This is a genomic window from Desulforamulus profundi (assembly GCF_002607855.1).
In genome coordinates this window covers 1-57671 of record NZ_AWQQ01000006.1, presented here as the reverse complement: position 1 = coordinate 57671, position 57671 = coordinate 1, and the positions used below count along the sequence as shown (strand labels likewise).

48 protein-coding genes, 15 pseudogenes and 1 other annotated feature (1 of these 64 running past the window's edge) are annotated in these 57671 nt (G+C 51.2%); of the genes and pseudogenes, 61 read left to right on the top strand and 2 right to left on the bottom strand.

What is annotated here, in order from left to right; genetic code table 11:
* On the top strand, positions 1-1671 hold the 3' portion of the coding sequence (gene recQ / locus P378_RS00720) for a DNA helicase RecQ (protein ID WP_099081922.1). 456 nt of this gene lie to the left of the window's left edge; the window shows 1671 of its 2127 coding nt (coding positions 457-2127); its start codon lies beyond the left edge, outside the window; it ends in the stop codon at positions 1669-1671.
* 142 nt (positions 1672-1813) lie between these two features.
* Here the strand turns inward: recQ and P378_RS00715 are convergent, their stop codons facing one another.
* Positions 1814-2233 carry a YlbF/YmcA family competence regulator gene (locus P378_RS00715; RefSeq protein ID WP_099081936.1) on the bottom strand — a complete coding sequence of 140 codons (420 nt, stop codon included), beginning with the start codon at positions 2231-2233 and terminating at the stop codon, positions 1814-1816.
* A gap of 477 nt (positions 2234-2710) precedes the next feature.
* On the opposite strand from P378_RS00715, the gene P378_RS00710 reads away from it, so the two are divergent.
* The 35 genes and pseudogenes from P378_RS00710 (at position 2711) to prmC (ending at position 32165) form a co-directional block, all read left to right on the top strand.
* A complete protein-coding gene (locus P378_RS00710; RefSeq protein ID WP_099081921.1) occupies positions 2711-2899 on the top strand; it encodes a 4Fe-4S binding protein in 189 nt (62 codons plus the stop codon).
* Positions 2900-3041: 142 nt separating this feature from the next.
* Positions 3042-3866 carry a respiratory nitrate reductase subunit gamma gene (locus P378_RS00705; protein ID WP_099081920.1) on the top strand — a complete coding sequence of 275 codons (825 nt, stop codon included), beginning with the start codon at positions 3042-3044 and terminating at the stop codon, positions 3864-3866.
* Positions 3857-5250: pseudogene (locus P378_RS00700) on the top strand ((Fe-S)-binding protein). Before P378_RS00705 ends, P378_RS00700 begins: the two are co-directional and overlap by 10 nt.
* 157 nt (positions 5251-5407) lie before the next feature.
* A pseudogene (locus P378_RS00695) lies at positions 5408-5724 on the top strand (TusE/DsrC/DsvC family sulfur relay protein).
* A 256-nt stretch (positions 5725-5980) separates the two neighbouring features.
* A pseudogene (locus tag P378_RS00690) lies at positions 5981-7410 on the top strand (cobyrinate a,c-diamide synthase).
* Between the two features lie 118 nt (positions 7411-7528).
* Positions 7529-8245 (top strand): spore cortex-lytic enzyme, encoded by a 717-nt coding sequence (gene sleB / locus P378_RS00685; protein WP_099081919.1) that lies wholly within the window; start codon positions 7529-7531, stop codon positions 8243-8245.
* A 26-nt stretch (positions 8246-8271) separates the two neighbouring features.
* Positions 8272-8778 (top strand): PepSY1/2 domain-containing protein, encoded by a 507-nt coding sequence (locus tag P378_RS22640; protein WP_274378609.1) that lies wholly within the window; start codon positions 8272-8274, stop codon positions 8776-8778.
* On the top strand, positions 8775-9359 hold the full coding sequence (locus P378_RS22635) for a PepSY1/2 domain-containing protein (RefSeq protein ID WP_274378608.1): 585 nt from the start codon (positions 8775-8777) through the stop codon (positions 9357-9359). The genes P378_RS22640 and P378_RS22635 overlap by 4 nt, the downstream gene beginning before the upstream one ends.
* Positions 9359-9616, top strand: a complete 258-nt coding sequence (locus P378_RS20340) for a PepSY domain-containing protein (RefSeq protein WP_238472681.1) — start codon at positions 9359-9361, stop codon at positions 9614-9616. Before P378_RS22635 ends, P378_RS20340 begins: the two co-directional genes overlap by 1 nt.
* 48 nt (positions 9617-9664) lie before the next feature.
* Positions 9665-9885: a binding site (T-box leader), on the top strand.
* A 161-nt stretch (positions 9886-10046) separates the two neighbouring features.
* Positions 10047-10524 (top strand): annotated as a pseudogene (locus P378_RS00675) (Lrp/AsnC family transcriptional regulator).
* Positions 10521-11719, top strand: a pseudogene (locus P378_RS00670) (aminotransferase class I/II-fold pyridoxal phosphate-dependent enzyme). The pseudogenes P378_RS00675 and P378_RS00670 overlap by 4 nt, the downstream one beginning before the upstream one ends.
* Positions 11720-12259: 540 nt before the next feature.
* Positions 12260-13462, top strand: a complete 1203-nt coding sequence (gene dsrA, locus P378_RS00665) for a dissimilatory-type sulfite reductase subunit alpha (RefSeq protein WP_099081918.1) — start codon at positions 12260-12262, stop codon at positions 13460-13462.
* Positions 13463-13522: 60 nt separating this feature from the next.
* Positions 13523-14581: a dissimilatory-type sulfite reductase subunit beta gene (gene dsrB, locus P378_RS00660; RefSeq protein WP_180260909.1), complete on the top strand. Its 1059-nt coding sequence runs from the start codon at positions 13523-13525 to the stop codon at positions 14579-14581.
* A gap of 113 nt (positions 14582-14694) precedes the next feature.
* The gene (locus tag P378_RS00655) at positions 14695-14913 is read left to right on the top strand and encodes a hypothetical protein (RefSeq protein ID WP_099081917.1); all 219 of its coding nucleotides are present in this window, start codon (positions 14695-14697) and stop codon (positions 14911-14913) included.
* 309 nt (positions 14914-15222) lie between these two features.
* On the top strand, positions 15223-15498 hold the full coding sequence (locus P378_RS00650; protein ID WP_238472680.1) for a YwiB family protein: 276 nt from the start codon (positions 15223-15225) through the stop codon (positions 15496-15498).
* A 182-nt stretch (positions 15499-15680) separates the two neighbouring features.
* Entirely contained in the window at positions 15681-17366 is a 1686-nt protein-coding gene (argS, locus tag P378_RS00645; RefSeq protein ID WP_099081916.1) for an arginine--tRNA ligase, read from the top strand.
* Positions 17367-17378: 12 nt separating this feature from the next.
* A complete protein-coding gene (locus P378_RS00640; RefSeq protein ID WP_099081915.1) occupies positions 17379-17543 on the top strand; it encodes a XapX domain-containing protein in 165 nt (54 codons plus the stop codon).
* A gap of 77 nt (positions 17544-17620) precedes the next feature.
* Positions 17621-19227: pseudogene (locus P378_RS00635) on the top strand (CTP synthase).
* Between the two features lie 218 nt (positions 19228-19445).
* A complete protein-coding gene (sppA, locus tag P378_RS00630) occupies positions 19446-20195 on the top strand; it encodes a signal peptide peptidase SppA (protein WP_238472679.1) in 750 nt (249 codons plus the stop codon).
* A gap of 50 nt (positions 20196-20245) precedes the next feature.
* Positions 20246-20383, top strand: coding sequence for a hypothetical protein (locus tag P378_RS20335; protein ID WP_238472678.1), 138 nt, complete (start codon positions 20246-20248; stop codon positions 20381-20383).
* A gap of 16 nt (positions 20384-20399) precedes the next feature.
* Positions 20400-20813 carry a hypothetical protein gene (locus P378_RS20330; RefSeq protein ID WP_238472677.1) on the top strand — a complete coding sequence of 138 codons (414 nt, stop codon included), beginning with the start codon at positions 20400-20402 and terminating at the stop codon, positions 20811-20813.
* A gap of 70 nt (positions 20814-20883) precedes the next feature.
* Positions 20884-21249: a YIP1 family protein gene (locus tag P378_RS20325; protein WP_238472676.1), complete on the top strand. Its 366-nt coding sequence runs from the start codon at positions 20884-20886 to the stop codon at positions 21247-21249.
* 121 nt (positions 21250-21370) lie between these two features.
* A complete protein-coding gene (locus P378_RS00620) occupies positions 21371-21778 on the top strand; it encodes a response regulator (protein WP_099081914.1) in 408 nt (135 codons plus the stop codon).
* 85 nt (positions 21779-21863) lie between these two features.
* Positions 21864-22061 (top strand): hypothetical protein, encoded by a 198-nt coding sequence (locus P378_RS20320; protein ID WP_238472675.1) that lies wholly within the window; start codon positions 21864-21866, stop codon positions 22059-22061.
* Complete coding sequence (locus tag P378_RS00615; RefSeq protein ID WP_238472674.1) at positions 22036-22554, top strand: hypothetical protein; 519 nt, start codon at positions 22036-22038, stop codon at positions 22552-22554. Before P378_RS20320 ends, P378_RS00615 begins: the two co-directional genes overlap by 26 nt.
* Before the next feature lie 162 nt (positions 22555-22716).
* Positions 22717-23570: pseudogene (locus P378_RS00610) on the top strand (class II fructose-1,6-bisphosphate aldolase).
* A 163-nt stretch (positions 23571-23733) separates the two neighbouring features.
* Complete coding sequence (fsa, locus tag P378_RS00605; RefSeq protein ID WP_099081913.1) at positions 23734-24384, top strand: fructose-6-phosphate aldolase; 651 nt, start codon at positions 23734-23736, stop codon at positions 24382-24384.
* Positions 24385-24793: 409 nt separating this feature from the next.
* Positions 24794-25204 carry a DUF2062 domain-containing protein gene (locus P378_RS00600; RefSeq protein WP_238472673.1) on the top strand — a complete coding sequence of 137 codons (411 nt, stop codon included), beginning with the start codon at positions 24794-24796 and terminating at the stop codon, positions 25202-25204.
* A 219-nt stretch (positions 25205-25423) separates the two neighbouring features.
* A pseudogene (gene rho / locus P378_RS00595) lies at positions 25424-26736 on the top strand (transcription termination factor Rho).
* A gap of 89 nt (positions 26737-26825) precedes the next feature.
* Positions 26826-27014, top strand: coding sequence for a hypothetical protein (locus P378_RS00590; protein ID WP_099081912.1), 189 nt, complete (start codon positions 26826-26828; stop codon positions 27012-27014).
* A 20-nt stretch (positions 27015-27034) separates the two neighbouring features.
* Positions 27035-27763 carry a peptidoglycan DD-metalloendopeptidase family protein gene (locus P378_RS00585; RefSeq protein ID WP_099081911.1) on the top strand — a complete coding sequence of 243 codons (729 nt, stop codon included), beginning with the start codon at positions 27035-27037 and terminating at the stop codon, positions 27761-27763.
* A 1061-nt stretch (positions 27764-28824) separates the two neighbouring features.
* Positions 28825-29024: pseudogene (rpmE, locus tag P378_RS00580) on the top strand (50S ribosomal protein L31).
* Between the two features lie 149 nt (positions 29025-29173).
* Positions 29174-30051 (top strand): annotated as a pseudogene (locus P378_RS00575) (DUF1385 domain-containing protein).
* Positions 30041-31111, top strand: coding sequence for a peptide chain release factor 1 (prfA, locus tag P378_RS00570; protein WP_099081909.1), 1071 nt, complete (start codon positions 30041-30043; stop codon positions 31109-31111). Before P378_RS00575 ends, prfA begins: the two are co-directional and overlap by 11 nt.
* 112 nt (positions 31112-31223) lie before the next feature.
* Positions 31224-32165: a peptide chain release factor N(5)-glutamine methyltransferase gene (gene prmC / locus P378_RS00565; protein ID WP_099081908.1), complete on the top strand. Its 942-nt coding sequence runs from the start codon at positions 31224-31226 to the stop codon at positions 32163-32165.
* 119 nt (positions 32166-32284) lie between these two features.
* On the opposite strand, the gene P378_RS00560 is transcribed toward prmC, so the two are convergent.
* Positions 32285-32929, bottom strand: a complete 645-nt coding sequence (locus P378_RS00560; RefSeq protein WP_238472672.1) for a HoxN/HupN/NixA family nickel/cobalt transporter — start codon at positions 32927-32929, stop codon at positions 32285-32287.
* A 308-nt stretch (positions 32930-33237) separates the two neighbouring features.
* Between P378_RS00560 and P378_RS00555 the strand changes: the two genes are divergently transcribed.
* From P378_RS00555 to P378_RS00435, 25 genes and pseudogenes are all read left to right on the top strand, one after another.
* The gene (locus P378_RS00555) at positions 33238-34302 is read left to right on the top strand and encodes an L-threonylcarbamoyladenylate synthase (RefSeq protein WP_099081907.1); all 1065 of its coding nucleotides are present in this window, start codon (positions 33238-33240) and stop codon (positions 34300-34302) included.
* A gap of 83 nt (positions 34303-34385) precedes the next feature.
* A pseudogene (locus P378_RS00550) lies at positions 34386-34924 on the top strand (manganese efflux pump MntP).
* A gap of 508 nt (positions 34925-35432) precedes the next feature.
* On the top strand, positions 35433-35900 hold the full coding sequence (locus P378_RS00545; protein WP_099081906.1) for a low molecular weight protein arginine phosphatase: 468 nt from the start codon (positions 35433-35435) through the stop codon (positions 35898-35900).
* Positions 35901-35988: 88 nt separating this feature from the next.
* A complete protein-coding gene (rpiB, locus tag P378_RS00540; RefSeq protein WP_099081905.1) occupies positions 35989-36447 on the top strand; it encodes a ribose 5-phosphate isomerase B in 459 nt (152 codons plus the stop codon).
* A 96-nt stretch (positions 36448-36543) separates the two neighbouring features.
* Positions 36544-37785 (top strand): serine hydroxymethyltransferase, encoded by a 1242-nt coding sequence (locus P378_RS00535; RefSeq protein WP_099081904.1) that lies wholly within the window; start codon positions 36544-36546, stop codon positions 37783-37785.
* 164 nt (positions 37786-37949) lie between these two features.
* Positions 37950-38396 (top strand): deoxycytidylate deaminase, encoded by a 447-nt coding sequence (locus P378_RS00530; protein ID WP_274378607.1) that lies wholly within the window; start codon positions 37950-37952, stop codon positions 38394-38396.
* 163 nt (positions 38397-38559) lie between these two features.
* Positions 38560-38871 carry a MazG-like family protein gene (locus tag P378_RS00525; protein ID WP_099081902.1) on the top strand — a complete coding sequence of 104 codons (312 nt, stop codon included), beginning with the start codon at positions 38560-38562 and terminating at the stop codon, positions 38869-38871.
* A 197-nt stretch (positions 38872-39068) separates the two neighbouring features.
* Positions 39069-40220, top strand: a pseudogene (gene wecB / locus P378_RS00520) (non-hydrolyzing UDP-N-acetylglucosamine 2-epimerase).
* Between the two features lie 293 nt (positions 40221-40513).
* On the top strand, positions 40514-40654 hold the full coding sequence (locus P378_RS23845) for an AtpZ/AtpI family protein (RefSeq protein WP_420795953.1): 141 nt from the start codon (positions 40514-40516) through the stop codon (positions 40652-40654).
* A 93-nt stretch (positions 40655-40747) separates the two neighbouring features.
* Positions 40748-41206 carry an ATP synthase subunit I gene (locus tag P378_RS00510; RefSeq protein WP_099081901.1) on the top strand — a complete coding sequence of 153 codons (459 nt, stop codon included), beginning with the start codon at positions 40748-40750 and terminating at the stop codon, positions 41204-41206.
* A complete protein-coding gene (gene atpB / locus P378_RS00505) occupies positions 41203-41994 on the top strand; it encodes a F0F1 ATP synthase subunit A (protein ID WP_099081900.1) in 792 nt (263 codons plus the stop codon). Before P378_RS00510 ends, atpB begins: the two co-directional genes overlap by 4 nt.
* A gap of 40 nt (positions 41995-42034) precedes the next feature.
* Entirely contained in the window at positions 42035-42268 is a 234-nt protein-coding gene (gene atpE / locus P378_RS00500; protein ID WP_099081899.1) for a F0F1 ATP synthase subunit C, read from the top strand.
* Positions 42269-42382: 114 nt separating this feature from the next.
* The gene (atpF, locus tag P378_RS00495; protein WP_099081898.1) at positions 42383-42877 is read left to right on the top strand and encodes a F0F1 ATP synthase subunit B; all 495 of its coding nucleotides are present in this window, start codon (positions 42383-42385) and stop codon (positions 42875-42877) included.
* A complete protein-coding gene (locus P378_RS00490; protein ID WP_099081897.1) occupies positions 42871-43416 on the top strand; it encodes a F0F1 ATP synthase subunit delta in 546 nt (181 codons plus the stop codon). The genes atpF and P378_RS00490 overlap by 7 nt, the downstream gene beginning before the upstream one ends.
* 21 nt (positions 43417-43437) lie before the next feature.
* Positions 43438-44943, top strand: a complete 1506-nt coding sequence (gene atpA, locus P378_RS00485) for a F0F1 ATP synthase subunit alpha (RefSeq protein ID WP_099081896.1) — start codon at positions 43438-43440, stop codon at positions 44941-44943.
* 40 nt (positions 44944-44983) lie between these two features.
* Positions 44984-45833 (top strand): annotated as a pseudogene (gene atpG, locus P378_RS00480) (ATP synthase F1 subunit gamma).
* Between the two features lie 136 nt (positions 45834-45969).
* Positions 45970-47386 (top strand): annotated as a pseudogene (atpD, locus tag P378_RS00475) (F0F1 ATP synthase subunit beta).
* A 2-nt stretch (positions 47387-47388) separates the two neighbouring features.
* A complete protein-coding gene (locus tag P378_RS00470) occupies positions 47389-47787 on the top strand; it encodes a F0F1 ATP synthase subunit epsilon (RefSeq protein WP_099081895.1) in 399 nt (132 codons plus the stop codon).
* Between the two features lie 248 nt (positions 47788-48035).
* Positions 48036-49290 (top strand): annotated as a pseudogene (murA, locus tag P378_RS00465) (UDP-N-acetylglucosamine 1-carboxyvinyltransferase).
* 132 nt (positions 49291-49422) lie between these two features.
* The gene (spoIID, locus tag P378_RS00460; protein WP_099081894.1) at positions 49423-50385 is read left to right on the top strand and encodes a stage II sporulation protein D; all 963 of its coding nucleotides are present in this window, start codon (positions 49423-49425) and stop codon (positions 50383-50385) included.
* Positions 50386-50527: 142 nt separating this feature from the next.
* Positions 50528-51259 (top strand): M23 family metallopeptidase, encoded by a 732-nt coding sequence (locus tag P378_RS00455; RefSeq protein ID WP_099081893.1) that lies wholly within the window; start codon positions 50528-50530, stop codon positions 51257-51259.
* A gap of 216 nt (positions 51260-51475) precedes the next feature.
* Entirely contained in the window at positions 51476-51727 is a 252-nt protein-coding gene (gene spoIIID / locus P378_RS00450) for a sporulation transcriptional regulator SpoIIID (RefSeq protein ID WP_099081892.1), read from the top strand.
* A 282-nt stretch (positions 51728-52009) separates the two neighbouring features.
* The gene (gene mreB / locus P378_RS00445) at positions 52010-53044 is read left to right on the top strand and encodes a rod shape-determining protein (protein ID WP_099081891.1); all 1035 of its coding nucleotides are present in this window, start codon (positions 52010-52012) and stop codon (positions 53042-53044) included.
* Positions 53045-53563: 519 nt separating this feature from the next.
* A complete protein-coding gene (locus P378_RS00440; protein WP_238472687.1) occupies positions 53564-55744 on the top strand; it encodes a copper amine oxidase N-terminal domain-containing protein in 2181 nt (726 codons plus the stop codon).
* Positions 55745-55842: 98 nt separating this feature from the next.
* The gene (locus P378_RS00435; RefSeq protein WP_099081889.1) at positions 55843-56934 is read left to right on the top strand and encodes a TolC family protein; all 1092 of its coding nucleotides are present in this window, start codon (positions 55843-55845) and stop codon (positions 56932-56934) included.
* Positions 56935-57671 lie beyond the last annotated feature (737 nt).

The following is a 57671-nucleotide window of genomic DNA, read 5'->3' as shown; positions in this document are numbered from 1 at the left end:
AGCTACCTGGCCATCGCTCCGTTCATCCAGGAACTGCCCCGCAGACCGGTGGTGACAGCATTTACGGCCACCGCAACGCCGGAGGTAACACAGGATATCGTGCGGTTGCTGTCCCTGAAAAACCCCCTGGTATACAGTACCGGTTTTAACCGGGAGAACTTGAATTTTTCCGTATTACGGGGAGAAAACAAAAGGGATTTTCTGGTTGATTACCTGGAATGCAATAAGGAGCAGGCCGGGATCGTTTATGCAGCCACCAGAAAAGAAGTGGATGCACTGCACGAGTATTTACGAAAAAAAGGCTTTGCGGTGGGAAAATACCACGCGGGTCTAAGTGATGCGGAAAGAATCAGCAACCAGGAGATGTTCTTATACGACGACATCAGTATCATGGTGGCAACCAACGCATTCGGCATGGGTATCGATAAGTCGAATGTTCGCTATGTCATTCATTACAACATGCCTAAAAATATGGAGTCCTACTACCAGGAGGCCGGGCGGGCCGGCCGGGACGGTGAACCGGGTGAATGCATTTTATTGTTTACCCCCCAGGACATCCAAGTGCAAAAATTCTTGATTGAACAAAGTCAGCTTTCCGAGGAAAGAAAAAGATTTGAATACCAAAAACTCCAGGCCATGGTTGACTACTGCCACACGCCGCGGTGTTTACGAAAATATATTTTAAGTTATTTTAGTGAGGAAAAAACCCCTGAGGAGTGTGGAAACTGCAGCAATTGCAAGGACGACAGTGAACTAACAGACATGACGGTGGAAGCTCAAAAAATCTTCTCCTGCATCATCCGCATGAAAGAACAGTACGGTATCTCGCTGGTGGCGGATGTTTTAAAAGGCTCCCAGAATAAAAAAGTGCTTCAGTACGGTTTTAACAGCCTGTCCACCTATGGACTGTTAAAAGAATACACAGTAAAGCAGATAACGGATATGATCAACGTATTGGTGGCCGAAGGATACCTTTATTTAACCGAAGGTCAGTACCCGGTGGTCAAAATCCGGCCAAAAGCCATTCCTGTGCTAAAAAGTCAGGAGAAAGTTCTACAAAAAGTACGGAGAAAAGAACAAAAACCTGCTACGGGCGACTTGCTGTTTGAAGAGTTCCGCCAACTGCGAAAACAAATCTCCCAAAGAGAACAAGTTCCTCCCTATATTGTCTTTCCGGACAGCACCTTACGGGAAATCTGCCGACACCTGCCACAGGACAAACGGGCATTTCTTTCCATTAAGGGTGTGGGACAAGCCAAATTTGATCGTTACGGACAGGAGTTCTTAGAGGTTATTCTCAGACACAAAGGCCAAAACGGTATTTCTATCCAGACGGTACAGGCTCAGGGAGGGGAATGTGCCGGGGAGAAGGAACCGCCGAGCCATGTAGTGACATGGAAGCTATTCAAGCAAGGGTATTCTGTTCAAGAGATTGCAGGAGAAAGGAATCTCAAGCCGGTTACGATCCAGGATCACCTGGTGCGTTGCGGACTGGAAGGTTATGAGGTTGATTGGGACACCCTAATTCCTCAAGAATATGAAGATTTAATTCTGAAGAAAATCAAAGAATTAGGGGCGGAACGACTAAAACCCATTAAAGATGCATTACCTGAAGAAGTGGATTATTTAGCCATTAAGGCTGTGCTTTGCAAATACAAAAAGTTAGGATGATACGGGGAATCTTCACAGGTGAATTCAAGTCAAGAACCGTCCCCGACTTGAATAGGGGGGGAGAGGTTGGGGGATTTCCCCAACCTCTTGGTTTAATAGATGTGAATTCAAGTCAAGAACCGTCCCCGATTTGAATTGGGGGTTAGCAGCCGGAGCAGGAACCGCCGCAGGCACCGTCGTGGTTGGAGGTGCAGCTGCAGCCGCCCTGGCTTTGGGTTTCCTCTTCCTCCGCCGGGATGCCCTTCAGTCCCTCTTGTATCTTTACGTTTACTTCGTTGACAACTTCATAAAACTTGGCCTGGGCATTTAAGTAATCCTTCACCATGGGATGGGCCGCAGCCTTTTTCTCCGCCTCTTCCAGGGTCTTCAAGTTTTCCTGGGTCAACTGGTGTCCCATCATCTGCATGCGCTGGTAGGACTGCTGCAGTTGTTGGAATTCCTTTACCAGGGCACGGGCCTCCTTGTCTTGAGCCACCGCCCGCTGCGTTTCCAGGACCCTTTGATATTCCTCGGTGGTGGATAACCTTTGGCCCAATTCAACAGCCATATCATAAACCGACACTTCTTTCACCTCCACAGTGTTATTTTCTCCAACGATGCAGAAAATCCTACCTCAAAAAACAAGAAAGGCAAAACGCGTCACAAGACGAGGAAAATAGCTGGAATGATTTGAGAAACCCAACCTTATCTTTGAATATGAAACCAAACCAAAGCAAAACCCAAAAACGTGGTAATTCTGTCCTGGTAAGACAATAAGAACTTCTTTACGTAACAATGGAATCAATGTTATATTTCTATAAGTAGTTGTCTATTTAAGCGTAACAGACCCTCTGCTCCCTTGCCAAACTTTACATCAACTCCTTTGTCAAAAAAAAGTGACGATTTGAGAAGGAATAATTTAAGTTACAACGAAATAGGCATTATATTGTGTCCAAGTCTGTCCCGGACTCTGTTATTCCGAACCAGTTAGCTAAGGTATCAACCACCCCAAGCCCACCCCCGATGAATTTAAAAATATTCACTAAAGGAGGGATGTGGAATGTATGTTATCTCAATCAATGCCGGCAAATGTGAAGGCTGTGGCGAATGCATTGATGCTTGTCCTGCAGGCATTTTAGGCATGGTTGATGGCAAAGCGGAAGTAACTGGTGCAGAGACAGACTGCATGGGCTGTGAAACCTGTGTGGTAACCTGTCCGAACGAGGCCTGTTCCCTGCAGGAACTGTAATAATCGTTTTATAAAATCGGTTTGCGTTGGGTTGGGAAGTGGTTTGCGGATGCGAGGTTATTATTTTAAAAATTAAGATTAACCCGTATTTTAATAATAAACCATAATAATAAGCTTTGGTAACCCCAAAGGAGGTGTAGCAGTGACCTACTTTATTTTACAAATCCTTCCTTATATTTCTGTTGCCGTTTTAACCATCGGTCTCCTTTACAGAATGGGCAGATGGGCCAGCGGACGTATTGTTCACAACATTACCCTGACCCCGGCTCCCACCACCCAAACCGGTGCTGTGCTGGACATTGCTACAGAGGCCATTTTATTCAAAAGCCTGTACAAGGCTGACAAGGGTCTCTGGAGCGGCGCATGGATTATGCACATGTCGCTGTTTGCTATTTTAGGCGGACACGTCATGGGTATCGGCTTACTGGGCTTACAGTTCTATTACATCGGTCTTACTTCCGCGCAGACCAGTGTCATGCTCTCCAACATGTTAGGCACCTCCATGGGTGTAGTTGTTCTGCTGGGTTTGCTGTACCTGCTCTACCGCAGGATGGCCATCAACGAAGTGAAGCAGATTTCCGCCCCCAGTGACTACGCTCACCTGCTCATGCTTATTGCCATCGTCACTGTTGGCAACCTGATGCGCTTTGTTCCCGAGTGGGGCATTCCTTACGAACCCGTTCGTGATTATGTGGCCAACTTAATTACGTTAACTCCCGTGACTGCCGATATGGAAGTCATGCACAAGCCTATGTTTGTATTACACTTGCTGCTGGTTCAAATCCTGATGATCTATTTACCCTTCAGCAAACTGCTCCATATTCCCGGCATGTTTGCCCACCGCTGGATCATCAACCGCCCGTATGTTGAACCCGCACCGGGTCTGCCCGGCGTAGCCGTAGGTGGCTCCGGTCATGCCGTTTCCGGCGACCAATCCGCTTCAGGGGGGTGCAATAAATGCCATTAACTGAAACTGGTTTAAAGCAGCCTGTGAAAGCCAGCGCTGCGGATATGCGGAAAATTAACATCAATCCCGTTCCCGATGATCAAAAGGTCGAAGTCGCCATTCAGCACCTGAATGAACTGGGCCAGAAATTCCGCTCCCTGATGCTTACCTTTGAGTCCTGTGTTAAGTGTGGCGCCTGTGCTGAGAACTGCCACACCTACCTGGGAACCAGGGATCCTTACAACATTCCCGCCAACCGCGCAGATTTAATGCGGAAGATTTACAAGCGTTATTTCACACCGGAAGGCAAGCTCTTTCCCGGTTTTATCGGCGCTAAAGACTTAGAGCTGGAAGACCTGGAGAAAATGTTCTCCTATTTCTACCAGTGCAACGAGTGCCGTCGCTGCTCCCTGGTCTGCCCCTTTGGTTTGGACACCTGCGAAGTTACCATGGCCGGCCGTCAATTGCTGCACTGGCTGGGTATGGTGCCTAAACTGCAGGCTTCCGTAGGTGCCGCCATGGCCAAAACCGGTAACCACACCGGCCTGCCCAAAATGGGTCTGATCGACACCAACGAATTCCTGGAAGAAGAAATGCTGGAAGAAACCGGCGTGGAAATTAAAATTCCCACGGATAAGCCCAACTCCGACGTTCTCTATATTCCTTCTTCCGCGGACTTCCTGCTGAACCCCAACACCATGATGGGCGCAGCGAAATTCTTCCACTACCTGGGCGTCAACTGGACTATGAGCAGTGAGATTGCCGAGGCCGGTAACTTTGGTCTGCTGTTTGACCAGCGGGCTACTCTGCGGGCCAACTGCATGCGTGTTATCGACGAAGCTCTGAAGCTGGGCTGTAAAAAGGTTGTTTGGGGCGAATGCGGTCACGGCTGGCGTGCTGGTAAAATGTACCTGCCGGGCATGTTGGATCGCCCCGGTCGTATTCCCATTGTCCACATCCACGACGAAGTGCGCTACTACATCGAGAAGGGTGCCCTTAAGTTAAACAAGGAAGTTAACTCGAGACCGGTTACACTTCACGATCCTGCAACTTTGGCCGGGCCTGTAACATGTGTGATACCATGCGTGTAGTGATGAATGCTTCTGTAACCAACTTCGTTGAAATGACCCCCAACCGTGAGCGCAACTTCTGCTGCGGCGGCGGCTCTGCCATCCTGTTTGACGATCCCGAAATGTACGACCTGCGCATCAAGTTCTCCGCCAAGAAAGCGGAGCAGGTTCGGGCAACCGGGGTTGACAAGGACGGCAACGGGATCCTCTGCGCACCTTGTTCCATCTGTAAAGCGCAGCTTTACCCGATGGTAGAAGAGCACGAACTGGGTGTAGAAGTAAAAGGTCTTATCGACCTGGTTGGTTTGGCCCTCTACCCGCCGGTTAACAAGTAGGATAAAAAACAAACTATATTGTATTACTTTTCTAAAAAATATGTGCTTGTACTACTACAAAAAATTTGGCAAACCGTATATAATATAAAACGGTATTAATGTTCCGCCATTGCGGTACTACTAAAAAATAAAAAATTCCTGGAGGTGCTCTTTCGAAATGGCGTTTATTGAAGTTAATGGCCAGCAGATCGAAGTTGATGAGGACGGTTTCTTATTAAACCCCGACACTTGGACCGAAGACGTAGCTAGATATTTCTCCAAAGAAGAAGGTATTGATGAATTAACCGATGACCACTGGAAAGTAATCAAGTACCTGCGTGACTACTTCTTCCAATTCGGTATTGCTCCCATGGTTCGTAAGCTGTGCAAGGACACTGGCTACAGCCTGAAGGTATCTACGAACTGTTCCCCACCGGCCCTGCTAAAGGCGCCTGCAAACTGGCTGGTCTTCCCAAGCCCACCGGCTGCGTATAATAACCGATTTCTAGTTCACCCTCACCTGGAACCTCCGGGTGGGGGTGTTCTTATTGGCCATCAGCTTATGATACATTTCCTCTTCCGCTTACATTACAAAGAAGGGGGTATGCTTTTTCGATAGTCCTCCGAATAATAAAAGAAGATTAAGGGATGATAAACTTCAGGCAGAAATCATATCTTAGTGCTGGTACAATACTAAGTAGTATCATAACAAAAGCTGAAGGCCGATGGCCGAAAAAACGAGGTGAATCTCTTGTCCCATACCTATAAAATCCCACGGTTACTGGTGGGGGCCCCCCAGGGCCGGTCCGGAAAAACCACCGTTACATTGGGGCTGCTGGCGGCTTTGACCGCCCGGGGGTTAAAGGTGCAGCCATTTAAAAAAGGACCGGATTTTATCGACCCCAGTTGGTTAACCAGGGTGGCAGGGTGTACCTGCCGTAACCTGGACTGTTATCTCATGGAAAGGCAATCCATCCGGCACACCTTTATAAGACATGCCGAAAACGCTGATATTGCTGTTATCGAAGGGGCCATGGGGTTGTTCGACGGGGTGGACCTCCGGGGCAGCGGCAGTTCGGCGGAAGTTGCCAAGATTGTACAGGCCCCTGTGCTGCTGGTGGTCAACTGCACCAGAATGACCCGTAGCGTGGCCGCCACGGTGAACGGTTTTGCGAATTTTGATCCGGACGTTAAGATCGGCGGTGTGATATTAAACCAGGTGGCTCGCAGCCGTCACGAAAAAATGCTCCGGGCGGCCATAGAAGAATACTGTGATGTGCCGGTCCTGGGGGCCATGCCCAAGGGAACCCAATATAACATTCCCGACCGGCACCTGGGCCTCATCCCCGCCGGCGAAAACGAAGCCCTGATGGCAGCGGTGCGGCAAATTGGGGAAGCTGCTGCGCAATACCTGGACATCGACGGCATCCTTAAAATGGCCCGGAAATGGCCTGGCCTGGTGGAAGAGCAGGAAATCCCCGCGGCGGCGGAAATTAACTGGCTGAGGCCCGACCAGCTTCAGGCTGCCAGGCCGGAAATCGTGATAGGTGTCATCCGGGACCGCTCCTTTTCTTTTTACTACCCCGAAAATCTGGAGGCACTGTCGGAAGCCGGCGCAAGCTTAGTTGAGATCAGCGCCATTGACGACCCGGCCTTGCCGGATATAGACGGCCTCTACATTGGCGGGGGCTTTCCGGAGATATTGGCCCGGGAACTGGAGGAAAACCGGCCTTTCGGGAAAACTTACGAGAGCTGATCGAGCAGGGACTGCCGGTATATGCTGAATGCGGCGGGTTGATGTATCTCGGCCGTCGCATCCACTATGACAACAAATCCTATGAAATGGTCGGGGCGCTGCCCCTGGAAGTGGAAATGGTAAAGAAACCCCAGGGACATGGTTATATGCACCTGGAGGTATTGGAGGGCACGCCGTATTTTCCAAAGGGTAAAATAATCCGGGGCCACGAGTTTCACAATTCAAGGGTGATCGATCTGGAGCCTTCCCGGTGCGATTTTGCCTTCCGGGTCCTTCGGGGGCATGGCATTACCGGGGAGTACGACGGTATAAAATACAAGAATGTGGTGGCGCTGTACAATCATATTCATGCGGTGGCTGAACCGGACTGGGCCCGTCATTTTGTAAGTCTGGCCCGCTGCTGGCGAAGAGAGCATGTTAAATAGGATCAGGACGAAACTTCGGGAAAGCTTCCCGAAGTTTTTTATTTTCAGGGTCTGGCAGAATTACATAATTTGAGGTCCCCCAGGTAAAAATACCAAAAAAAGACGGGGTGATATTTTTATGCAGTGGGGAGACAAAATCAAATCAAGATGGAAAATATGGGTTACCATATTCAGCCTTAGCTGTTTTGTCCTGGGCGGTTTTCTGGTTTACCAAAAGGCCTTTGCCCAGGATACCCTTTACTGGGGAAGGAGCGGCAGCAAGGTGAGGGCCGTACAGCAGAGATTAAAGGACTGGGGTTATTACGGGGGGCCTGTTAACGGGTATTACAGCGGCCAGACCGCTTCAGCGGTAAGAAAGTTTCAGGCACGTAACGGGCTGCAAGTGGACGGGGTGGTGGGTCCCAGAACCTTCCAGGCCCTGGGGTTGTATACCCCGCCCAAGAAGACAACCTATACCACCGCTTCCAGGGGATTTGTTTCCAACCGGGACTCTGTTAATCTTCTGGCGAGGGTGATCATGGGTGAGGCTGCGGATGAACCCTACACGGGTAAAGTGGCAGTCGGGGCAGTTATGCTGAACAGGATGAGAAACTCACAATTCCCCAATACACTGGCAGGCGTGGTTTATCAGCCTTTGGCCTTTGAATCTGTAGCCAACGGCCAGTATAACAGACCGCTAGACCCAGAGGCCATCCGGGCAGCCCAGGATGCCCTGTCGGGTTACGACCCCACCGGGGGAGCGTTGTTCTTCTGGAACCCGAGCAAGCCTGTGAGCCGCTGGATCTGGACCCGGAGAATAACCTCTCAAATCGGCAGACACGTTTTCGCACACTAATCGGAAGGGGATACCGCAATGAAAAAATGGGGATTACCGGCCTCGTTGGTGTTTTAATCCTGGCAGCCGTAGGCTTTTGGGGTTTCAAAGAATACAGGGATAAAATTATGCTGGAAACCTATATGAACAACCGGTACCAAATGTCCTTTTACAACCTGATCAGCCGTGTCCAGAGCATGGAAGTTTTGCTGGCCAAAACACTGGCTGTTTCCGGGCAGCCCGATGATACGCTGATCTTTTCCGAAATCTGGCTGCAGGCAGAGGGGGCCCGGGAAAACCTAACCCAGATGCCCTTAACGTCAAACGTGGTGGCCAGAACCGCCAAGTTTTTGACCCAGGCCGGGGACTTCGCCCGGGTAAAGGCCAGAGATATTAACAACGGGGAAACGGTATCCGAAGAAGACTATCGAACCTTGAATACCCTTTATAGGCAGGCTGAACAGCTAAACAGGGAGCTCCATACCATGGAGGCAAAGGTAGCTGACGGGAGGCTCAGCGTCAGTGAATTGGCCCGGGCGGCCGGGAAGAATTGAGAAAAGGCAGGGCCACCACTGCAGCGGCTGATTTTCAGGGCATCGACAGGGATATGCAGGGGTTTCCCACCCTCATCTACGACGGTCCTTTCTCCGATCACCTGGACAGGGCCCAACCGGCCGGTTTGGGAGATCAACCCACCAGTGCTGATGAAGCCAGAAACATCCTGCGGCAGTTTGTTGATATTAAAGAGGATGCCGACTACCGGGCCCAGGTAACCAGCCGCATTCGGGAAAAAATACCCGGTTACCAGGTGGAACTTTTGTCTCAAAGGGGCGGGGAAGGTCGTATTTCCGGCAGTGTCAGCGATAAAGGCGGCCATGTGGTTTGGTACCTTGACAGCCGCACCGTCGGCGCCCCGAGACTGACAGTGGAACAGGCCGTTGCCAGGGCGAAACAATTCCTGGATTCCCGGGGTTATAAGAATATGGCAAATATTTATCACCAAATCCAAAATGGCGTTGCGGTCTTTAATTTTGCTCCGGAAGAAAAAGGAGTTCTCCTTTATCCCGACCAGGTTAAAGTAAACGTCGCGCTGGACAACGGCCAGGTGGTGGCTTTGACGCCAGGGGTTACCTGATGGCCCATAAACAAAGGGATATTCCCACCCCCAAAATTACTGCCAGCCGGGCCAGAGAAAAAGTGAACCAGCGCATGCAGGTGACCAGCACCCGGTTGGTCATAATCCCCACCGATTCAGGCAGGGAGAATTTTTCCTATGAAATTACCGGCCAGATCAACGGTGAAACCTTCCTGGTTTATATCAATGCCACGACCGGAAAGACCGATCAGGTACTAAAATTAATCGAGACTCCCAACGGAACCTTAACCATGTAAATTGACAGCATCTGAAACAGATGGTAAACTTAAAATCAATAATCCATACAAAAAGCGATGACGGGGAAGAAGGTTGTTGGAATTGCTCAGCGAGCCGGGGGATGGTGAAAGCCCGGCCAAGGAAACCGCCGGGCCGCCCCCGAGTGCAGGCCGAAATGAAAGTAAGCTTTGCCGGTTCTTCCCCGTTACGGAAGTCCAAGTGGGTTGCCAGCACCTGAGCCGGCAGCCAATTAGGGTGGTACCACGGATACTAAAACTCCGTCCCTTTACCGGGACGGGGTTTTTTGTCTTTAGGGCAATTCTTTGGGGCCCAGCTATTAGCCTTATGGGCATTCCTTAAGGGTCTAGTTCTTAGACCTAAGGGAGCGTCTCTGGGGCCTAGTTACAGGACTCAAAAGGAATACCCCTAAGTCTAAACGGAGGTGCAATAATGCTGGAAATCCTAGAGCTCCTACAAAACAACAGCAGACTAACCGCCAAACAAATCGCAACCATGACCGGGCGGGAAGAAGAAGAGGTCCGGCAGGTCATTGAAAGACTGGAAGCGGATAAGACCATTATCAAGTATTTTACTCTTATTAACTGGGAAAAAGCAGGGGTGGAAAAGGTGTCTGCCTTAATTGAAGTTAAAATGAGCTCAAAGGGACGTAGGCTTCGATGCGGTGGCGGAACGCATCTACCGTTTTCCGGAGGTGAAGAGCGTTCACCTGATGTCCGGGGCCTATGACCTGGCAGTTTTTGTGGAAGGGGCTACCATGAAGGAGGTGGCACTGTTTGTGGCCACCAAACTGGCCACCATTGAGAATGTGCTGAGCACCGCCACGCACTTTGTATTAAAGACCTATAAACAAGACGGGTTTATTTTTGAAGATCGTGAGACTGATAAAAGGCTGGTGATTACCCCGTGAGTACAAGCAAATGGAAGAATTATATCAACCCTGTGGTAAGGGATATTCCTCCTTCCGGCATCCGCCGCTTCTTCGACCTGGCGGCCGAAATGGAAGGAGTCATCTCCCTCGGCGTGGGAGAGCCGGATTTTGTTACACCCTGGCATATCCGGGAAGCCTGTATTTACTCCCTGCACAAAGGGAGCACCACCTATACCAGCAACCACGGCTTGCTGGAACTCAGAGAGGAAATTGCATACTACCTGTCCGTCCAGGGGGTCCGGTATGATCCCAGGAAGGAACTTCTGGTTACCGTGGGGGTCAGCGAAGCCCTGGACCTGGCGCTCAGGACGGTGGTCAGCCCCGGGGATGAGGTGATTATACCAACGCCCTGTTACGTCTCCTATATTCCCTGCACCACCCTGGCCGGCGGCGTTCCGGTGACCGTGGCCACCAGCATGGAGGACCGGTTCCGGCTGACCGCCGACAAACTGGAGGCCGTTATTACACCCAAATCAAAGGCGCTGCTGCTCTGTTTCCCCAACAACCCAACCGGGGCTGTCATGGACCGGGAGAGCCTGCTGCAAATCGCAGAGGTGGTGCAAAAACACGACCTGCTGGTGATTTCCGACGAGATCTATGACCGTCTTACCTATACCGGTGAGCACACCTGTTTTGCTTCCCTGCCCGGCATGCGGGAGCGCACCATTGTCTTAAACGGTTTTTCCAAGGCCTATGCCATGACCGGGTGGCGGTTGGGCTATGCCGCAGCCCACGAAGATTTCATTGCCGCCATGACAAAAATACACCAGTACACCATGCTGTGCGCCCCCATTACTGCCCAGGTTTCTGCCCTGGAAGCCTGAGGAACGGGAAAAGCGCCATGGAGAGTATGGTGGCCCATTACAACCGTCGCCGGCGTTTGGTGCTGCAGGGATTTAAGGAAATCGGGCTGCCCTGTTTTGAACCCGGAGGCGCCTTCTATGCCTTTCCCTATATCGGGGATACCGGCCTGACCGCCGCGGAGTTTGCCGAGAACCTGCTGCTGGAAGAAAAAGTGGCGGTGATACCCGGGGATGTCTTCGGCCCCGGCGGGGAAGATTGCATCCGCTGCTCCTATGCCTCTTCGGTGGAGGATCTAACCGAAGCCATTAAACGAATGGGCAGGTTTATCAAGACCAGAGGCTTAGATAAAGTAAAGAGAATCTATGCTTAAAAAAGTCGTCAGCCATCAGCCTTTATACCAATAACAGATTGCGATGGCTGAAAGCTGGAACCTGGACAATACCCGAGAGAAATGCCCAAATATTCCAGAAAAACCAACAAGACAAGTTCACGGGCTTGTGATATAATCATACTCGCAGATAAAGACAATATTTAAAAGCCGAAGGCCGATGGCCGACAGCCTGACCCAAAAGGGAATACCCTAAAGGATAAATTTTGGCACAATTCAGACTTTGTGAAAAACTCCACATTCGTGTAGCGGAATATCTGTTGACAGACCAATGGGACAGGTGTTAATATTTTTGTGGAGTATACTTATATACTCGTAGCCTGGATTGTGCATTTTTAGACAACTTATTGCCTGCTTTTCCAAGGATGGACAAGTTTGTCTTTTTTTGTCTAACTAGCTAGATCATTAGTGAGTAACAACATTCGTTACTTTACTAACGATCTAACCCATGGAAAAGTGGCTGTGCCATTTATGGCGGGATAGAAGAACTATCCTTTTCACAAAAAAACGGAGGTGAACTTAATGACCGAAGCCAGGAAGACTCCTCTCTTGGACGACCTCGAAAAAGGCCCTTGGCCCAGTTTCGTAACAGAAATGAAGAGAGCTGCTGCTAACAGCCCTTCCGCCCAAGACCTGCTTGGTCAACTGGAGCTTTCCTATGTTGACAAAAAAGCTCACTGGAAACATGGTGGTCTGGTAGGTGTTATGGGTTACGGCGGTGGCGTAATTGGTCGCTACTCTGACGTACCCGAGCAATTCCCCAACGTAGAACACTTCCACACCGTACGTCTGAACCAGCCTTCCGGTTGGTACTACCACACCAAGGCTCTGCGTCAGGTTTGCGATGTCTGGGAGAAATACGGTTCTGGTCTGACCAACCTGCACGGTTCCACCGGTGACATGATTCTGCTGGGCACCCAAACCGACAAGATCCAGACCATCTTTGACGAAGTTTCCGAATTCGAACAATTCCCCTTTGACCTGGGTGGCTCCGGTTCCAACCTGCGTACCCCCAGCTGCTGTGCTGGTCCCGCTCGTTGCGAATTCGCTATGATCGACACCACCGATCTGTGCCACGACCTGACCAATGAATTCCAGGATTACCTGCACCGCCCCATGTGGCCTTACAAGTGCAAAATTAAGATCTCCGGCTGTCCCAACGACTGCGTAGCTTCTATCGCTCGTTCCGACATCTCTATCCAGGGTACCTGGAGAGACGATATCAAGATCGACCAGGAAGCTGTTCGCGCTTACGTTGCTGATGGCTTCGATATCGAAGGCATGGTTATTGCCAAGTGCCCCACCAAGTGCATGTCCTTTGATGGCAACGAACTGACCATCGACAACGCCAACTGCACCCGTTGCATGCACTGCATCAACAAAATGTGCAAAGCCCTGCGTCCTGGCGACGACCGTGGCGCTACCATCCTGATCGGTGGTAAAGCTCCCATTCTGCAAGGTGCTATGATGGGTTGGGTAATCGTCCCCTTCATGAAGCTTGAGTCTGGCTCCGGCTACGAAGAACTCAAAGAGTTCCTCGAAAAAGTTTGGGAGTGGTGGGATGAAAACGGTAAGACCCGTGAGCGTGTTGGTGAGCTGATCCTTCGTCTGGGTATGCGTAACTTCCTGCGTGCCGTTGAGCTCGAGCCCATTCCGCAAATGGTACTGGCTCCGCGGGCCAACCCCTTCTTCTTCTGGTGGCCTGAAGAAGTTATTCAGGACTAATTTAGAAAAATATGCAGGCTATGCCGCATAAATAAATGAAACGGGGAGAGGTGAACCACATTGGCAAGAACTGATATCGGACCGCCGCTCTATAAAGAAATGCTGCCGCCCATTTGCAAAGAAAACTATGGCAAATGGCGCTATCACGAAATTCTGAAGCCCGGCGTTCTTGTACACGTATCCGAAACCGGAGCCAAGCTGTACACTGTACGTGCTGGTTCTCCGCGTCTGGTTAGTATCTACTTCATTCGTGAAATCTGCGACCTGGCAGACAAATACTGTGATGGTTACCTGAGATTTACCAGCCGTAACAACATCGAGTTCCTGTTAACCGATGAAGCCAACATTGATCCCTTAATTGCTGACCTGAAGGCAATGGGCGTTCCCGTTGGCGGTACCGGCAATTCCATCACCAACATCGTTCACACCCAGGGTTGGGTACACTGCCATACTCCGGCTACCGATGCTTCCGGTATCGTGAAAGCCGTTATGGATGAGCTGTTTGAGTACTTCACCACCATGAAGCTGCCTGCCAAGATGAGAATCGCTCTGGCCTGCTGCCTGAACATGTGCGGTGCTGTACACTGCTCCGACATCGCCATCCTGGGTATCCACAGAACCGTACCCAAGATTGACCATGAAAACCTGCACAAACTGTGCGAAATCCCGACTCTGACTGCTAGCTGCCCCACTGCGGCTATCCGTCCGAATCCCAAGCTGAAGTCCGTTGACATTAAAGCTGAGCGTTGCATGTACTGCGGTAACTGCTACACCATGTGCCCGTCTGTACACATCATCGACGCTAAGAACGACGCTGTTTCCATCTGGGTTGGCGGAAAGATCTCCAACAGCCGTATCGGTCCCAGATTCTCCCGTTTGGCCATTCCTTTCCTGCCCAACAATCCTCCGCGCTGGCCGGAAGTTGTTGACGCAGTTAAGAGCCTGGTTGAACTGTGGGCTGCCAATGCTCAACCTGGTGAGCGTATGGCTGAGTGGATCGACCGCATCAGCTGGGAGAAGTTCTTCGAACTGTCCGGTCTGCCCTTTACCGACAAGCACATCGACGACTTCACCCTGGCTCAAACCACATTCAGATGCACCACTCAGTTCAAGTGGTAAGAATATAGCCGCTTGATCCTGAGTATAATATTTAAAGAGCCGCCGCCGCAAGGTGGCGGCATCTAAACATTTTACCACCCGCACAGGATGGTAGGAAACGGTGGTGTAATTAAATGGAAGAAACCAAAGCTAAAATCCTGGCGTTCCTGGAAGGCGTAAGCAAAGAAAAGCCCCGCGTAATTGCCGAGAAAATTGGCGCCGCCAAAAAAGAAGTTGACAAGGCTTGCTCCGAGCTGGCCAAAGAGGGCAAAATCGAGTACCTGTACATCGGCACCTCCTACGTAACCCTGGCTGGACGCGACCATACTCCTGGTGTTGCCAAGGAAGAGTAAACGTTATACTTACACTTACATGAAAAACCTGAAAAAGAGCGGACATAGTTCCGCTCTTTCTCAATTCAAGTGGGGACGGTTCTTGACTTGAATTCGGAGAGATTAAATTCAAATCAAGAACCGTCCCCACTTGAATTTGCTTAAATGTGGCGGAGGTATCAAAATGAGGAAGAATGTACTGGTAACAGTAAAGGGCACCCGAAGGGATCAGGAGAATGATGCGGAAGTGATAGAACTGGTGTCTCCCGGTACCTTCCACCATAAAACAACAGTTATTATATTATTTACAAGGAGACCGCTATCGCGGGCATGGAGAATGCCACCACGACGATAAAAGCTGAAGGAGATATCGTTACCATCATTCGGAACGGCAGCATCAATATGAGACAAGTGTTCGAAAGGGACAAAATGCACAGGTCTGTCTATCAGACAACCTTTGGCAGTATGGATATGATGGTTAAGCCGTGGAACATAGAGGTTGACTTGACAGACCTTGGGGGAAGTATTAAGCTAGAGTATGAGTTGGAGTTAGACCATGCTCATTTGGGTACTAACAGTTTGCTGATAATGGTTAAGGAAGCGTAAAAACCAACTTTTTAAGCCCAGGCTATTGGCCATTGGCTATTGGTTTTTAAAAGTTTTTTGCCGTAGGAATGTACAGCCAAAAGCCAAAAGCAATTCCTACGACATGATTAAAATCTTGCTGATGTCCGACGTCTGATGACCGACGTCTGATGACCGACGACCGACTGAAGGAGGACTTCCCCTTGCAAGGATTGGTTGAACAAATAAGAGCCGGGCTGGCCGCAGCGTTACAAAAGGCCATTACTGGAGCGGTGGACAAGGGTCTGGTAAACCCGGTGGAGGTACCGGAGATTACCATTGAGGTGCCCCGGGAAAAGGGACACGGGGAGTTTGCCACCAACTTAGCTATGCAACTGGCCCGTACGGCTAAAATGGCGCCCAGAAAAATTGCCGAAGCTGTGGCAGAAAACCTGGATCTGGCAGGGACTCCGGTGGAGCGGGTGGAGATTGCCGGCCCGGGCTTTATTAATTTCTACCTGCAGCCGAGCTGGGTTTACGAAGTCATTCCATTAATCATTCAGGAAGACAGGAACTATGGCCGGGTGGAAATGGGCGAGGGGCAAAAAGTACAGGTGGAATTTGTCAGCGCCAATCCCACCGGTCTGCTGCATATGGGCAATGCCCGGGGGGCTGCTCTGGGTGACAGCCTGGCATCCATACTGGACTTTGCCGGTTACCGTGTCAGCCGGGAATACTATATTAACGACGCCGGGAACCAGATTGAAAACTTTGGCCGCTCCCTGGAGGTCCGCTTCCTGCAGCAGCTTGGCCAGGACATCCCTATGCCCGAAGAAGGGTACCACGGGGAAGACATTATTGATACCGTCAGAGGATATATTCAAAAACACGGTACAAGTTTGGCTGAAGCCGATGCAATCAACCGCAGAAAGACCCTGGCAACCTATGCCCTGGAGGAAAAACTCACCCACATTCGCAACACCCTGCTGGACTTCGGAGTGGTCTACGACGAGTGGTTCTCCGAGCAGTCCCTGCATGACAGCGGGGCCATCCAGAGAACACTGGACGAACTGCGGGAAAAGGGCTACATTTACGAACATGAAAACGCCCTCTGGTTTAAAGCCACGGAGTTTGGCGATGAAAAGGACGAAGTGGTGGTCCGTTCCAACAGCATTCCCACCTACTTTGCCGCCGACATCGCCTATCACAAAAACAAATTTGAACGGGGCTTCAACAAAGTCATCGACATCTGGGGTGCCGACCACCACGGCCATGTCAACCGCATGAAAGGTTCCATGGAAGCCCTGGGTTATCATAGAGATGATTTGGAAATCATTCTCATGCAACTGGTCCGCCTGTACCGGGGCGGCGAGATTGTCCGCATGTCCAAGCGCACCGGCCAATTCGTGACCCTGGAGGAACTTGTGGAAGAAGTGGGCCGGGATGCCGCCCGTTACTTCTTTGTCATGCGCAGCCCGGACAGCCACCTGGAATTTGATCTTGACCTGGCCAAATCCCAGACCAACGACAACCCGGTCTTCTATATTCAATATGCCCATGCCCGGATTTGCAGCATTCTGCGGCAGCTGCGGGAACAGGGACGTCAGCTGCCTAAAGCCGACGAAATCAACCCCGCCCTGCTGACCGAGCAAGCAGAGCTGGACTTACTGAGAAAATTGGCGGACTTCCCCACCGAGATTGCCGCCGCAGCGGAGCTCATGGCTCCCCACCGGATCGCCCGGTATTTGCATGACCTGGCAGGATTATTCCACAGCTTCTACAACAGTCACCGGGTCATTACCGATGACGAAGCTCTTTCGCAAGCCCGCTTGGTACTGGTGGACTGCGTCCGCATCGTACTGAGAAATGCCTTGGGTCTGTTGGGACTCACGGCGCCGGAAAAAATGTAGGAGAAGGTTCCGATGAAAGAAATTCTATTGTCCACCGCAACCGGTTTTGCGGTGGGCCTCCTTTTTGCAAAACTAAAACTGCCGATCCCGGCGCCGCCCACCCTGGGTGGGGTGATGGGCATTGTGGGCTTATTCTTAGGTTACATGCTGGCAATGCGCTTTGGTTGGATGCGTTAAGCTATTGACAGGACATGTCCCGGTCGTTAGAATGGGATAGGCAGCCAAAATTCAACTGATTTTGACAGGAGGCAACCATGGCCAAGTTTATTTTTGTGACCGGCGGAGTGGTGTCATCCCTGGGTAAGGGTATTACAGCGGCTTCCTTGGGGCGATTACTGAAAAGCCGTGGGCTGAAAGTCGCAATCCAAAAACTGGACCCATATATTAACGTCGACCCGGGGACCATGAGTCCTTACCAGCACGGCGAAGTTTTTGTCACCGAAGACGGTGCCGAAACTGACCTGGACTTGGGGCACTACGAGCGGTTTATTGATACCAACTTGAACAAAACCAGTAATGTGACTGCCGGCGGCATTTACTGGTCGGTCATCAGCAAAGAGCGCCGGGGCGATTACCTGGGAGGCACCGTTCAGGTGATTCCTCATATTACCAATGAGATTAAAGACCGGGTCCTGCGCATGGCCCGGGAACTGGATGCCGACGTGGTGATTACCGAGATCGGCGGCACCGTGGGGGACATTGAGTCTCTGCCCTTCCTGGAGGCCATCCGCCAGCTGCGCACCGATCTGGGCCGGGACAATGTCATGTATATCCACGTGACATTAATGCCCTACCTGAGAATGGCCAATGAGTTTAAAACCAAACCCACCCAACACTCGGTAAAAGAGCTGAGAAGCTTGGCATTCAGCCGGATGTCATTGTTTGCCGGACCGAGAAACCCTTCCCCAAGGAAATGGAAGAAAAGCTGGCCCTGTTCTGCGACATCGATAAAGAAGCGGTGATTCAGGCAGTGGATGCTTTTTCCATTTATGAAGTTCCCCTGCAGATGGAATTGGAGGGCCTGGACGATATCGCCGTGGAACGCTTCAGCCTGCAGTGCGGGGAAGCCGATATGAACGGCTGGCGGGACATGGTAAACCGGATGAAGAATCTGGGGTCCACCACCACCATCGCCCTGGTGGGTAAATATGTTGCCCTGCCGGATGCTTATCTCAGCGTGGCCGAGGCCTTGCGCCATGCCGGGCTGCATCACAATTCCGGTGTGGAGATCCGCTGGGTGAATTCCGAGGAGTTGGAGAAGGTACCGGCGGAACAACTGCTGCAGGGTGTGGATGGCATCCTGGTGCCCGGCGGCTTTGGAGACCGGGGCATTGAAGGAAAGATTAATGCCATCAAGTACGCCCGTGAGAATAAGATTCCCTTCCTGGGCATTTGCCTGGGCATGCAGCTGGCCGTGGTGGAATTTTCCCGTGCGGTGATGGGCTGGCAGGATGCCAACAGCGCTGAGTTTAACCCCCACTGCCAGTACCCGGTGATCGATTTGTTGCCGGAACAAAAGGATCTGGATAAAATGGGCGGCACCATGCGGCTGGGAGCCTATCCCTGCAAACTGGTGCCTGGGACATTGGCCTACCAGGCCTACGGTGAGGAAATCATCTATGAACGCCACCGCCACCGTTACGAATTAAACAACGAATATCGTGCAGAGCTGGCCCAGGCCGGCATGGTCTTCAGCGGCACCCTACCCAACGGCAAACTGGTGGAAATCGTAGAATTACCCGAGCATCCCTGGTTCCTGGCCACCCAATTTCACCCGGAATTCAAATCCCGACCCAACCGCCCGCATCCGGTATTTAGGGATTTCGTGGGAGCGGCGATAAAGATGAGATGTGAGAAGTGAGAAGTTGGAAGTGAGAAACAGAGATGAGGTTAAGACTCTCACTTCCCACCTCTCACTTCCCACCTCTCAAACGGCAGCTTTGGTTATTTACCAAAGCTTTATTTTTTACGAGGTATTTTTTTACCTTCATGGAGTAAGATAAACAGGTAAGCTAAAAACCTACAAGACCAAATGCCTGTAGCTTGACCCCAAAGAAATACCCCAAAGGAGTGATATCTTTGCGCAAAAAACTAATCGCTGGAATTATCATCGGCATCGTCCTTTTCTCCCTGGCAGCTGCCGTAGCATTCAGAGGCAATGCCGGGGTGCCCCGAAGGGAAGGAGCAGGGGAAAAAATTGCTGTGGTACATATTGAAGGGATGATCGTTTCCTCTGCCCCGGGTGGATTCGGGGCCTCCGGCGTGGCGGCCGCCGACAGAATTGTCAGCGACCTGAAAGAAGCCCGGGAGAACCCGGATATTAAGGCAGTCATACTCAAATTAAACACGGGAGGCGGTACGGTTGTCGGTTCTGACGAGATCGGCCGTGAGGTAGACAGGGTCCGCCAGTCCGGCAAAAAAGTGGTGGCGGTCATGGGCGAGATGGCTGCCTCCGGCGGGTACTGGATCTCCTGCAAGGCAGATAAAATTGTGGCCAATCCCGGCACCTTCACCGGCAGCATCGGTGTCATTTTGGAGCTTACCAACCTGCAGGAGCTCTACAACAAATTAGGTGTAGAAGTCGATAGCTTTAAAACAGGACCCAACAAAGACATGGGGGCCACCTACAGAGACCTGTCCCCGGAGCAACGCCGGATCTTCCAGAGCCTGGTCAACGATACCTATGAAGACTTTGTTAAAGTGGTGGCCGAAGGCAGGAAAATGGATGTTGCCAGGGTAAGGCAGCTGGCCGACGGGAGAATCTATACCGGAAAACAGGCCAAATCCCTGGGCCTGGTGGACGAATTGGGAGACTTTACCGAGCTGTAAAGATTACCGCCGACCTGGCCGGCATTAAAGGAGAGCCGGAGCTGGTAGACATGACCGGTGAGCAGACCTTCTGGCAGCAGTTCTTTGGAAGCATTCAAGGCAGGGGTACCATTCTGTCTTTCCCCCTGGAAGGACTTCTCCTGATGCCGGACCCGTCCGTACTGCCGCTGAAGACAGAAGTCCGATAAGGGGGAGGGAACCACTTTGAGCGAATTAAAAGATCATCAACCGGAACAGTCCCATCCTGGCAGGGGACCGGAAGACAACCCGGCACCACCGGAGCGGTTTGATTTACCCCCGTCCGGAGAAGAAACATGGAAAAACGGCAGCGTACCTGCAACACTGGAACCGGCAGTCCCTCCGGAAGGAGCAGAAGGCATCCAGATGGAGGCGGAACCGGCGCTGCCACCCCTGAAGGCTTATGAGATTATTTACGGAGTTCTGTTCGACCCGGTGCCAACCATGAAGCGGGTTGTACAAAACCCTCCCCTGGGCACCACCCTGATTATTGTTATTCTATTATCCCTGGCAGGTTTGCTGACCAGTCTCTATACCCATGCCCAGGGAGGACCGTCCAATTTAGGGCTGGAAATGGGCTTGCCCTTTGACCATGCATGATCTTTTCACAGGCACTGCGGGTGGCGGCTCCCGTTTTAGCCATGCTGGGGGCCATTTTCTACTTCGTTAAATGGTTCTTCTACAGTGCCTGCTGCACCTGCTGGCGGACTTCTACGGTGGACGGGGAGAGGCCCGGACGGTATTTGTGGTTTATGGCCTGGCCGGTCTGCCGGAAGTCTTTTTGATCCCCATTGGTGTTTTAACCACCCTGATTTCACCCTCCGCTGCCGCAGGGGTAAACACCCTGGGAAGCCTTATTGTTCTCATCTGGGGAGTTATCCTGTTAACCATCGGCCTCCGGGAAGCCCACCGTTTAAGCACAGGCAGGGCCCTGGCGGTTATCTTTACGCCGGTGCTGGCGGTCATCGTGCTGGCCGTTATCACCATGGTTGGCTTGATGTCGGCCATGTCTGCCTTTATGCCCCCGTCCTGGTAGATTGGTCATACCTCTGGAAAAATATTGAAAGATATTTGATGCCATAGAACAGGTATTGTCCCCTTGATGTCGAAAAGTTATCATACACCACGCTGTATGAAGCTAGGGGGTACTGAATAAAATGGGTAATGGCACGATCGATGTTCTTATAGTGGATGACCAGGTGGGAGTAAGGCGATTACTATTTGAAGCGCTGGCGAACGAAGGCTACATCGTTAAAATGGCCGGTGGCGGCGCAGAGGCCTTGAAAATTCTATCCGGTACCCTGCCCTCACTGGTGCTGCTCGACATTAAAATGCCGGGAATGACCGGTTTTGAAACCCTGCAGGAAATTCGCAAGCTCTACGGTCAACTGCCGGTGGTGATGATGACAGCCTATGGCGACATGGACATTATTGCGCAAACCAAAAGTTTAGGTGTAAAACATTACCTCAGCAAGCCCTTTGATTTGGATGACGTGCGGGTTTTAGTCAAAGGCATCCTGGCAGAAAGCAGAGATATGAAGGAGATTCAGGCGGGTATCAGCTAGGCCTTTGTAACTGGTATTTCATTCAAAAAAAAAGGAATTTACTCACCGGTGGCGAACTCTTTATGGCAAAGAGGAGGTTATAGAGGTGCTTATAACCACTGTCACCACATTGGGCATTCGTTGTCCAGAGTGCGGCGCATTAGAATTTCATAACCTCTCACGCTTTGCCCTTTCAGGCCGGGGTAAGCTGCAAATAAGCTGTTCCTGTGGGGCTTTCCTGCTGGGTGTTGTCAGCAGGCCGCCCGGCAGCCTACTGGTTGCAAATACCCTGCGTGTTCTGTGAGACCAAACACATCCGGGAAATATCCGGGGTTCGGCTGTGGGGTCAGGAAACCATTTGCCTTACCTGTCCGGAATCCGGCCTGGAGCTGGGATTTATCGGCCGGGCGGAGGATGTGGAGGCACTGGCAGAATCACTGGATACAGGTCTGGAGACCCTGATGGACGAGTTGGTATACGACGAATACTTTAATAATCCCAGGGTGATGCATCAGGTGATGCAATGCCTGCAGGAAATTGCCGATAACGGCGGACTGTACTGCCAGTGCGGCAATACCCGCATTGAAGTGGACGTTTTTCTGGACCGGTTGGAACTGCACTGCAAAGAATGCGACAGCATTAACATTGTATATGCCGAAACCGAAGAAGACCTCAAAGTCATACAACAGGTGGATACCATTGAACTGGCCCAACATGGTTTCAAGTGTTTGGACAGTTTTTCCAATACCCCTAAACTTACAAAAAAGGCACGGCGCAGGCGGAATAAACAATCTTAGAAACATAATTCCGGGTAACTCTGGTCATACTGTTTTTGACCGTTAACCGGGAGTCAACCGCTAAGCCCCGCCGGGGAATATGGTTCCTAAAGACAGCTTGGCACCAGTTCGTCGGCTCGGACGCGGTCCGGGCTTTTTATTTTGTTCAAGGAGGTTTATAAAATGCCATTAGTTCCGGTAAAAGAATTATTAAAAAGGGCGGAAGAGGGCAAATATGCCGTAGGCGCCTTTAACGTCAACAACATGGAACTTGTACAAGCCATTTTAGCAGCGGCCGAAGCGAGAAGGCGCCGGTTATTATGCAGGCCAGCCAGGGTGCTATCAAATATGCAGGCATTGAGTATATCTATGCCCTGGCCAGTTTGGCAGCCAGCCAGTCCACCGTGCCGGTGGCCCTGCACCTGGACCACGGCACCAGCTTTGAGCAGTGCATGAAGTGCATCCGGGTGGGCTTTACCTCGGTAATGATCGACGGGTCCAAATTCCCCCTGGAGGAAAACATCGCACTCACTAACAAGGTGCTGGAAGTTGCCCGGGCCACCGGGGTTTCTGTAGAAGCGGAGCTGGGCAAAATCGGCGGCACCGAAGACGATATTCATGTGGACGAAAGGGACGCCTTCTTTACCGATCCCGAAGAAGCAAGATATTTTGTGGAAAAGACCGGCGTAGATTCCCTGGCTGTGGCCATCGGCACCGCCCACGGCCAGTATAAAGGGATTCCTCAATTGGATTTTCCCCGCTTGGAGAAAATCGTCAGCCTGGTCAAGATTCCCATCGTGCTGCACGGCTCCTCCGGCGTTCCTGACGAAGCGGTCCAGGAGGCCATCCGCCTGGGCGTCCGCAAGGTGAACATTGACACCAACATCCGGGAGGCTTTTACCGTCGCCTGCCGCCAGGTGCTGGACAACAACCCCAAAGAAATCGACCCCCGCAAAGTCCTCGGCCCCGCCCGGGAAGCCGCCACCCAGGTGATTCGGGAGAAGATCCGTGTATTTGGGAGTGCAGGACGGGCTTAAGGGTCGAGCTTTCGGGTCTAGTACAAATCCTTACATCACAAGACCCCAAAGAAGCACCAAAGAGTCTAGCAACAGCACCCCAGAGAAATACCCCATAGGCTAACCACCCTAAAGGCTAACCCACCCCAAAGAAATACAGAATAAGCTACCGGGAGGTATAACCATGCTCCTATTTCTTGATACAGCCAATGTCGACGAAATTCGTGCTGCCAATTCCCTGGGAGTCATATCGGGCGTTACTACCAATCCCTCTCTCATTGCCCGGGAGGGGCGCGATTTTGCGGAAGTGGTAAAGGAAATAACCTCCCTTGTTGACGGTCCCATCAGTGCGGAAGTCATCAGTCTGGAGGCTGAAGGAATGATTAAGGAAGCGGTGGAACTGGCAGACATCCACCCCAACATTGTCATTAAGATTCCGATGACGGCCGAAGGCTTAAAAGCCACCAAGGCCTGTGCTGAAAAGGGCATTAAAACAAACGTAACCCTGGTGTTCTCCGCCAACCAGGCCCTGCTGGCCGCCCGGGCCGGCGCCACCTACGTCAGTCCCTTTGTGGGCCGCCTGGATGATATCGGCCACGACGGCATAGCATTGATTTACGACATCGTAGAAATTTTTGATAACTACGGCCTGGACACTCAGATCATCTCAGCCAGCATAAGGCACCCGCTCCATGTGCTGCAGTCCGCCAAGGCCGGCGCCCATATTGCCACCATACCCTACAAAGTCCTCCTGCAAATGACCAAACACCCCCTGACGGACAAAGGCATCGACGCCTTCCTGGCAGACTGGGCCAAACTGCAGGCTAAAGGGTAGGGCTTACGAGTCTCGACTGATAGGTATTCCTTACGGGTCCAGTTGTTAGACTTACGGGTATTTCTAATGGGCCCTGTTGTTAGCCTAACAGGCATTTCTTTCGGGTCTAGTATAAATCCTTATAATACAAGACCCCAAAGAAGCACCTAAAAGTCTAGCAACAGGACCCCAGGGAAATACCCCATAGTCTAACAACCGGACCCCAAATCCCGTCCCCTGGCCGACTATTGACCAATCCGCTCCCCTGCGATATACTGAAAATGGCGTGTGACACAGTTCGCCAAACCCGTGAAAGGGTTGTCTTGCTTAAAGAAGCATAAAAAAGCTAAGGCTTCTGTGCTTAAACGCTTGGCTATCCCAAGGCACAGCCGGGCCAGGCTTTTTTCTGATTTTTCAGGAGGATTTTGAGGTGGCAAATATCATAAGCAAGCTCTTCTGCAAATGTAAGGACGCATGTAAGGATTCGTACCACCGGCTCCTAAACCTCCCGGAAGCGCCTCAAAAGGTGGCGCAGGGAATTGCGCTCGGCGTCGCCTTTGACTTTTTACCTGTTCCCTTTATCAGCATTCCGCTGTCTTTTCTCGTGGCAAAACTTGTGCGGGTACATGCAGTGGCTGCCACCCTGACGGTTTGTCTTTTTAAACCCGTTGTCCCCTTGTTTTTCACCCTGAACATTTTTATGGGCAAACTCCTGGTTGGAACCGTGCCTTCCCCCATTACCCCTAAACTTGCACAGAGTGTTCCCATTTTTACGAAAGCCATTTTAAAAATTAAAGCCCTTGGTTTTCCCTTTCTCGTTGGCAGTGTCATCAATGCCTGATAGCCAGTTTTTTGGTCTATTTCACCGCGGTTAAATTTTTAGAGGCCCGGCAAAAGGTCATTAAAAAAAAACTAGGGCTAGTGAATGCTGTGAATAAAACAGGATAGCCCTGGTTATAAAGTTAATTAGAAAAAAGTAAAAAACAGTTTTAAAGGTGGAGTGTACTTGCCTGAGAATGATAAGCCTGTCAACAAACAGGCCGAATTAGAAGCCAAAACCATGCGGGAATTATATGCCATTGCCCGGGAGCTGGAAATTCCCGGCTACTATAAATTACGGAAGAAAGAGATCGTTTTCGAGATCTCCAAACTGCAGAGCAAACAAAGCGGTGTCTCCTACGCCGGCGGGGTTCTGGAGATTTTGCCCGACGGCTACGGTTTTTTGAGGCCGTCTACCTATGTACCCAGCAATGATGACATTTATGTTTCGGTCTCCCAAATCAGAAGGTTTGATTTGAGAACCGGCGACATGGTGTATGGCCAGGTAAGAAAGCCAAAGGATAACGAGCGATACTACGGACTCCTAAGGGTAGAACAGGTTAACGGCGCCAACCCCGAACTGGCAGCGGAACGGATGCACTTCGCCGGCCTCACACCCCTGTACCCCCAGAAACGTATCCGGTTGGAAACCCGCCCCGACAGGATTTCAGCCAGGGTTATTGACCTCATTGCACCCATCGGCAAAGGCCAACGAGGTCTGATTGTTGCCCCACCCAAAGCAGGCAAAACCGTCCTGATCAAAGAAATCGCCAACAGCATCACCACCAATCACCCCGAAATTGAATTATTTATCCTGTTAATCGATGAGAGACCCGAGGAAGTTACCGACATTGAGCGGTCGGTAAAGGCGGAGGTCATCAGTTCAACCTTTGACGAACCGCCGGAAAACCATGTGAAGGCCTCCGATATGGTATTGGAAAGGGCGAAAAGACTGGTGGAAAGCGGCCGGGATGTGGTCATTCTTTTGGACAGCATCACCCGCTTGGCCAGGGCCCACAACCTGGTCATTCCCCCCAGCGGAAGGACCCTGTCAGGTGGTGTGGACCCTGCGGCGCTGCACAAACCCAAGCGTTTCTTTGGCGCAGCCCGCAATGTGGAGGAAGGGGGCAGCTCACCATTCTTGCCACCGCCCTGGTTGAAACGGGCAGCAGGATGGATGATGTGATCTTCGAAGAATTTAAAGGCACCGGCAATATGGAACTCATCTTAGACCGCAAGCTGGCAGACCGCCGACTGTTCCCCGCCATTGATATCCAGCGTTCCGGCACCCGGCGGGAGGACTTGCTCCTGTCCAAGGAAGAACTGGAATACGTCTGGAGCCTGCGCAAAGTCATCGCCGGCATGACATCCATAGAGGCCCTGGATAATTTACTGGAGCGCATGAGACATACCAAAGCCAACGGAGAAGTACTGGGCGACTTTAAACCCAGAACCCGGATCCAGCTCCCAACCGCCGAATTGACCGAACCAGACCCGACTCCTGCCCCGGCACAGAAACGGCAGTATAAACGCAGGAATGTGAGAGAAGCGTAAGCTTTGTTATATATCAGGCCATATTATGTATACACTCCCATCACCTCGGGTAAACTACTAACAGTTTGCTTCTCACGAGGTGATTTTTCATGAAACTTTCGATAAATAAAAAACGTTTTCTGGCTATCGCCATGGCTGCTGTCATCGCCAGCACGGCCCTGGGGGTACTGCCTGCCAGTGCCCGTCTGGATGAAGTTATGTCGGAGGGAGACTATACCCCTCCTATAGCCAGAGAGGTGGAAGTGGTAAAGTACCCGGAAAAACCGGCTGCAGGGTAAGTAAAGCCCCCGTTGTGCAGATGGAATACCGGGTCCGTCCCGGGGATACCTTATGGAGTATCGCCGAGCGGTCCGGTATTTCGATAGACGAACTGGCCAGGACCAACCATTTGAGCCAGGAGGACGTGCTGGCAGTGGGCCGCACCCTTACCATCCCCGGCGGAGAGTTCCGTTATCACCGGGTTGCCGGTGGGGAAACGCTCTCCCATATTGCCGGTCAGTATGGCATTTCCCTGCAGCAATTAATGAGTGCCAATGAGATTAAGAATCCTGACATCATCAAAATTGGTTATACCCTCACCATTCCCGGTGAAGTGTCCGAACAGGTGATGTCTGAACCCGCCGGACAAACCAGCAGGATTCAAATTGGCGGTTGGGCCTGGCCGGTGGCCGGGGAGGTTACCTCCCACTTTGGCATCCGGGGGGACCGACCCCATGAAGGGGTAGACATCGGCGCCTGTGAAGGGGCAACCATTGTTGCCGCGGAAAAGGGTCGTGTGGTTTGGTCTGCTCCCAGGGGAACCTATGGTCTGACAGTCATCCTGGATCATGGCAACGGCATCCGTTCCTTGTATTCCCACTGTTCAAAACTGCTGGTCCGTGAAGGGCAGCTGGTAGACAGAAACCAGGCCATTGCCGAAGTGGGGAATACCGGTCGTTCCACCGGTCCTCACCTGCACATGGAAATTCTGCGGCAGGGCGTTCCGCTGGATCCCATGCTGTTCCTGAAAGAAAGACTTTTTGGCTAAAAAATTCCCCTATCCAATGGATAGGGGTAATTTTTTGCACTATGAAATTCTCCGTAACGCCGTCCCTGATTTCCCCATCATCTTGTTTTTGTTAAATTCCTTCGCTGTGGGTCGCTCTCCGGATAGCGACCGGCATCATGCGCCAGAGAACAAGGGAAAAGGTCTTTGCCGTATGTTTATCCAGGGTTGGGGGCGTCTCTTAATTTAAAACCGTTAGGTCTGCATTTTCCCTCGACTTGGCTACCCGGGCAATGCAGTACCGTTGATAACCTTGGGATTTTCAAGTGAAAATTATATTGATCAGAAAAAGGAAGGGGAAAACATAATAAAAAGAGGTTGCCTTAAACGCAGGCATTATTTCTCTTAAAGTTTGCCTAAAAAGACCCTTCAAGAAAGGTGGTATTGCTTACCACCTGAGCCATCACATCCTTTCAAAAGTTTTATTAATTCTTCCCTGGTTGGTGGCCTTGGATTACCTGGGTCCCCTGACCCCTCTTCTTTGAACAGTCCGCTGGGTGGGCCTGATGGCCAAGATATCATGGTCCTGATGGTCTCAGGGGAATGTTTTGCTGAACACATCTGAATCGCCTCCCTCAACAATGCAGGTACTGTCAAAGGACCAACAATATTTAGTTGTGGGATTCCTGCGAAACAATGTCGGGCCAGTGGTGGAGCTGCCTGCTCCCGGCGGAGGTATATCCCATCCCCGCAAACCGAAGGCTCCGACAGGCAGGAGTATCATAAATACCATAATATGGTATTTGTAATTAATTATACGCCACTGTTTACGGAATTCCTTTTTTTGGAAATAATATTTTTAAAAAAATATCTTTGCAGGTATTCCTTAGGGGTCAAGCCCTCGGCCATCATCCTTCAGCCTTTAATAAAAAAGCTGACAGCTGAGGGCTGAAGGCTGACGGCCAGACCTCAAAGAATTACCCCAAAGCCCCAAAGCCAGCTCTTGCCCGCCACATTTTTCTGTGCTATAATATCGTCGTGTGTTTATTAGTCGTTAATGCCGAAGGCATTTGCATTTGCTGGAGAAAGAAGGTGAGTTGTAAGTGAAGGAAAAAATTCATCCCAATTACAATGAGGTAGAAGTTAAGTGTGTATGTGGAAACACCTTTAAGACTGGTTCCACCAAGAAGGAGATCAAAGTTGAAATTTGCTCCAACTGCCATCCTTCTACACCGGGGCTCAGCGTCAAATTGAAGTTGGTGGCCGGGCCGAGAAGTTTCGTAAGAAATACGGCTTGAAATAGCTTAGTTAGCAGAGCGGTGGCTCTGCTATTTCTTTATGTGCCCCTCTAGATTATTTAATAATTAGGAGAAATGAGATTGACAGTAAAAGAGGTTTCTTATTCTCACTTCCAACCTCTCACCTCTCACTTCTCAAATAAGGGGGATTAGAATGTCTTTTCAATACGGAGCCAGGCAGTCATCGAAGGCGTTATGATGCGGGGGCCGGGCAACCGGGCCATTGCGGTGCGCCGTCCCGATGAAACCATCGTCATTAATGAAAAGCCGGTGGGTTCCATTACCCAGAGGCTCCCGTTTCTTAAGTTTCCCTTTATTCGTGGCGTGGTCATGCTGTTCGAATCCCTCATTATGGGAATCGAAGCACTGGCCTTTTCGGCCGAGCAGGCCATGGGGGAAGAGGAAGAAGAGAAACTGAGCAAGTGGGAACTGTTTTTAACCATTGCCATTTCACTGGGTTTGGCCATCGTGCTGTTTATCGTGATCCCCACCACGTTGACCTACTATACCGCTTCCGCCATCCAGGACAACTTTGTCCGGAACCTTCTGGAGGGGGCCATCCGCCTGGTGGTCTTTCTCGGGTACGTGGTAGGTGTGTCCCGCATGAAGGACATCCAGCGGGTCTTCATGTATCACGGTGCGGAGCACAAGGTTATCAATGCTTACGAAGCAGGGAAAGAACTGACGGTGGAGGAAGTGCAGAAATTTTCCACCCTGCACCCCCGCTGCGGCACCAGCTTCCTGCTCATCGTTATCCTGATAAAGGTTGTTATTTTCTCCGGAGTTACCGCTTCGGGGTTGTTCGGCCAAATTTTCTTTCGCATCCTTCTGCTGCCGGTGGTGGCCGGTGTAGCCTATGAACTTCTCAAGCTGTCGGGGAAATATCAGGACAGGGGTCTCTGCCGCATCTTTATTGCCCCGGGGCTCTGGCTGCAAAAGCTGACCACCAAAGAACCCGACAACAGCCAGGTGGAAGTGGCGATTAGAGCTTTTAATGCAGTCCGTAAGGAAGGTGACATCAATGTTCGCTAAACTCCAGGCGCTGGAGGATAAATACGTACAACTGGAAAACCAAATCAGTGATCCGGAAGTCATGGCCGACCGGGCCAAGTGGCAGCAACTGGTAAAAGCCCACTCGGATCTGGGAGAAATGGTGGATGTTTTTCGCCAGTATAAGAAAGCCCAGGCCGATCTCCAGGAAAACAAGCTGATGCTGGAAGAGAAGCTGGAACCGGACTTCCGGGAAATGGTAGAACTGGAAGTTGAAGAACTGGCAGGTAAAATCGAGGAGTACGAGAAGAAACTCAAGATCCTGCTGCTGCCCAAGGACCCCAACGATGAGAAAAACGTAATCATGGAAATCCGCGGCGGCACCGGCGGGGACGAAGCCGCTCTGTTTGCCGGCGACCTGTTCAGAATGTACTCCCGCTACGCAGAGAAGAAGGGCTGGCGCACCGAAATTCTGGACGCCAACGAGACCGACCTGGGAGGCTTCAAGGAAGTCACCTTTGTCATCGAGGGAAAAGGCGCCTACAGCACCCTGAAATTCGAGAGCGGGGTGCACCGTGTGCAGCGGGTGCCCGCCACCGAAAGCGGCGGCCGCATCCACACCTCTGCCGCCACTGTGGCGGTTTTGCCGGAAGCGGAAGAGGTTGATATTGAAATCAACCCCAACGACATCCGCATCGACCTGTTCTGTGCCAGCGGCCCCGGCGGCCAGTGTGTAAACACTACCCAGTCCGCCGTGCGGATTACCCACATCCCCACCGGCACAGTGGTGTCCTGCCAGGATGAAAAATCCCAGCATAAGAACAAAGACAAGGCCATGCGAGTTCTCCGGGCCCGCCTGCTGGATAAAGCCCAGGAGGAACAGCAAAAGGCCATTGCCGGTGCGCGGAAGTCCATGGTGGGCAGCGGCGACCGCAGCGAGCGCATCCGCACCTACAACTTCCCCCAAAACCGCATCACCGATCACCGCATCGGCCTGACGGTACACCGCCTGGAATACGTGCTGCAGGGCGACTTGGACGAAATCATCGAAGCCCTCATTACCACCGACCAGGCCGAGCGCCTGAAAGCGGAGCAGGAATAGGCCAAGGGGACTTCAAGTTGGGGACGGTTCTTGACTTGAATTGGTGTATACACCAATTCAAGTCAAGAACCGTCCCCGCTTGAATTGCAAAGTATATCCCGTGAGGTGTACCATGCAAATTAGAGATGCCCTTATCATGGGACGGGAATTTTTAAACTTACATAATATCCAGTCCGCTAACCTGGATGCCCAGGTGTTATTGTCCAAGGTTACCGGGATGGACCGGACGGGCTTACTCCTGCAGGGAGATCGAGCGCTTACAGCTGAGCAGCAACAACAATATAGGAGTCTCCTGGACAGGCGGGCCTGGGGGGAACCGGTAGCCTACTTAACCGGGTGCAAGGAATTTATGGGCCTGGATTTTATCGTTACGCCTGCCGTTTTAATACCCCGCCCGGACACCGAACTGATGGTAGAAACCGCTCTGGAGTATCTTAAAAAAAGCGATAAGGGGAACCCTCTGGCCGTGGATGTGGGGACCGGCAGTGGTGCCATCGCAGCAAGCCTGGCTTACTTGGTTCCCGGACTGCAGGTCTGGGCTATAGACCTCTCAAATGAGGCATTGGAAATAGCCAAACAAAATGCCCGGCTTCACCGGGTTGAGGACAGAATACACTTCAGGCAGGGAAACCTGCTAAAACCGATGCCTTTGGAAATGAAGGGAAGAATCAGCGTAATGACTGCTAACCTTCCCTACATCCCCAGCGGCGACATCCCCGGACTTATGAGCGACGTCAAGGACTTCGAACCCCACCTGGCCCTGGACGGGGGAATTGACGGTTTAGACCTTTACCGCCTCCTGATTCCCATGGCCTACAGTTTTCTGAAACCAGGCGGACTGCTGCTAATGGAAATCGGCCCGGGACAGGGCGAACCCGCCAGTAAGATTTTACCTCCCGACCTGTGGCAAACGGAAATAAAGTTAGATCTTGCAGGCCGTGAGCGGCTGGTGGTGGCGGAAAAAAACAAAAACCAATTTAAACAGCAGAAGGACTGCGGCTTCCCGGAACGGAAAATGGCTGCCACCCTGGTCTTTAAACTGAACGGTATATAGCATTAAAAACGCCCTTAGTTTACCGGGCCGGAAGGAGGAAATCCCCTTCCGGCCTTATTTTTCTTAGGAAGCGATTTTTGTCAAGGCGCTGTAGGATGTCAATCCCCCGATGACGGTGATCAGAAGCCCGCTGAGACGGGGCAGCAGGCGGAAGGTCCCCGTTCAAAAAGCGTTCCCGTGAAAGAGGACAGCTTAACGAAGACCAACCCGACGGCCACCAGTGCAATGGCCCCGCCGACGCCAAAGGCAAAGACCAGGGCCAGCCCACTAAGCATCGCCCCGCTGCTGACCGAAAGCAGCAGCACCGCCAGGGCGCTGGGGCAGGGCATCAGGCCGTTGGTAAAGCCCAGCATCAGGACATCCAGCAAGTTGCCCTTGGGCTGACTGAAATATTTTACGGAAAACTTTCGGTACTGTTGAGACCCGCAGCCACAACTGCAGGAATCATTTTTTCGCAGCATCATCCGCAGCCCGACAAAAATGATAATGGCTCCGGAAATCAATTTCAGCCAGATTTCCACGCGGTCCTGCGGCACGGTGGTATTGGACATGGCAAATGCCGTAGCCGAGTGGGCCATCACTGCCATAACAACAATCACCAGGGTGTGCGTAATGGCCGAAGTCAGACCCAGGAGTACAGCATCCCGTGACCTTCCCCGGGACATAATTAAGTAGGCCCCCATAATACTTTTGCCGTGGCCCGGTTCCAGTGCATGCAAAGCCCCGATTCCCAGGGCGGACCAGAAATACAACCAGAAATCCACCGTTTACTCCTCCTGTGCTTAAGGGTATTCCTTTGGGATCCTGCTGTTCGCCATTCGCTATGCGCATTAGATTTTACCCCGGACATACCCTTGGAGACAGTCCAAAGTCCTCTTTATAATCCTATTCGCTTATGGGACAACTATATTCCAGGTACTTATGATTCGACGATAACTATTAGCCATATGAAGAAACACCGGCAAATCAAAAACTAACAGCGAAAAGCGAACACCTAATAGCGAATAGCGCAGTGCTGCGCAGTGCAAAAAAACATGATATAATTCCTCCGTAAGGACGGAGATGCATACTTATGGAAAACATCACTACCCGGGTGTGGAAACTTGACCCCAACAACCCTGATCCGGAAATCATTGCCCGGGCGGCAGAAATCATAAAAAAAGGAGGCCTGGTGGCCTTTCCCACAGAAACGGTCTACGGCCTTGGCGCCAACGGTCTGGACGGTGAGGCTGTGGCCGGTATCTACCGGGCCAAAGGCAGGCCCTCGGACAATCCCTTGATATTGCATGTGGCCGACCTGGAGATGGCCCACCGGCTCAGCCGAAGCCTGTCCCCGGAGGCCTTGCTTTTGATTGAACAATTCTGGCCCGGGCCGTTAACACTGATAGTCCCCAAGGGCGGGGAAATTCCGCAACAGGTGACCGGAGGGTTGGGCACAGTGGCCATAAGGATGCCCGATCACCCGGTGGCGTTAGCCCTGATTAAAGCTGCGGGCTTACCCATAGCGGCCCCCAGCGCCAATCGGTCCGGCCGCCCCAGTCCCACCACCGCGGCCCATGTCCGGACCGATTTAGAGGGGAGAGTGGACGCCATCCTGGACGGGGGACCTGCCGGCCTGGGTTTGGAATCCACCGTTCTGGACATAACCGGTCCTTGCCCGGTTATTTTACGTCCCGGCGGAGTTACCCACGAGCAACTGGCCCGGGTTCTGAAAAATGTAACCCTTGATCCCTCCGTGCTAGGAGAGAAGTTGCCCAAGGACCAGGCGCCTCGTTCCCCAGGCATGAAATACATTCACTATGCCCCGGCAGCGCCGGTGATTCTTTTTGAGGGGGAACCGGAAAAAGTACGGAAAGCCCTGTCTTGCCGTGCGGAGGAATTGTCCGCCATGGGCAAACGGGTTGGTGTGCTGGCCACCGAGGAAAGTGCCGCCGGTTATTCCGGGCAAGCAAAGATACTTACCATGGGCCGCAGAAAAACCCCTTCCGGCGCTGCCGCTTTACTCTTTGGCCGGTTGAGAGAATTTGATCGGCTGCAAGTCGATATCATTCTGGCTGAAGGCATTGAAACCAAAGGGATTGGGCTTGCAGTAATGAACCGCCTGCGCCGTGCCGCTTCGGAAATTGTGAAGTGCTAGGGGAATACTATTAGGATGACCCATAAATGGCCAATGGTCCGACCCCAAAAAACTACCCATAAGCTAAAAAAGGATGTGTTACTTTGACTCTGTTTACTCTCCTGGCTCTGGCCGTGGCTTTAGGGTCAGATGCTTTTTCTTTATGTGTAGGCATTGGCATGGCCGGGGTTACCCGCCGGCAAATTGCGATGATCAGCCTGACCATTCTGGTTTTTCACATCTTCATGCCCCTGTTGGGCTGGTATGTGGGAGGTTTTCTGGGAAGCAAAGTGGGCCAGGCGGCTTCTATTGCCGGTGCCCTGCTGCTGGTCTACCTGGGAGTGAAAATGGTTTGGGATGCTTTGAAGCCCGGCATTGAAGAACCTCAATTTGTCATCACCAACACCGGTGGACTGCTTCTGCTGTCCGCCAGTGTCAGTATGGATGCCCTTAGCGTCGGTTTTACCCTGGGAACCCAGCAGGTTTCTCTTGTACTGGCCGCTGGAATCATCGGTCTGGTGGCGGGGGCTATGACCCTGGCCGGGCTTACCCTGGGCAAGTATGTCGGGGGGTGGATCGGCGACAAAGCACAGTTGGTGGGGGAGTTATTTTGACAGGAATCGGCGTTAAGTTGTTTTTTTAAGGAATATTGAGGAAAAATTGCTTGTTGCGCAGAAAGATATGGTAAAATAACAACGGGAATACATAATAACATAAAACGGGCCTCACCTACCGAGGATATTATTCTCAAAAGGGGGTGGGGCGGAAATGATCACCATATCAGATGCCATACAAATAGTAATTGCCATCTTACTTCTGCTCAACCTTGTCGTCTCACTGAAATAACCAGGTAAGTAGTGGAAAACCCTTGAAATTGCTGCGAACAATTTCAAGGGCCTAAAATGAAAACCTCGGTAGTGAGGCACCCACACCGTTTATTAGTTATTAGTATTCCCACTTATATTATTTACATATTCCAGGAGTCCTGTCAAGTAATAACAGTCTTTTTAATACATCCTATGCAAAAATACCCGTCTAAGAGGTTAACCGGATTTTTAAATCGAAAAAGTAACTGTCCACGACAATTTTGGGCAGTTTTTCTTATTGTACTTACCGGCCCTGGGAATACTACCACCGGAGGAATGCAAGCGATGGAAAAGAAAGTCCTTTTTGTATGCACAGGAAATACCTGCCGCAGCAGCATGGCGGAAGCGCTGGCCAGGACAATGGCATTGGAAATGGAGATCAGGGGGCTGCGGTTTATTTCTGCCGGTACACTGGCCTGCCCCGGGGAGAAAGCGACAAACCAAGCCGTAGAGGCCCTGGCAATGCAGGGAATCGAACTTTCCCATCACCGGACTACCCTCCTGACCCCCGAGTTGGTTAAAGAAGCAGACCTGGTGCTGACCATGACCGAGAGCCACCGCAGACAAATACTGAACCTGCTGCCCGATGCCGAGGGCAAAGTCTTTACCCTGGGGGGATATGCCGGTGTTCCGGGGGATATTTCCGATCCCTACGGTAGCTCCGTAGAGAATTACTGCCGCTGTGCCGGGGAGCTCAAAGCATTAATCGGTAGAGTGTTGAAAAAACTAAACAACGACCAGGCTAAGCCCTAGAAGCTATTTTCTACAAAATGAAGGAATTATCGTCTCTAACGAAGAAAAAGTAAATATCAAATATCGACAGATATGGAGGTTTACAAAAATGAATAAATTTTCAGTGGTTCTTGGCAGTGACCATGCCGGTTTTGAAATGAAGGAGCAAATCCGGGAGCACCTGCTAAGTCAGGGCTTCTCCGTTCAGGATATGGGCTGCAAAGGGACAGAATCCTGCGATTACCCCGATTTTGCACTGGCAGTGGGAGAAAAAATCCGTTCCGGCGAATGCCAGCGGGGCATCCTCATCTGCGGCACCGGCGTAGGCATGGCCATTGCCGTCAACAAAGTTCCCGGTGTCCGCGCCGCCAATGTCTTCGACCCCGCCATTGCCGCCCTGGCCCGGGAGCACAACGATGCCAACGTAGTCACCCTGGGCTCCCGATTTATCGACCTGGAAAAGGCCAAAGAAATCGTGGAAAAATTCATGACCACCGACTTCGCCGGCGACCGCCACGCCAAACGGGTAAACAAGATTATTGAGATCGAGAAAAGATTTTGCTCATAGGCATTTTTTGAGTCGCACTATTCGCTGTTTGCGAATAGCTAATAGCTAATAGCAAAAGCAAACAGCTGTTAAAAATGGAAAGAGGAGAGGAACAACATGCTTTACAAAGATACACTTGCTCAAACGGATCCAGAGCTTGCAAAGGCTATACAACTCGAGCTCCAGCGCCAGCAAAGAAACATCGAGCTCATTGCCTCGGAAAACTTCGTCAGCCCTGCGGTGCTGGAAGCCCAGGGGTCGGTATTGACCAACAAATATGCCGAGGGCTATCCCGGCAAGCGCTACTACGGTGGCTGTGAATTCGTTGATATAGCGGAAAACCTGGCCATTAACCGGGCCAAGGAACTGTTCGGAGCGGACCATGCCAACGTGCAGCCCCATTCCGGAGCCCAGGCCAACTTTGCCGTCTACTTTGCACTGCTGAAGCCCGGGGATAAAATTCTGGGCATGAACCTGGCCCACGGTGGGCACCTGACCCACGGCAGCCCGGTAAACGTCTCAGGGAAATACTTTGACATCGTAGCCTACGGCGTAGAAGAAGATACCGGTCGCATCAATTACGACAAACTGCGTGAAATTGCCCTGCAGGAAAAACCGAAAATGATTGTAGCAGGGGCCAGCGCCTACCCCCGGGCCATCGACTTCAAACGGATCGGGGAAATTGCCGGAGAAATAGAAGCCTACTTCTTTGTTGATATGGCTCACATTGCCGGACTGGTGGCAGCCGGACTGCACCAGAACCCGGTGCCTTATGCCGACGTGGTCACCACCACCACCCATAAAACCCTGCGTGGGCCCCGGGGCGGCATGATTCTTTGCAAAGACCGGTATGCTCAAATGATTGATAAAGCCATTTTCCCCGGCACCCAGGGCGGCCCTCTTATGCACGTCATCGCCGCCAAGGCTGCTGCCTTTGGTGAAGCACTGAAGCCTGAATTTAAAGCTTACCAGCAGCAAATCATCAACAACGCCCAGGCTCTGGCCGCAGGCTTGCTGCAGCGCGGTTTCAACCTGGTATCCGGCGGCACCGACAACCACCTGATGCTGGTTGACCTCCGGGGTACCGGTATCACCGGCAAAGAAGCGGAAAAACTGCTGGACGAAGTCCACATCACCTGCAACAAAAACGCCATCCCCTTCGACCCGGAAAAACCCTTTGTTACCAGCGGCATCCGCCTGGGTACCCCTGCCGTAACCACCCGGGGCTTCAAAGAAGAGGATCTGGACAAAGTAGCCGAAATCATCGCCATGACCCTGAAGGGCAAGGACGACCCCACCACCCAAGACAAAGCCCGCGCCATGGTAAAAGAACTCTGCGACAAATATCCGCTGTATTAGACTTAAGGGTATTCCTTAGGGGTCTGGTTGTTAGACTAATGGGTATTCCTCTTAGGTCCAGTTGCTAGCGGACTAGTTACTGGACCCGGGAGAAATACCCTATAGTCTAGCAACATGACCCAATAGAATTACCCCGTAGGCTGGATCCCAAAGAAAGACTGGAGGTGCTTCATGCGCCTTCCTGGGATGAATACTTTATGGAAATTACACGGGTGGTTGCCACCCGTTCTACTTGTTTACGCCGCAAAGTGGGGGCTGCCATTGTAAAGGACAACCGCATCCTGGCCACCGGCTACAACGGCGCTCCCGCAGGACTGACCCACTGCCTGGAAATCGGCTGCCTGCGGGAACAAATGGGCATCCCCTCCGGCCAGCGCCACGAACTCTGCCGCGCTCTGCATGCCGAACAAAACGCCATCATCCAGGCAGCGGTCCACGGTACGGCCATTCAGGGCAGCATCATCTACGTAACGAACCAGCCTTGTGTGATGTGTTGTAAAATGATTATAAATGCGGGGATTAAAAAGGTGATTTTTGCAGGAGATTACCCGGACGAACTGTCCCTGAAAATCTTTAAAGAGGCTAAAGTTGAACTAATAAGAGTATCTTAAGAATGTTACAATTCAAGTTGGGGACGGTTCTTGACTTGAATTCATTTTTATGAATTCAAGTCAAGAACCGTCCCCAACTTGAATTACTACATGTAAAACAATATTGTGATAACTTGTAATTTCCCTACAAGGTATAATATACTGTTGGAGTAGGAGGTACGTCGTGCTTACAAAGACCATCGCCCTGCCAAAACTGAACAACCTCTCGCCCACCATGGAGTCCACCGCCCTGAAGCTCATGGAAGAGGCCGGCGAGCTGGCCCAGGCCATCGGCAAGCTCAGAGGGATGAGCGGGGAGCAGGCAAGGTGCGAGGAAAAAGAGGTTATGGAACTGATCACCAAAGAACTGCTGGACGTAGCCCAAACCGCCGTCAGCATGATGTTCGTTTTGGAGGAACACTACGGCGTAAACATAGAAAAGGCCCGGGAACAGCATATAGAAAAACTTATGCGAAAAGGATATCTTAGTAAGTAGTGGGCGGGTGTTCTTGTGTGGGTTATGATAAGTTAGATGTATATATTAAGAAGGCATATAAACTATCTCTTGAAATACATAAATTAACAATGTCTTTCCCAAGACATGAATTAAAGGAATACCCCTAAGCCCAGACGGGACCCCGGAGAAATACTCTCAAGCCCAGACTTAATTTAGGAATACCCAGGAGGCTAAATATGCTCAAAGTTCTCACAGTCTTCGGCACCCGCCCGGAGGCCATCAAAATGGCTCCCTTAGTAAAAGAGCTCAACAGCCGCCCCGGCCAAATCCGCTCCATGGTTGCGGTAACCGCCCAGCACAGGGAAATGCTGGACCAGGTCCTGGAACTGTTTGATATTATCCCGGATTACGACCTCAACATCATGCAGGAAGGACAGACCCTCTACGACGTTACCACCCGCGCCTGGAGGGGCTGAAGGACGTCCTTATCGAAAGCAACCCGGACCTGGTGCTGGTCCACGGTGACACCACCACCACCTTTGTGGCGGCCCTGGCGGCTACTACCGGCAAATACCGGTGGGTCACGTGGAGGCCGGCCTGCGCACCCATAACAAATATTCTCCCTTCCCGGAGGAAATGAACCGGCACCTTACCGGAGCCCTGGCCGAATACCACTTTGCCCCCACCGAAAAGTCCATGCAAAACTTAATTAAAGAAAACGTCAATGCGGACAACATATTTGTCACCGGCAACACCGTTATTGATGCATTAAAAGCAACCGTCAGAGAAAACTATGTATTTTCTGACCCCCTTTTGAATAATATAGATTTTGGCAGACAGCGTGTCCTGCTGGTAACCACCCACCGCAGGGAAAACCTGGGCGAGCCCATGCGGGACATCTACCGGGCCCTCAAAGAAATTGTCGAAACCCACCCGGATGTCGAAATCGTGTTTCCGGTACACAAGAATCCCGCGGTCCGCCGTGTGGTCAACGAAATCCTGGGCAAAATGCCCAGGGTGCACCTGATCGAGCCCCTCCAGTACGAGCCCTTTATCAACCTGATGCAGCGCTGCTACCTGGTGCTGACAGACTCGGGCGGCATGCAGGAAGAAGCTCCCTCTCTGGGGAAACCTGTTTTGGTGCTGCGCAACACCACCGAGCGGCCGGAGGCCGTTGATGCCGGGACCGTAAAACTGGTTGGCACAGACCGGGAGGTTGTTCTGTCGGTCACAAAAGAATTGTTAAACAACCCGGACACCTACAAATCCATGGCCGAAGCGGTGAACCCTACGGGGATGGTTTGGCTGCCAAACGAATTGTAGACTTTATTTGTTACAAATTTCATTTGTCGGAAAGCCAACCGGAGGAATTTTTAGCGAAAAAATGAGGCAAAATCGGCACGTCGCAGATGCGAGAACGTTGTCAGATTAAAAAATAAATTAAAAAATTGCCTAAAATCATAAATCGTCTGGAGGAATTAAGAAAATCTTGTAGAAGTTATATAACAAAGCTCACAAGATTGACGTCTGGCTGACAAAGTCATATTTCCATTTGGTGACACATATTGTGAATAATGGAATTAATAATGCACAATCCTATCACCACCGGTGAATGACAAAAAGCAAACAGAATAACTAGACCCAAAGGAAATACCTTTAGTCAAGAGAGGCCGACGATCAAATGAGTGAAAAAGGTAAAGGAGACCCGTTAAGAGCATTGGCACTGGCATCGTCCATCAGTGTGGAAATCGCAGCCGCTACGGTTGTGGGTTTCATGGGTGGGCGTTGGCTTGACAGCAAGTTAAATACCGATCCTGGTTGATGCTGGCGGGACTGCTACTGGGCATGGCCGGGGGGATGTGGGGGGTCTACCATACCCTGGAAACCTTCCGCAAAAAAGACAAGGGGTGAGTCGATGCTGGGTTCCGCTACCATACCAAATTTGGAAACACAACAAAAGCGCACCGTAAAATCCACAGCCATTGTGGTAGCCTTTTTGGCCCTGGCTGTTCTCATTGACTATCAAAGTGCAGTTTACAAAGGCCTATTTGTTGGGTCTCTCGTTAGTTTGCAAAATGCCATCCTCCTCAGCAAGAGAATAAAAAAGGCTTCTACCATCAAAGATGTCGGCAAAGCAATTGCATACATGCGCAGGGGCTTTTTCATCCGCCTGATTCTTATCATGGCCACCCTGTGGCTGTCTGTCAGAATTCCCAGTATCAGCGTGAATGCCGCAGCGGTAGGCTTGTTTGTTGCCCCGGTGCTGTCCATATCCGATTTTTTGATCACGCTAATTAAAGAGAGCGTCCTCAAAAAAGACGCCCTCAATAATAAAGTTAATCAATTTCAACGTGAAGGGGGTGAAAACGCATGAGCGCTGCAGCGGGAGCTGCGCATGCAGCAGAGCATCATGATATGCTGCACGAGGTGGAAGTGGCCCTAAACTATTGGGGGATTCCACTGTTTACGGAGTACGATAAGTACTGGCACATCATGGGTCTCAGCATCAGCCCCAGGACCATGATCATGACCTGGATTACCATGGCACTGGTATTGCTCTTTGCCTGGGCCTGTACGCGAAACCTGAACGTCCGAAGCCCCGGCAAAGGACAGGCTGTCTTTGAAATGCTGTGGGAATTTCTTGGCGGTCAGGTATATACCAACCTGGGTCGCAAGTTAGGCAATGCGATGCTGCCCATTATCGTAACATTCTTTACCTATATCGCCTTTGCCAACCTTTTGGGTCTGATACCTACATTAAGTTCGCCCACAGCGGATAAAAACACAACCTTTGGTCTGGCTTTAATCGTTGTACTCTTAATTCATTTCCACGGTATCAAAGCAAACGGCATCGGCGGTCATATCGGGCACTATTTCCAGCCCTTTAAACCCTTCGTGATTCTGCACATCATTGAAGAAATCGCGAGACCGGTTACGCTGGCCTTCCGTCTTTACGGGAACATCTTCGCCGGTGAAGTACTGATCGCTGTACTGCTGGGTCTGTTAAGTATTGGCACCTATGTTTTTGGTGGATTTATTCCGTCAGTCATCTGGTTAGCCTTCAGTACCTTCGTGGGTTTCGTCCAAGCATTCGTATTCTCTATGCTGACAATCGCATATGTTTCACAGTTTGCTGCACACCACGATGCTGACCACCACTAAGGTTTAGTAATTAAAGATCTCATGAAAGGAGGGGAAATGAATGGACGTAACTGCTGCTGCTGCCATCGCTACCGGCTTAGCCGTAGGTTTAGGCGCTCTGGGCGCTGCTGTTGGTGACGGTATCTGTACCGGTAAAGCCATCGAAAGCATCGCTCGTCAGCCCGAAGCTAAAGGTACCATCCAAACCACTATGTTTATTTCCGTAGGTCTGATCGAATCTATCCCCATTATCGCCGTAGTTCTTGCCTTCATGCTGTTTGGTAAGATTGGTTAATTCGAAAGAGGTCTAGATTTTTCTTAGGACGGGGGCGATTTGGCGGGCTTAACGCTTTCTCCAAGCCCGCAGTCGCCTTCCTTATTGTCCGCCCAGACGGAAGGAGGGGAATTTGTGGAGAGCTTAGGTTTTAATGCTACGTTATTAGCCCAGATGTTTAACTTCCTGGTCTTATTAATCCTGCTCCGGGCGGTGGCCTACAAGCCGTTTATGAACATGCTGGAAAAACGCAAGGAACTTATCGAAAGCAGTATCGCTGCTGCCGAAGAAGATAAAAAGCAAGCAGAGCAACTACGTAATGCCCTGCAGGCTGACCTGCAGCGTTCTCGTCAAGAGGCCGCTGAGGTAATGGCCCGCGCAACCAAGAACGCTGAAGAACAGGCCCAGCAGATCATTGAAGCTGCGAAAGCTGAAGCTGCCCGCGTTAAGGACTCTGCCCTGCTTGAAATCCAGCGTGAGAAGGATAAGGCTGTAGCCGAACTCAGAGATCAGGTTGCTACACTCTCCATTTTGGTGGCTGGCAAAATTATCGACCAGAAACTTAACGATGATCTTCAGAAGGATCTGGTTAACAAATTTGTTAAAGAGGCAGGCGATCTGCCATGTTAAGAGGGGCTGTGGCAAGACGTTATGCCCAGGCCCTGTATGAAATTGCCCAAGCTAAAAATGCCCTGGAAACCATGGAACAGGAACTGAAGGGCATTGCCGAGGCAGTTGAAGGGACCAGGGAACTCCAGAAAGTATTATATCACCCGCAGGTGTTACCCGGCGAGAAGAAAAACCTGTTGAAGTCGCTCTTTGCCGATAAAGTTTCCGCCGAGACCATGAAATTCCTTGGCCTTGTTGTGGATAAGCGTAGAGAGAACTATATCGCAGGCATTGCCGCCGAGTTTTCCGCTCTGGCCAACGAAGCCCGCGGTAAAGTGGCTGCTGAAGTAACCACTGCCATTGAGCTTGGCGAAGAGCAGAAACAAGAATTGGTGAAAGTGGCTTCCCGCCTTGCCGGTAAAGAAGTAGAGCCAACCTTTGCGGTGGATCCTTCCCTTATCGGCGGTGTTGTTGTAAAAATCGGCAGCAAGGTGATCGACGGCAGTATCAAGACCCGCCTTGCCAGTCTGAAATCACGCCTCATGTCAAAAACCAGTTAATAGATAGGGGTGAACCAGTACATGAATTTGCGACCTGAAGAGATCAGCTCGATCATTAGGCAGCAAATCGATAAATACGAGGCCCAGGTAGAAGTTTCTGACGTGGGCACCGTTATCCAGGTCGGTGACGGTATCGCCCGTGTTTATGGCCTCGAGGACTGTATGGCCGCAGAACTGTTAGAGTTCCCCGGCGGTACCCTCGGTATGGCCCTCAACCTGGAAGAAGATAACATCGGCTGCGTTATTATGGGTCCCTACACCCATATTAAAGAAGGTGACCCCGTTAAGCGTACCGGTCGTATTATCTCCGTTCCCGTAGGCGATGCCCTGGTTGGTCGTGTTGTGAACCCGCTGGGCCAGCCCATCGACGGCAAAGGTCCTATTAAAACTGAGAAATACCGTGCCACCGAGCGTATCGCTCCCGGCGTTATTACCCGTAAGTCCGTTACCGTGCCTCTGCAAACCGGTATCAAGGCTATTGACGCCATGGTTCCCATCGGCCGCGGCCAGCGCGAATTGATTATCGGCGACCGCCAGACCGGTAAAACCGCTGTTGCAGTAGACGCCATCATCAACCAGAAGGGCCTGGACGTTATCTGTATCTACGTAGCAGTAGGTCAGAAGGCCTCCACCGTGGCCGGTGTTGTTCAAACCCTGGAAGCCCACGGCGCCATGGAATACACCATCGTAGTGGCCGCTAACGCTTCCGAACCCGCTCCGCTGCTCTACCTGGCCCCCTACGCCGGATGCGCAATGGGCGAAGAATTTATGGACAACGGTAAAGACGTATTAATCATCTACGATGACCTGTCCAAACAGGCCGCCGCTTACCGTGAAATGTCCCTGCTGCTGCGCCGTCCTCCCGGACGTGAAGCGTTCCCCGGTGACGTATTCTACTTGCACTCCCGCCTGCTGGAGCGTGCTGCCCGCTTAGCTCCGGAATTCGGCGGCGGTTCCTTAACCGCGCTGCCCATCATTGAAACCCAGGCCGGTGACGTGTCTGCCTATATTCCCACCAACGTCATCTCCATTACTGACGGCCAGATCTTCCTGGAGTCTGACCTGTTTAACGCCGGTCAGCGCCCTGCGATTTCCGTAGGTCTGTCGGTATCCCGTGTTGGTGGTGCAGCTCAAATTAAAGCCATGAAGCAGGTAGCCGGTCAGCTTCGTCTGGACCTGGCTCAGTACCGCGAATTGGCTGCCTTCGCCCAGTTCGGCTCCGACCTGGACAAAGCTACCCAGGCAAGGCTTAACCGTGGTGCCCGTACAGTACAAATTCTGAAGCAGGCTCAATACAAGCCCTATCCCGTTGAAGAGCAGGTTGTTATCATCTACGCAGCCGTTAAAGGCTTCCTTGATGATATCGAACTGAACCGTGTAGGTGCTTTTGAAGAAGGCTATATCAACTTTATGCGTTCCAGCAAGTCTGATATCCTGAATGCTATCAAGACCGACAAGGAAATTAAGCCCGAGACCGATGCCAAGTTAAAGGCAGCCATCGAAGAGTTTAAGAAGTCCTTTGCTTAAACCATTTAAGTCAAGGGAAATTAAGGTGGTGATTTAGTAGATGGCCAGTGCGCAAGATATTAGGCGCCGGATTAAGAGTGTTAAGAGTACCCAGCAAATCACCAAAGCTATGAAAATGGTTGCTGCTGCCAAGCTTCGCCGGCTCAAGAGGCTGTTACCTCCGCACGTCCCTTCGCTCTCAAGATCAGAGAGGTGCTGAGCCGTGTGGCTGCTGCCAGCGGTGGTGCGAGCCACCCGCTCCTTGAGGTACGGGAAATCAAGAAGACTGCCTATGTGGTTATCACCGCAGACCGTGGTCTATGCGGGGGCTTTAACGCCAACATTCTGCGGAAAGCCGCAGCAGAGCTTAAAAACATTAACAACCCGGCAATCGTAGCGGTCGGACGTAAGTCTAGAGATTACTTTGGCCGCCGCGGCTATGACATTGCAGCTTCCTATGTTCGTCTAGGTGAAAATATTCAGTTCTCTCAGGCCAAGGAAATTGCCAAATTTGTAATGGACAAATATATGGCAGGAGAATTTGACGAAGTTTATCTGGTATTTAGTGAATTCGTTAACGTTCTCTCTCAGCGTCCCACCACCATCAAGTTGCTGCCGGTGGAGACCCCTGCTGAGGAAACAAAGGTCCCAAGGTGGAATACATCTTTGAACCCTCCGCCGAGGCCGTATTGGCAGAACTACTACCCACATATGTAGAGACACAGGTATTCCGTTCCATGCTGGAAGCCAAGGCCGGCGAGCAGGGTGCACGTATGACTGCCATGGATTCCGCTACTAAGAACGCCAAGGATATGATTAACAAACTCACTCTGTCCTTGAACCGTGCCCGCCAGGCTGCCATCACCAAGGAAATCTCCGAAATCGTTGGCGGTGCAGCGGCACTGGAATAAAAAGCGTAAAGTCAATGTTCTTCGCCATACGCTGCTTCATATTCGCACCCGCGCCTTAAGCATTAAGCGAATAGCGAACAGCGAACAGCGAAAAACAAACAGCGAAAATCTGACTGCAAGGAGGTCGGAGAACGTAATGAACGTAGGCCATGTCGTCACGGTTATCGGCGTGGTTGTGGACGTAGAGTTCGCACCAGGCCAGGTACCTGGCATATATAACGCCCTTAAGATCCGTACGGAGGACCAGGATGACAAGTCCACCAAATGGAACTTAACATTGGAAGTGGCCCAACACCTGGGCAACAACCGCTGCCGTGCCATTGCGATGTCCTCTACCGAGGGCCTGAAGCGTGGCATGAAAGTAGTTGACACCGGCAAATCTATCTCCGTACCCGTTGGCCGCCCCGTTCTGGGCCGCCTGCTGAGCGTACTGGGTGACGAGATTGACGGTTTAGAACCCGTTAAAGCTGACAAATACTATCCTATTCACCGTCCCGCCCCGGCTCTGGTTGACCAGTCCACCAAAGCAGAAATGCTGGAGACCGGCATCAAGGTTATCGACCTGATGATCCCCTTCTTGAAGGGTGGAAAAATCGGTCTGTTCGGCGGCGCCGGTGTAGGTAAGACCGTTATCGTTATGGAGCTCATCAACAACATCGCCAAGCAGCACGGCGGTATCTCCGTATTCGCCGGCGTAGGTGAGCGTACCCGTGAAGGTAACGACCTCTACCATGAAATGAAAGAAGCAGGCGTATTGGACAAGACCATCATGGTGTTCGGTCAGATGAACGAACCCCCGGGTGCCCGTCTCCGCGTAGGCTTGACCGGTCTTACCATGGCAGAATTCTTCCGTGATGAAGAAGGCGCCGACACCCTGCTGTTCATCGACAACATCTTCCGTTTCACCCAGGCAGGTTCCGAGGTATCCGCGCTCTTAGGCCGTATGCCCTCCGCGGTAGGTTACCAGCCCACCCTGGCCACTGAAATGGGTCAATTGCAAGAACGTATTACCTCCACCCGTAAGTTCCGTTACCTCGGTACAGGCCATTTACGTCCCTGCGGACGACTTGACTGACCCGGCGCCGGCCAACGCCTTCGCGCACCTGGACGCCACCGTAGTATTAAGCCGTCAAATCGCCGAGCTCGGAATTTATCCCGCGGTTGACCCGCTGGATTCCACCTCTCGTATTCTCGACCCCCACGTAGTGGGTAAAGAGCACTACGATTGTGCCCGCGGTGTGCAGGCTGTTCTCCAGCGTTATAAAGAACTGCAGGACATCATCGCCATTCTGGGTATGGACGAACTGTCCGACGAAGACAAGCTGATCGTTGCCCGCGCCCGGAAACTGCAGCGTTTCTTATCCCAGCCCTTCCACGTTGCGGAAACCTTTACCGGTACCCCCGGCGTGTACGTATCTCTGAAGGACACCATCCGTGGTTTTAACGAGATCGTAGCCGGTAAGTATGACCACCTGCCGGAGCAAGCCTTCTATATGGTAGGCGGCATTGAAGAAGTTGTGGAGAAGGCTAAAAAGATTGAGGCTGGTGCTTAATTATGGCTAAAACCCAACGCCTTGATATCGTCACTCCTGAAAAAGTTGTTTTCAGTGAAGAAATCGACTTCATTGTAGCACCCGGTGCCGACGGTGAACTCGGTATCTTACCTGAACACGCTCCTCTGGTTACAGCCCTCAAGATTGGTACAATGAGGGTACAGCAGGGCGGCAAATTCTTTAAAGTGGCCGTCAGCGGTGGGTTCATGGAAGTCAAGAACAGCCGGGTTGTTGTTCTGGCTGACACCGCCGAACGGGCCGACCAAATCGATGTTGAGCGGGCCAAAGCTGCCAAGCAGCGCGCCGAACAGCGCCTAGCCGGCAAAAGCTCCGAAATCGACATCGCCCGGGCCGAAATTGCCATGCAAAAGGCTCTCAACCGTATCAAAGCTGCTGAATAAGCAGCCAAACCCCAGGATAGGGAAGCTATCCTGGGGTTTTTGTATTTTACGGCAGGTTTTGTGGCAATACTGTATATAGCCTAATCGGCATTTCTATAGGGTATTGTTGTTAGCCTAACAGGTGTTTGTTACGGGTCCAGTAAAGGCCAAATTGTCTAACAACAGGACCCCATAGAAATGCTCTTAAGTCTAGCAGCTGGACCAAAAAGGAATACCCTAAAGTCTACAGCGGGAGTTTCCATGGAAAAATTATTATAACCGGTGGTCGTCCACTAAACGGTTCCGTCCGCGTCAGCGGTGCCAAAAACGCTGTCTTGCCCATATTGGCCGCTTCCCTGTTAACCACAACTCAGACCAAACTTCTGGACGTGCCAAACCTTGCCGATGTCGGGGTGATCAGCTCTGTCCTGCAAGAACTGGGAGCAAAAATAGAAAAAGAGACGGAGAACTGATCGTCTCCGTCCCCAAGCTAACCGGCACAGAAGCACCTTACGAGTACGTTCGTAAAATGAGGGCCTCCTTCCTGGTCATGGGCCCCCTGCTGGCCCGGGCGGGAAAGGCCAGAATCTCACTGCCTGGCGGCTGTGCCATCGGCACCCGGCCCATCGACCTACACCTCAAAGGCTTCGCAGCCCTGGGGGCCGATATTCGCTATGGCTCCGGCTACGTCGAAGCCACCGCCAGGGAACTGGTGGGCGCAAAAATCTACCTGGATTTCCCCAGCGTGGGAGCCACCGAAAACATCATGATGGCAGCCGTCCTGGCCAAAGGCCAAACCACCATCGAAAACGCCGCCGAAGAACCGGAAATCGTCGATCTGGCCAACTTCCTCAGTACCATGGGAGCCAAAATCAAAGGCGCCGGCACAAAGGTGATACGCATCGATGGGGTGGAACAGCTCACCGGTGCTGCCCATGCCGTCATACCGGACCGGATAGAGGCAGGCACCTACCTGGTGGCAGCAGCCATCACCAAAGGAAATGTACTGGTGGAAAACATCATCGTCGACCACCTGAAACCTGTGGTGGCCAAACTGATAGAAGCCGGTGTGGAACTGACGGAAGAAGAAACCGGCATCCGGGTCAACTGCACCGGCAGAGCCAAAGGAGTTGACATAAAACCCTCCCCTACCCCGGCTTCCCCACCGACATGCAGGCCCAATTCATGGCCCTCACGACGGTATCCGAAGGCACCAGCATCATTACAGAAACCGTCTTTGAAAACCGCTTCATGCATGTCAACGAACTCAGACGCATGGGCGCCAAAATCAAAATCGAAGGCCGCACCGCCATTGTCCAGGGCGTCAGAAGCCTCAGCGGGGCCGAAGTCAAAGCCACCGACCTGCGGGCCGGCGCCGCCATGATCCTGGCGGGCCTCGCCGCAGAAGGCGAAACAGCCATCTCCAACATCCACCACATCGACCGCGGCTACGAAAACCTGATTGAGAAGCTCCAAGGGATAGGAGCCATCATCCGGCGTGTGAAAGCTTGCGTACCGGTATAGAATTACAGTAACAAAAAATACATACAGAAAACATGAAGGCCAGTGGAATATTCTACCACCGGCCTTCATATATTTTAGAGGGACAAGCATTTACTAAAAGCCAACAGCCAATTTAAAGGACGGTGTACAAAGATGCGCAAACTCTTCCTCGCCCTATTCGGCCTCCTAATCCTCGTAATCGCTTTCCCTTCATTAATTATAAAGCTCAACCAAATCACCCACCCAGCCAAAATACAATCCGAAGGCACCACTGTGAAAATGTACAATCACCTGACAGGTCAAATCCAACAAATCCCCCTGGAAGAATACCTGATTGGCGTGGTAGCAGCTGAAATGCCGGCCTCCTTCCCGGTGGAAGCCCTCAAAGCCCAGGCCGTAGCAGCCCGTACCTACATTATGCAGCGCCTGGCGCCCGGCGGCGTCAAAAACTCCCGCCACCCGGGAGCCGATGTGTCCAGCGACCCCAGAGAAGGACAGGCCTGGATCTCCCGGGAAGAAATGCAAAAACGCTGGGGCAAAGTCAAATCACTTGAATACTACTACAAAATCAAATGGGCGGTAGACAACACCCGGGGCCAGGTCATCACCTACAAATCCCAGCTCATATTCCCGGCCTTTCACGCATCCTGCGGCGGCGGCACAGAAAACGCCGAAGAAGTATGGGTAGCAGCAGCCCCCTACCTCAAAGGCGTCCCCTGCCCCTACTGCGCCGACCCCGAACCGGAAAGGCAGGTGACATATACCCTGGCGGACATAGATAAAAAACTAAAAACAAACCTTACTGCCATGCCGGTTTCCACCATCAAAACCAAAGCCGTCATGATCACCAGGGAAACCGCCACCGGCCGCCCTAAAGAAATCCAAATCGGCAGCAAAACCTACCCGGCCACCATGCTCCGGGAACTCCTTAACCTCCGTTCCACCCGCCTTACCTGGAGCATCGAGGGCGACAAAATCACCTTCACCACCCGCGGCCACGGCCACGGCGTCGGCCTCTGCCAATACGGCGCCAAAGGCTTTGCCCAAAAAGGAAAGACCTACGAAGAAATCCTTAAGCACTATTACACCGGAGTGGAGATAACTAAGATGAAATAGTGTAAAATTGACCCAAAAGAAATACTCAAAAAAACTGAAAGCTGTGATGGCCGAAGGCTGACGGCAAAAGGCCCATGTATAAAACCCGGCAATTTTGGTAATACTTTAACTAAATAAGTAACACCAGAGGTGACTAAAAACCATGTGGCCTTTCGAAGACTCCTTGCGTAATAAACTGCGAAACCAGGACCTTATTAAAAAATACCGTGACTGGCTCAGAAAATGGCTGTACAGAGGAAACAAGATCAATCCCTTTACCCTCATGGGTATCCTGGTAACCGTAGCATTATTATCAGCCTATGGCTTCTATTCCTGGTTTAACGGCCCCTCTGTCCAGGAGGCCGTTACCTCGAACAACACCAACCAGGTAATTAATCAGGACTACCAAAAAGCGCCACCCGCTTGCGATCAAAGCCAGGCTAATTCAGCCAGCCAACCCGTAGAGACAAAAGAAACCTCTGTCCAGCCCGAGCTCAACCCCGAAGAAATGATTAAACCGGTCATGGGACACGCCCTTACCGGAGTAGGCATGACCTTCTCCGAATTGTTCAAAGACTATCGCTACCATAACGGCGTGGCTCTGGCCGCCGGCCCCGGCGCAGAAGTAAAAGTAGCACTACCCGGCACAGTATCGCTGATCTCCACCGGAGAGGACGGCACCAATACAGTCAGCATCAACCACGGCAGCGGCTGGGAGTCCTCGTATAGCGGTTTGGATCAGGTCAATGTGAAAGCCGGACAGAAATTAGCACAAAATGAAGTGCTTGGCACCCTTGGCAAATACAGCAGAACCAACGGGATCATGGAGAACCACCTGTACTTCAAAGTAACCAAGAACGGGGAACCCGTAGACCCCAATATTTACTGGAAATAAATAATAGCTTGTCATTGCTCATCCAAATGGCCAAATAATGGCCGTTTTCTTTTTATTTTGTGACATTTCTCCCACCCCCACGCATATATTTAAGTAAAAAACAAGCTCGGAGAAGAACAACTTACCAATGAATATAGACATACACTCTCTCACTTCTAACCTCACAATCTAACTTCTAACCTCTCACATCTCACTTCTAAAACAGGAGGTAGGGAAATGCAGGACTACATCCAAAAGCGGGTGCTGGACATCTGTGCTTATATTCTGGAAACCAAGGCAACGGTCCGGAGAGCAGCCCAGGTCTTCCGGGTCAGCAAAAGCACAGTACACAAAGACATGACCGAACGGCTCCCGTCCCTTAATAAACACCTGGCACAGGAAGTCAAAGCCATCCTGGACGAAAACAAAGCCGAACGCCACCTCAGAGGCGGCGAAGCCACCCGCCGCAAGTATAAAGAAATCATCTAAAACTCTACTGTGAAATTTTACAGATAGAGAGGAATTTTAGCAGGAAAGAGAGAATCCTACCACCTTAGGACACTCTGCCATTCCTGTCATTTCTTTTTACATACAAGGCGTACAACCCCACCCCGAATGGCGGACAAGCCCCCACATACAAGCCAGGAGGAAAACAAAACCAAGGGGTCTGGCTCCTGCCGCAACGAACCTATCACATTAAAGAAGCGCTTACAATCGGCAGGTGCCTGACCCCGTCTAACAGGTAATACATACAAGCTAGGAGGAAAACAAATGTTTGGATTCAGCTCCGACATCGGCATCGACCTGGGCACCGCCAGCGTCCTGGTCTATGTCAAAGGAAAAGGCATCGTTCTCCGGGAACCCTCGGTGGTAGCCATAAACAAAGATACCGGCCGCATCATCGCCGTCGGCGAAGAAGCCCGCCGCATGCTGGGCCGCACCCCCGGCAACATCGTGGCCACCCGCCCCCTGCGGGAAGGCGTCATCGCCGACTACGACGTCACCGAAAAAATGCTTCGTTACTTCATTAATAAAGCCAACGGCAGAAGATGGTTCTTCCGCCCCCGGGTTATGGTCTGCATCCCCTCCGGCGTTACCGGCGTGGAGGAACGGGCCGTCCGCCAGGCCGCCATCTCCGCCGGGGCCCGCAGCGCCCACCTCATCGAAGAGCCCCTGGCCGCCGCCCTGGGTGCCGGCATCGACATCTCCGAACCCAGCGGCTCCATGGTGGTGGACATCGGCGGCGGCACCTCCGACGTGGCCGTCCTCTCCCTGGGCGGCATCGTCTGCAGCCGCTCCATCCGGGTGGGCGGTGATAAATTCGACGAAGCCATTGTACGTTATATAAGGAAAGAATTCAGCCTCATGATCGGCGAGCGCACCGGGGAAGAAATTAAGGTGGAAATCGCTACTGCTTTTCCTCAGAAAACACCCGAACGTGTTACCCAGATCCGGGGCCGGGACCTCATCACCGGCCTGCCAAAAGCCGTAACCGTCAGCAGTCATCAGATCTACCATGCCATCGAAGAACCCTTGGAAGCGGTAGTTGGTGCTGTAAAGGAAGTCCTGGAAAAGACTCCCCCTGAACTGGCAGCGGATATCGTCAACAAAGGTATTGTCATGACCGGCGGCGGCTCCCTGCTGCACGGGCTGGACATGCTGCTGTCCGAAGAAACCGGCCTGCCGGTTTATGTGGCGGAAGACGCCATCTCCTGTGTAGCCCAGGGAACTGGGAAGGCACTGGCCATGATGAACGTTTTGCCGAAGCCGAAGAGCAGTAAGTTGTTTAAGAAGGTGGTTGGTTAAAACAATAAAAGAATAAAATTGGGAACAAAGCATATAGTGGAAGCGTCTATGTTTATGTCAGGAAGAATAGACACTTCCTTTTTTGTTGCCAACCAATACATTTCTGAAGTTGGCAATAAAGTTTTTAAACTTAGTGGGAACCTTTTCGTTGCATAGCCCGTCTAAGTAAATGAGTCGGTTAGAGAGAAATTCTCCCTGCCGAGAAAAAAAGCCCCAGATTAAAAGGATTTTTGCCAGTTTGTGTAGAACTAACCAAATCTAGCAATTGGTGCCCGTACATACTGGCAATTACTTGCCATAACCGACACCTTACAGGAAATGGCAAAAATCCAGGCACCTTTTCAAATTTTGTTGAAAGGGGGGATGACGAACCAAGGGGGAATGGTTCGTCCAGACTAACCAATCAACTGCTTGGTGAACTTTACCAAGGGAAGGGAACCAGCCGGTAGGGGCAACCTGAGTCCGGGATAAAAACAAACCTTGGAAAAACATCTTAGGAGGGAAAACATTTTGAAGAGAATGAGAAAAGCTGTCTCCATTCTGGTGACTCTGGCTATGCTCATTGGCCTGCTGTTACCCGTAGCAGCACCTGCCGCTGCTGGTGTTGTAACTTACTCTGCACTGAGTGCACCTACAATTGTTCCACCCGCTACTGGTGCAACATTAGGACAAATTCAAATTGATTTGGGTACTGTTAGTGGCAACAGCACTGCTGTTGTATCTCTTCCTAACACAGACTATACTATTACCGCAAGTTCTGTAACTGTAGCTGCTTATACTGGTACAACTGCACCCACTGCTACCTTTACAGTTTCTGCTGCTGGTCATGAAGGTGTTCTGGCAGTTTCTCAAGCTCCTGGCACCGCCTCCACAGACGTTAAGCTTTTATTAGCCCTGTCTGCAAATATCCCCAGTGATGCAGATGGCGATATCAAAGCCACAATTAACAGCCTTTCCGGTCAACTGTCCAGTGGCGAAGTAATTGTAGCTAAAGCTAATAGTGGCAGTGTGGAAGTTTCTCTGGTTGACACTGTAACCATTTCTGAAGCTGGCACTTCTGCAACAGCGCTGAGTGTTAACTTTAAAGAAAATGCTGCCGGTGCAATCAAAGGCGAAAACAACACTATTAAACTAACCCTTCCCAAAGGTTTGACATGGAATACTACTGGTGCTACCTTCATTAACGTAGGAACCGGTGCTTCTGCCTTAGGTGTTGCCGCTGGCCAATTTGCAATCTCTGGTAACGGTGACAAGACTCTGGTTCTGAACCGTGTTACTTGGGGTGCAGGCGCTGCTCCTGCAAAAGCTATGTACCGCCTGTCCGTTGGTGTCAATGTTAATACCGAAGATGCTAAGTTCGGTGATGTTGAAGTTACCGTAGGCGGCACTAGCACAAGTTCCCCTGCCTCCCTTGTCATTGGAAAATACGCTGATTATGGTGTTTCCGTAAAAGCTAAATCCGTTGAGGACATTACTTCTGGTCGTGTAGACGAAGAAATTGGCGATATCGAAATTAAAGAAGATCTGGCTGACAGCATTTACTCCGGTCGCACCATTACCTTAGAACTGCCCCGTGGCGCTAAGTGGGCTACTATCCCCACTACCACTATTAGCGGTGGCGGCCCTGTAACCATCTCCGGTTGGGTACGCGAAGGTAGCGACGGTCGCAAAGTTAAGACCACTGTAACCAACCCTGTTGGTGGTGGCAAGGCTACCATTACCCTTGAAAACGTAACTATTGATACTGCTGTAGATTTCAGCGGCGATGTAGCAGTTAAGATTGCTGGTAGTGCAGGTGTTGCTGGTGAAGTTGTAGTAGCTAAAGCTGTTGCTCCTATCACTGTAACCGCCAATGTTCCTGACGTTAAGATTGGTGTTCAAGGTCAAGTTGCTGGTGACATCTCCATCGTAGAAGGCAAGAAAGAAGCCATCAAGCGCAATAAGGAACTGGTTCTTACCGCTCCTGTTGGCGTAGATTTTGCTAACCTTCCCACTGTTGAAGTTACCGAAGGCGACCTGGATATCGATGAAAAAGCAATTAGCAAGAGCGCTAACACCCTGACAATTCCTGTAACCAGTGACAGCTCTAAGGCTAGCACCATTAAGATTAGCAACATCAAGTTTACTGTAAACCGTAGCGTTCCCGAAGGTCCTATCAAAGTTGACGTTGCTGGTAACGCAGTTGACGAAGTAAACGATAATGCAGTTACCCTAGCTGCTGGATTTGCTCGTGGCTTCTACACCATTCCTGTTAGCGGTGAACTCTTCCCGCAAAACGATGTAGCTGCTACCGTTATCAATGCTAAAGTTGTAACTCCTGCTCCTGCTGAAACTGGTTCCGTAATCTTCAACGTAGGCAGCAGCGTGTACACCACTAACGGTGTTGTTAAGGTAATGGATGCTGCTCCTTACATTAAGAACAATCGTACCTATGTACCTGTTCGTTTCCTGGCTCTGTCCCTGGGCGTAGCTGAAGAAAACATCGCTTATGAAAACGGTGTAGTAACCCTGAAGAAGGGTGATGCAACCCTGAAGCTGACCATTGGTGACAAGACCATGATGAACAACGATGCTACCGTGGCTATGGATGTAGCTCCTGAGGTGGTTAACGGCCGCACCATGTTACCTGCCCGCTTCGTAGCCGAAGGTTTTGGTGCTCTGGTTGGTTTCTCCAACGGTCAGGTAGTAATTTCCTACTAATCTCTAACTAACAACTCTACTAACTGACAATAAAAGCCCAGGCCTCAGGTCTGGGCTTTTATTCTAATATATCGGTTAGCATTAGGAGTGCATTTGATATGAAACAGCTTGCGAAAATATTAATATTCGTAATGTCTTTGCTTTTATTAACACAAACAGTACATGCCAGTGAAATAACAAAGAGCCAGTTAACGTTAGATCAGGCTATTGCCAAGGCTCTTACAAATAGTAAAAAGGTAGAGAAAGCAACTAAAGAGATAGACCGTCTTAAAGAAATTAGAGATTATCGGAATGACCAGTTAGGCTATACTCCTATAGGAAGTCCTGACAATAAATACACAGAGATGGCCTGGTCAAACCTTTTGTCTACCGATCTTCAATGGCGAATGGCCATGAAAAGTTTAGATACAGAGCAGGACACTGTAGCCTTAAACACATGCTTAAACTATTGGAAAGTACAGCAGGCCATTATGGCTGTTGATGTAGCAAAAGAATCCCTGAATAAAGCAAACCTAGATCTCCTTAAATCTCAGGCATCCTATAAGTTTGGGTTAATTACTAACGAGGCATACTTGGGAGCGGAGACAAAGCAAAAGTCAGCAAAGACTGCTTTTGAAAAAGCAAAAAACGATCTGGATACAACCTATGCAAAATTTAATCAACTTATAGGCCTGCGGCCTGAGGATAGACCTGAGTTGTTAGAGGAAGTAACTTTTAATCCTATTGGTGAGCAGAATATCGAATATGTCGTTACAAAGGTGTTGGAAACCAGTCCAGATGTTTGGTTGGCCAATGAGAATGTAAACTTACAGAAATATCTGGCCGATTTAACAATGTATACTGGGGAATACCGTCCCTATGAAGCCAGGAAAATTGAAGTAGAAAAGGCCGATTTGGATGCTGTAAGCGCAAAAGAGGCAGCAGACCTATTGACTCGGAGTCTCTATTATAATATCCGCACATTGGAAGAGAAGCACCCCACTGTTGAAAAATCTCTTGATCTAGCCCAGGAAAGCCTTAGAATTGCGGAAATAAAATACCAAGTAGGGCTTGCTACAAAATCTGATGTAGCAACTGCTAAGGTTTCTCTTGTTGAGGCAAAGTTAAGTCTGCTAGCATTAAAATCTGATCATGCCTATCTAAAACTTGCTCTCCAAAAACCTTGGGCGTATCTTAAAGCTGGATCGTAGTAACAGCTTAATAGTTAACGGTTTCGCTCGAGGAAATCCCTGGCAGAAAACCGCTGCCAGGGATTTCCAAAAAGTGCCTGGCACTTCACTAAACTAAAGTGACGGTACTTTTTCTTTTCCGGGTCATCCTTTCGGGTCTGGTGGTTTCAATGAAAGGCTACCCAGGCGGTGCCCAAAAAGTTACCGACGGACGGAACCAGGCACCGCCCCCGGCGGTGTTTGTCAAGATAGTTGTCGCTAATACGTTCAATTTTTTTGTATTAAACCCACCGCCGGTCTTGACTCCATGTGCTAATAATGGGGTAACCCGACCGACGGATATACGCCAACTAGAAACCTGTATACGGTCGGGTAAATTAATCCTAGCACATGGGTCAAGACTCTTCGCTTCGCTACGACCGCAAGCGGCGGCTACTGGTAGTTAGGGCAACGTTCCCCTCCCTCTGGAGACCGCCTGCTTTATTAATTTTAGGATGTACACTTTTCCTTCGTTTTTGATCGCTCGAGGAAATCCCTGGCAGAAAACCGCTGCCAGGGATTTCCAAAAAGTGCCTGGCACTTCACTAAACTAAAGTGACGGTACTTTTTCTTTTCCGGGTCATCCTTTCGGGTCTGGTGGTTTCAAAGAAAGGCTACCAAGGCGGTGCCAGGTACCGTCTCGCATGAAAGTTGTGCTCGAGGAAATCCCTGGCAGAAAACAGCTGCCAGGGATTTCCAAAAGGTGCCTGGCACTTTAC

Excerpts from the sequence above, each read along its gene's own strand:
- P378_RS00710 (WP_099081921.1), top strand. The coding sequence starts at position 2,711 with ATGTATGTTATCTCAATCAATGCCGGCAAATGTGAAGGCTGTGGCGAA.
- sleB (WP_099081919.1), top strand. The coding sequence starts at position 7,529 with ATGCAGTGGGGAGACAAAATCAAATCAAGATGGAAAATATGGGTTACC.
- P378_RS22640 (WP_274378609.1), top strand. The coding sequence starts at position 8,272 with ATGGGGATTACCGGCCTCGTTGGTGTTTTAATCCTGGCAGCCGTAGGC.
- P378_RS20340 (WP_238472681.1), top strand. The coding sequence starts at position 9,359 with ATGGCCCATAAACAAAGGGATATTCCCACCCCCAAAATTACTGCCAGC.
- dsrA (WP_099081918.1), top strand. The coding sequence starts at position 12,260 with ATGACCGAAGCCAGGAAGACTCCTCTCTTGGACGACCTCGAAAAAGGC.
- P378_RS00655 (WP_099081917.1), top strand. The coding sequence starts at position 14,695 with ATGGAAGAAACCAAAGCTAAAATCCTGGCGTTCCTGGAAGGCGTAAGC.
- P378_RS00650 (WP_238472680.1), top strand. The coding sequence starts at position 15,223 with ATGGAGAATGCCACCACGACGATAAAAGCTGAAGGAGATATCGTTACC.
- P378_RS00640 (WP_099081915.1), top strand. The coding sequence starts at position 17,379 with ATGAAAGAAATTCTATTGTCCACCGCAACCGGTTTTGCGGTGGGCCTC.
- P378_RS20335 (WP_238472678.1), top strand. The coding sequence starts at position 20,246 with ATGACCGGTGAGCAGACCTTCTGGCAGCAGTTCTTTGGAAGCATTCAA.
- P378_RS20325 (WP_238472676.1), top strand. The coding sequence starts at position 20,884 with ATGGTTCTTCTACAGTGCCTGCTGCACCTGCTGGCGGACTTCTACGGT.
- P378_RS00620 (WP_099081914.1), top strand. The coding sequence starts at position 21,371 with ATGGGTAATGGCACGATCGATGTTCTTATAGTGGATGACCAGGTGGGA.
- fsa (WP_099081913.1), top strand. The coding sequence starts at position 23,734 with ATGCTCCTATTTCTTGATACAGCCAATGTCGACGAAATTCGTGCTGCC.
- P378_RS00590 (WP_099081912.1), top strand. The coding sequence starts at position 26,826 with ATGAAACTTTCGATAAATAAAAAACGTTTTCTGGCTATCGCCATGGCT.
- P378_RS00585 (WP_099081911.1), top strand. The coding sequence starts at position 27,035 with ATGGAATACCGGGTCCGTCCCGGGGATACCTTATGGAGTATCGCCGAG.
- prfA (WP_099081909.1), top strand. The coding sequence starts at position 30,041 with ATGTTCGCTAAACTCCAGGCGCTGGAGGATAAATACGTACAACTGGAA.
- prmC (WP_099081908.1), top strand. The coding sequence starts at position 31,224 with ATGCAAATTAGAGATGCCCTTATCATGGGACGGGAATTTTTAAACTTA.
- P378_RS00555 (WP_099081907.1), top strand. The coding sequence starts at position 33,238 with ATGGAAAACATCACTACCCGGGTGTGGAAACTTGACCCCAACAACCCT.
- P378_RS00545 (WP_099081906.1), top strand. The coding sequence starts at position 35,433 with ATGGAAAAGAAAGTCCTTTTTGTATGCACAGGAAATACCTGCCGCAGC.
- rpiB (WP_099081905.1), top strand. The coding sequence starts at position 35,989 with ATGAATAAATTTTCAGTGGTTCTTGGCAGTGACCATGCCGGTTTTGAA.
- P378_RS00535 (WP_099081904.1), top strand. The coding sequence starts at position 36,544 with ATGCTTTACAAAGATACACTTGCTCAAACGGATCCAGAGCTTGCAAAG.
- P378_RS23845 (WP_420795953.1), top strand. The coding sequence starts at position 40,514 with ATGAGTGAAAAAGGTAAAGGAGACCCGTTAAGAGCATTGGCACTGGCA.
- P378_RS00510 (WP_099081901.1), top strand. The coding sequence starts at position 40,748 with ATGCTGGGTTCCGCTACCATACCAAATTTGGAAACACAACAAAAGCGC.
- atpB (WP_099081900.1), top strand. The coding sequence starts at position 41,203 with ATGAGCGCTGCAGCGGGAGCTGCGCATGCAGCAGAGCATCATGATATG.
- atpE (WP_099081899.1), top strand. The coding sequence starts at position 42,035 with ATGGACGTAACTGCTGCTGCTGCCATCGCTACCGGCTTAGCCGTAGGT.
- P378_RS00490 (WP_099081897.1), top strand. The coding sequence starts at position 42,871 with ATGTTAAGAGGGGCTGTGGCAAGACGTTATGCCCAGGCCCTGTATGAA.
- atpA (WP_099081896.1), top strand. The coding sequence starts at position 43,438 with ATGAATTTGCGACCTGAAGAGATCAGCTCGATCATTAGGCAGCAAATC.
- P378_RS00470 (WP_099081895.1), top strand. The coding sequence starts at position 47,389 with ATGGCTAAAACCCAACGCCTTGATATCGTCACTCCTGAAAAAGTTGTT.
- spoIID (WP_099081894.1), top strand. The coding sequence starts at position 49,423 with ATGCGCAAACTCTTCCTCGCCCTATTCGGCCTCCTAATCCTCGTAATC.
- P378_RS00455 (WP_099081893.1), top strand. The coding sequence starts at position 50,528 with ATGTGGCCTTTCGAAGACTCCTTGCGTAATAAACTGCGAAACCAGGAC.
- spoIIID (WP_099081892.1), top strand. The coding sequence starts at position 51,476 with ATGCAGGACTACATCCAAAAGCGGGTGCTGGACATCTGTGCTTATATT.
- mreB (WP_099081891.1), top strand. The coding sequence starts at position 52,010 with ATGTTTGGATTCAGCTCCGACATCGGCATCGACCTGGGCACCGCCAGC.
- P378_RS00440 (WP_238472687.1), top strand. The coding sequence starts at position 53,564 with ATGAGAAAAGCTGTCTCCATTCTGGTGACTCTGGCTATGCTCATTGGC.
- P378_RS00435 (WP_099081889.1), top strand. The coding sequence starts at position 55,843 with ATGAAACAGCTTGCGAAAATATTAATATTCGTAATGTCTTTGCTTTTA.